Raw genomic sequence first — 57,671 nt, forward strand, 5'->3', positions numbered from 1 at the left:
TTTAGTGTTTGTAATTGCCGTCATGTGATCGGTCACTTCTTGCAGGGCATTTAAAAGTGTTTGATTATACTGATTCACTGCTAGCTCAAATTGTGCGTGCTTTACGCCTAAATTTGCACGGCGTGCGCCGGCGTCAAAAATAGGTAAACTTAATGCTGCCTTAATACCTTCAGTTTGCAGCGATACATTAAAGAAGCGCGTAAAATAAAACGATTGTAAGCTTAATATGCCGCTTAAATTAATATCTGGGAAGAACGCCGCTCGGGCTACATTGATTTGATGCGCTGCGGCCTCTGCTAAAGCACGTGATGCTGCAATATCGGGTCTTTGGGCCAGCACGTTAACGGAAATTACCTCGGGTAAGGTCAGTTGTTTCTTATAGTAAGTAAATTTTTCTGGTTCAATTTGAGTATTGAACGGATTTTTGCCGAGCAATACCGCTAATTGATGGCGTGATTGCATCTCGGTGCGTTTATAATCTTGAATGGATAAACGTGCTGTTTGCGTATTAGATATTGCAGTTTTTACCGGGATATCTGATTGAATTCCTTGTTTGGCGCGCGCCAGGACAATATCTTCAAGTTCTTTGAGTAAACGGACATTTTCTTTAGCTAATTGTTGTTGGATAATATCATTTTGTAGTTCGAAATAGGCACTGGCAATGGTTGAACTTAAAATCAAGCGTGTTTCTTGCAGATCCATTTGCGCCGCGAAGGTTTCATTTAATTTACTGGCGAATGTTTCTCTGTTTTTACCCCAAAAATCCAGTTCATAGTTAAAGTTTAAGGCCAGATCGGCAATCCGGGCTTTGTTAAATACCAGCTCGTTAAATGGTGGAGGCACTGTCCCCTGAAAGGAAAAATGTTCTTTCTCGATAAAACCATTTAGGCTTGCTGATGGCCAAAGGGTAGAATAAGCGCCTTTGGCAACTTGGCGGGCACTCATGACTCGCGCTTTGGCACTGCGTATATTCGGTGCATCAATAAGTGCTATAACAATAAGTCGTTGTAATTGAGGATCATTAAATCGCGTTAAATGCTCCGGTGCGCTATCTTCTTTAGGCGTTTTATAAACATGTTTTATTGCTAAATCCGCAGCATTTATTTGCGGGGTCTCACTGTGAATGACACTATGAAGTTTACAACCGGCTAATGCTAATGCGCAGAAAAGGCTTGGTAGGAAGAGCGCTCGCAAATGTAAATCCCTTTGGTATAATCAGATCAATTAATCTATCAATATTTTCATGGAAAATATAGGTCTCTATTCCATTATCTCATTAGCGAACGATAAATGATTGCATCAGCGCTTTTCTTAATGTTTTTTTGCTTAACACTAAGAAATTGTTGTTTTATAAAAAACAGACTGTTGTTTTTTTTGGTATTTTATAAAGATATGAACTAACATTAAATAATGAAAACCGTATTTTCAAACTCAAGAAGAGAGGAAAATCATGAACAGTGCAAAAAAAATAATAATGTTTTGTGTTTTTTTAACAACAATCGGGATGTTAAGCGCTTGTGGAACCGTTAATGGCTTTGGTAAAGACGTATCCCATGTTGGCCATGATATTCAACGAGCCGCTCATTAAATCGAGCTCAAATAAGTTAGGGTCTATTGACCGTTCTACCCTCTTGGTCAAAATGAGTTGATTTTCTGTGCTTTGATGCGCACATAGTTGATGTATGCTCGCTTCAGTGCTCAAAAATCAACCCATTTTGGCTCAATCTAGCGAGGTCTTGGTTAAGCTGGTTTGTAAAGTCTGTTAAGATGCTCTCTATTTTATGTGATGGCGTTTGGCGGTTGGTTTTATAGGCCAACTTGCAAATTTAGCAACGTATCTTGGATGATGGCAAGGATTCCCAATCCAGAGTTGAATTTGCATGGTCAGATTTTATTGTGAACCCACAATGCCCTTATCCTTTATTGCGTTTGTCATTAAATGGATTCGTGATTCCATTCCACGATGTAAATTCACCCATGTTATGGAAAAAACATAATGCTGGTGCCGTTAGAATTAGTTTTTCCTTGGCTTCCTTTAGTCATTTTTTGCATGTGCACGGTTCTATATTTATTGCGCAATGATCATTTTAATCAAGCTAAATAACGTCAATTCAAAAATATTATATATTAAGAAACATAAATATTCCTGATTTTATAGGTGTTGAGCCCTACTAATCTATCGTAATCTTATGGTAGATTAATAGATCTCAATAAAGTTAAGTTTGCAAAGGATTGTAGTCAGTGCACGATTTTAAAGTTCGGCCAGGCCTTTTTATTGGTATATTGTTGCTTTCTGGATTGCAGTCCGCCTGTATGGTTGGGCCAAATTTTCGCCCACCAGCAGCACCGAAAGTGCGCGCCTATACTGAGTCACCGTTGCCGGCCAAAACCGTGAAGACTAAGGCTAACGGGGGGCAGGCGCAAACTTTTCGCCAGGATAAAGACATTCCGCTGTTGTGGTGGGAGCTTTATCATTCTCCTGAGATTAATCGCTTAGTTAAAGCGGGGTTGATAAATAGTCCTAACTTAGTGGCAGCTGCTGCCACATTACGCCAGGCACGAGAAAATTGGAAAGCGCAAATAGGTACCTCGTTATTGCCCGCGATTAATGCCTCAATGGGAGTGATACGACAACGTTACTCAGGAGTGCAAATTGGTATACCTGGCGATAGTGCAACCTTTAGCCTTTATAATCCTGCGTTCAATTTATCTTATACACTCGATGTCTTTGGTGGTGCTCGCCGTCAGATTGAAGGCTTGCGTGCGCAAGTTGATTATCAACAATTTGAAGAGATTGCGGCCCATCTTACATTGACTTCCAATATTGTTACTACGGCAGTAAACATTGCCTCTTATCAAGCGCAGATTGATGCGACTAAAGATCTAATTAAAGCAGAAGCTGGTATTCTTAATATTTTAAAAAATCAGTATCGCTTAGGCGGTGTTTCTAATGCCAACGTGCTGACCCAGCAAACCTTGTTGGAGCAATCAAAGGCTACCTTACCCCCCTTAGAAAAAAGCTTATCTCTGGCAAAGCATTCGTTATCGGTTCTTGTGGGGGCTTTTCCCGATGGACCTTTACCGACAATAAAGTTGGATCGTTTAACCTTACCCACGGAATTACCGGTAACTTTACCCTCTATGCTGGTACGACAACGACCTGATGTGCGTGCCTCAGAAGCTTTATTGCATGCAGCGTGTGCACAAATTGGGGTTGCTACCGCAAATTTATTCCCGCAAATTACTTTAACCGGAAGTGATGGCTGGCTTAATTCTTCCTGGTCACAATTGTTTACTGCGCCTAATAATGTATGGTCCATTGCTGCTCAGGTCGCGCAACCTTTATTTCAGGGCGGGGCCTTGTTTGCCAAACGGCGTGCGGCGATTGATGCTTTTCAACAGTCCGCAGCGCAATACAAACAGACTGTTTTGCAAGCATTCCAGAATGTGGCGGATGTGTTACGGGCAATTGAAACGGATGCGCGTACCTTTCAAGCTCAGGTTCGCGCAGAAGAGTCTGCACATGCTTCATTGACGTTAATAACGCAGCAATATCGTTTAGGTGGCGTGAATTATATTAATTTATTAAACGCTCAGCAACAGTACCAACAGGCACGAATTAACCGTATTCAGGCACAAGCAACACGCTATACGGATACGGCGGCATTGTTTCAAGCCTTAGGTGGTGGTTGGTGGCAGAAGCCTTGGTGCGTTAAAGAGTGTTTGTGATGTAATTTTTTAGCCCAGGCTTAAGAGGTTCATAAGGACAGGTGAGAAGCATAATTAAACCTATCTTTTCTCTAGCCATCTCTTCTTAATGGGTGATGGGATTTTTGTGTAATTATGAGTGAGAGCTTTCTTGAAAAAACAAATGATGATGATGTTAGCTGTTGTGGGGATTCTTTTTGGACTCATTTTTGGTTGGAAGGGATTGAAAGCAATTATGATTCAAAGATACATCGCGGCGATGAAAGCTCCGGTGGTTACAGTATCTACGATAAAGGCGGAAGAGTCTTTATGGCAGCCGACTATGACGGCCGTAGGTAGCCTGCGCGCCCGTGTTGGGGTGAATGTGACAACGGAACTTGCTGGTATGGTGCAAACAATTTATTTTACACCTGGGACGGCAGCTAAAAAAGGGGATGTTTTAGTGCAGTTGAATGCCGGAACGGAGCTTGGTCAATTGCAGTCATTACAAGCTCAAGTTGAATTGGCTAAAATTACCTATCAGCGTGATAAAGCGCAATATGCCGCGCGCGCGGTCAGTAAACAGACCGTGGATACGGATGAATGGAACCTGAAGAATTTGCAGGCGCAAGTTGCGCAACAGGCTGCGACCGTAGATAAAAAAACATTGCGAGCCCCTTTTTCTGGGCAATTGGGGATTAATAATGTTAACCCTGGACAATATCTTAATGTGGGTGACACGGTGACGACCCTACAGGCTTTAGACCCTATTTATGCTGATTTTTACTTGCCACAACAAGCTTTGGCACAACTTAAAATGGGGCAAAAGGTTAAAGTAGTTACGGATACTTTTCCCGATAAAACCTTTGCGGGGGACATTACTACGATTCAACCGCTGGTGGATAGTAACACTCGTAATGTGGAAGTTGAGGCAACACTTCCTAATCCTGATTTTCAATTGAAGCCAGGAATGTTTGTTCATGTTACCGTGAATGTGGAATCAACACGAAAATACATCACTTTACCACAGTCAGCGGTTAGTTTTAACCCTTATGGCGATATTGTCTATGTGGTTAAAGACATGGGTGAAAAGGACAAAGATAATAAGCCTGTGCTTATCGTCAATCAGATTTTTGTTACGGTTGGCGATACACGTGGCGATCAAATTGCCATTTTAAAAGGGATAAAAGCAGGTGATATTGTGGTGACTAGTGGCCAGCTAAAACTTAAAAATGGCAGTCAAATTGTGGTGAATAATTCAATTCAACCAAGCAATGAAGCTGCGCCTAAGGTCACTGAAAAGTAAGTTTCCCCTGTGTTTCCAGACCTCTCCCGAAACCTGGAGAGGGAACCAGATTGAGTATTAAGGATTGTTATTATGGCGTTTACGGATATTTTTATTAAGCGACCGGTATTGGCTACAGTAATTAGCTTAATGATTTTGGCGATGGGTTTACGTTCCATGGGGTCATTACCCGTGATGCAATATCCGTTTACCGAAAATGCAATTGTTACTGTGACTACGGTTTATACCGGGGCTAACCCTGATGTAATCGCTGGTTTTATTACAACGCCGTTGGAAAATTCCATTGCCCAAGCCAATGGTATTGACTACATGACCTCTACGAGTACGCCGGGTACTAGTACGATTACGGTAAATCTATTATTAAATTATGATCCGCTAAAAGCATTATCTGATATTACAACTAAGGTAAATGCGGTACTTAATCAGCTGCCTAAAAACTCACAGCAACCAGTGATTACGGTATCAGTTGGTCAAACCATTGATTCCATGTACATTGGTTTTTACAGCGATGAGTTGCCGATTAATAAAATTACGGATTATTTGATTCGTGTGGCACAGCCAAAATTACAGGCTGTTAATGGGGTGCAGAAGGCGGAGATCCTTGGTAATCAAACCTTTGCTCTAAGGGCTTGGTTGGATCCAGTGAAGCTTGCTGGGTATGGTATTTCTGCAGCAGATGTTGGCACCGCGCTCGCAAATAATGATTTTATTTCTGCTGTAGGTCGTACTGATGGACAAATGTTCATCCAAAATTTTATTGCCAGTACGAATCTGACGGACGTGGATCAATTTAAAAAGATGATTATCAAAGCACAAAACGGTGCAATTATCCGTTTAGGTGATGTCGCAACGGTTGATCTTGGAGCGCAAAACTATAATTCAGCAGTAAGTTTTGATGGGCGTAAAGCAGTTTATATTGGCATTATTGTTGCGCCTTCGGCAAATCTTTTAACTGTGATTGATGATATTAAAAAAATATTCCCAACGATTCAGGCCGAATTACCGCAAGGCTTAAAGGCAAATATTGTTTATGATGCTAGTTTATTTGTTGATTCATCCATTCATGAAGTAATCCTTTCTTTATTAGAAGCCTTTATGATTGTTACTGCGGTAATTTTTATATTCCTGGGCTCTCTTCGTTCGGTAATTATTCCGCTTATTGCAATTCCTTTATCGATTATTGGTGCTTTTTGGATTATGTTAATCCTTGGCTATTCAATTAACTTACTCACCTTATTAGCCTTAGTATTGGGTATTGGTCTTGTTGTTGACGATGCGATTATTGTTGTGGAAAACGTACAACGCCATATTGAGGAAGGGCGAACACGGCTTAAGGCTGCTCTATTAGGGGCCCGTGAATTGGCAAACCCGATTATTGCCATTACCATTGTCTTAGTTGCTGTTTATGCTCCTATTGGTTTTATGGGGGGATTAACTGGGGCTTTATTTACTGAATTTGCTTTTACCTTAGTCGGTGCTGTAACCATTTCCGCTATTGTTGCATTAACCCTATCACCGATGATGTGTTCTAAATTTCTTAAAGTAGGTGATGGTGCAACGAAAAATTGGTTCATGGTCTATGTTGATAAACATTTTGCGCGCTTAGAAAGAGGATATGAGCGCATTTTACTTAAAACCTTCCGTTACTTACCTGTGGTGGCGGTTTTTGCGGCAATTATTTTGGCCAGTAACTATTTTCTTTTTATTACCTCTGCTTCGGAATTAGCTCCCCAGGAAGACCAGGGAATTGTTATTTCTCAGGTTACTGCTCCAGCGAATGCTTCGCTCGCTCAAACACAACTTTATTCAAATGAGGTCAATCGGATTATTAAAACATTTCCTGAAACAGATCATATTTTTCAGGTGGATGGTAATACGGCCTTAAATAATGCGGTTGTTGGTATGGTTTTGAAACCCTGGGATCAACGTAAGCGTACTTCAAATCAATTGCAGCCATTAGTTCAGGATCAATTGAATAATATTGCGGGTGCTAAAGCGGCGGCATTTCAATTGCCCTCATTACCTGGAGGCAGCAGTGGTCTTCCCATTCAATTTGTGATTACGACAACAGAAACTTTTGATAATTTAAATGAGGTGTTGCAACCTATATTGGACAAGGTGCGTGCTACTGGTCTTTTGGCATACATTGATCCGGATCTGAAAATTGATCAAACCCAAACTAAAGTTAATTTGGATCGCGATAAAATATCGCAATTTGGTTTGACCATGCAGGATATTGGTAATTTGTTTGGTTCTGCACTGAGTGAAGGCTATATAAATTATTTTGACTATGCCGGACGTTCTTATCAGGTTATCCCTCAGGTAAAGCGTGATACGCGTTTAAATCCAGAGCAAATTTTGAATTATTACATTAAAACGGCATCTGGAGATTCAGTGCCATTAAGCACGGTTGCTAGTTTGCAGAGCCAGATTGTGCCTGAATCCTTAAATCATTTCCAACAGCTTAATTCCGTAACGATTTCTGCGGTTGCCTTTCCGGGAGTATCGATGGAGAAAGCATTAAGTACCTTTGCTCGAATTGCCAAAGAAACATTGCCACAAGGCTATTACATTGATTATGCAGCGCAATCTCGCCAATTTATTAAAGAGGGATCTGGTTTAATTATAACGTTCTTCTTTGCCTTGATTCTGATCTTTTTGGCCTTAGCTGCTTTGTTTGAGAGTTTCCGGGATCCGCTCATTGTTTTGATTAGTGTACCCATGTCTATTTGCGGGGCGATGATTTTTGTAAGTCTTGGTATTGGTGGGGCGACATTAAATATTTATAGTGAAGTAGGGTTAGTGACCTTGATTGGCTTAATCAGTAAACATGGTATCTTAATTGTGCAATTCGCTAATGACTTACAAGCTGCCGGTCAAAATAAGTTGGATGCGATTCGTGCTGCTGCTGCAATTCGTTTGCGTCCGATTCTTATGACTACTGCTGCAATGGTTTTGGGGGTTGTGCCCTTAATTATAGCGACCGGTGCAGGTGCGGAGAGTCGTTATAATATTGGCTTGGTGATTTCTACCGGTATTTCAATTGGCACCTTATTTACTCTTTTTGTTGTGCCTGCAATGTATTTATTATTAGCCGAAGATCACCAGAAAAAAGCGGTGGCAGAGCATTTAGTGGAAGATGAGGAGTCCTTAGGGTAGGATTGGCTCTTTCTTTGGTTGCGGATAAGAAATTCACGATATCAATGTATCGTGAATTTCTTATCGAGAATTCACGTTAAAGTAAGCCTGGTCCCGTAGCGGGCAGGGGAGGCGTATCATCAGACATACTTGGTTGACTTGTTGGCGACGTTGGGGTACTAAATAGGCCAAATCGGCTAACTAAGTCATCAATTTTCGGTTGATTATCTACCGCTTCATTGAGGGCATTTAAGCGCTTTTTCCTCGTTGGCGTGAATAAGTGGAGTGCCTCGAGTAATAAGAAAAAGCACATTTTTAAGTACGCTATACTAAAGGTATCGTGATGTTTGTACGCAAGAATAATGCGCTCAAAATTAGGGTCTTTAACTTCCTTTCTTATTTCTTTCAAACGTTCTTTTATTGATAGTCTTGCATTAGTGGCTATTTGTTCTAGCTCCTTTAGTAGCGTAGATTTTTTATCTAAAGTATCTTTATCTTCAAATAAAGAGTCTTTCTTTTCCGTACAATAATTACAATAGCTTCGAAATTGCAGTAATGCATGCCGCACTGAGTCAAGATGGTAGTAGTCTACATAATGTTTTTTCTCAAAAGCACTAATTTTTTCTTTCAGTAAATTGCTAATGTTAAGGTTGATGTCTTCTGCTGTTTTTGACGCATTGATTATTTGTGCTTTATGGAGAAGTAACTCGGTTTTAAGTGCCGCGTAGTACTCAGTATCGGTATATAGTAGGCCAATAGGGTGGTTACAGCAGGTATCTAAGTGCTTGCCAAAAGCTTCATCCGTATAATTTTCAATAAATTCTTGCTGTTCTTGCTCTTGAGTTCGCGCTAATTCTTTGAAATAAGCTTGTTTTTCTTTAGCCGTACTCACCCTCATCTCATAAGTTGCTTTTAAGCCTACATAGTAATGATGGCTGGCTTCAACTAATTCTTCGATTTCCGTGAAATGGGGTTCCCAGTCTTTAAGCCCTTCATTACAAAGGTTATCAAAAAAATGATCTTCATCATAAATGGAGACTTCAGTATAAATTTTTTGCTTTGCTTTAAGTCTTGCTAGTCTAGGCAATACTTGTTTATATTGCTCTTGGAGCTCTTTTTTACTTAAGTTAATATACTCTGCTGGCGCAATAAATGTTCCGTCCGCTAAATCTCTATGTATCTTCATCATGGCGCGTAATTTAACGATGCCCGCATAAGATTGCTCTATCTTATTAGCACCTTTTTCTGCTTTCTCAATTTCTTTGGCAATTGCGGCTTCTCGGTGTATCAGTGATTGATTGTCATTGACTAAGGCAATATATTTTTTAGATGACAAATTGAGCGGATGTAATAAGCCTTTATAATATTCATCGGTAATTTTTCTTAGCGGCTCTGAGAAGCTCCCTGGAGCAAGCCCTAGTTTGTCTTCCCAGTGGTCGGCCTCGAGAAGCATTGGTGTCAATAGGCTTGGTCGTATATTCTCTAAATTAGTGAGTACGCCATCATGAGCTGTAGTCGTAAATTCGTTAAGCTTTTGCTTTAATTCTTTATATAACAGCAGCATGCTTGGCGTTTGCAAGAATAACTTAAAGTAAGAATCCGCACTGTTGATTAGTCCTTCAATGGTCAGCGTTGCTTTTTTTGCACGTTCATGCAAGGCGTTGAGTTCTTCGGTTGTTAAGTAGTTAATATTGTTTAGTGCTCTAATATGCTTAGGACTGATGTAGAATGCATTAAGCGCATACCATAGCGCACTGTATTGCACAGTACCTTCAAGCGGAATTTGCTCTGCTCCAGTTTGATAGGCTTCAGTCTGTTCTTGCAGATTTGCATAAATATTTTGTGCTTTGCTTATTAATTCTTTTGCCAGTAATCCGTAATGCGGATCAGAGGCAAGGCGTAAGCTTAGTTTTTTGATTTCATCAATATGGCTGTACGCTTGGATTAGGTGATAAACATAGATCACTTTTTTAGATTTTGTCCAGCCTTTGGTAACTTCGGCGAGCAATCGGTGATAGTAGTATTTAACATTCCCATATTTTGCATAGGATTCTTCTTGTTCTGGAATCGGCAAATTGTCATTGGTTAATGTTTCTATGCGTTTGGCAATTCCTTCGAGATGGAAAAGGCTATTGTATAAGTCTTTTATGGCGCGAACCTGCTCGCTTTGCAGTAAATGGATGTTGGCATCTTTGGCGTTTTCCATCTCCGGATAGGGGATTCCTTTTGCTTGCGGTGTTAACTCTTTTTGCATTGTTTTATTAAATAAGCGCACCAGTGCCGATAAATCAGTTCTGAACTCATGAATCCCTTGAGAAATATTCGTATTTTTAAGTAAATGGTGTGCTCGCGGATCTTTATTGGTGTTGAGTGCAAAGGTGGCCGCCTCATTTTCACTATGAAATCTTTCTTGCGCTATCTTCTCATAATTTTCGCTTTTCTGGCGCAGCTTTTGGTCGACTTCGACAAAATGCGCCGTCAATTGCGTATTATAATTAAAGAATCTATCCATTGTTGGCGCATTGCCAAGGTCGATTGCTCTGTTTGATAAGATAGCAACTAAATATTTATCAAATTTGATTGCCCATTCTCTATCTGCTTTGGGTAATGTACCCATAAAATAAGGTTGGACGATATTATATAATTTGCGTAATTCATCTTTGACATTATCTTTCAGGCCAACAATATTAAGAACATTTCCTTTAATCTGATGCGTGTTTAATAGCCCGATAAATTGAGTGTACTTTTCTTTTGCAGCTGCAAATTTTTTCTGTTTATGATTATACCATTCACAGAGTTCTTGGGCTTGATCGGCGCTTAGATGCTCAGGGTTATCCAGTAGAATATCTTTAGTCGTAGCTGATTCTGTAAATTTTAACTTTTTGTCTTCTTTTCGGCGCAAGACAGCAGATTCTTCTTGCGTGAGAAACTGTGCTTTACTCAGATCATAGTAAACTTCTGTTTTATCCGTCCAAGATGTTTGCACTTGAACTAACGCATTTTGCGTTTGTTGGGCTAATGTTAAAAATAGCTCGACTGCTGGAGTGCCTTTCGTACTTATGCTTTTATTTTCCAGTATTGCCGTCAAGTAGCGTTCAAATTGTAAGGCATTATTTTTCTGCTTGGGCGGTACTAGGTAGGAAAAATAGAGTTGTAATTGCTTATATAAATCATTGAGTTGTGTTCGCGTTGTCTCATCTAGGGCGTCAAGAGACAGCGTGTCAGTAGGCGCCTTATTGTCAGCATTAATTTGGTGGGTAATTAATGCACTTAAGCGTATAAAAGCATTTAGAAGTGGTTCAAATTCGGCTTTTTTTAGTTTGAGATTTATTTCATTGCGGTTGATCCCTAAAGGGATTGACTCATCAAGAGCATAGACCTCCGCTGTGTCAACATAAGGAAATAAAACTAATTTTGTTTCTGTATGGACAAAATCAATTAGATTTTCATTCAGCTTAGTATGAAATTGTTGGCTGTTTTGATTTTTGGTAATTAAGTCTTGTAATGCTTCTTTTTGGGCTAAAACCAGGCTGATATGGTCGGCAGGGAGAGTGCCTCCTACCCACCGTAAGGGCCTATTAAAATAGGATGACCATGATTCGGAGCTTAGCAAGCTGGTGGTGATTTGCTTATCAAAATTAACGTCCAGCTGCGCCATCAGGGGTTTAATGATTTTGTAGTTTGTAATGAGTCCTTCTTTTACTTTTTCAGGTAATTGAGCAAGGCTGTACGCTTGATATTCTGATTTTTCTAATTCGGTAAAAAATGCATTCGCAGCGGTTTGTATTTTATTGGTTTGAGAACTTACTTTTGCCGCCGTATTAATGCGTTTATAAGCAAGTTCCAGCCTTAGTTCAATAAAGCGAGAATCTTCTATACTGAGTAACTCTTCTCCTTTCTCCTTGAAGTCAATCGCTTTTTTAGGGAAATAAAGCAGGGCTTGGTATAGTTTTTGTATCTGCTCCATTAAGGGCGTAGACAAGGTTCCTGGTTTTACCATGGTATTGACTTCAATTTTGTCAACCACACCAAATAAGGTAGGTAAGATATTGTACTTTAATAGCGCTAATTTTTCTCGGACCAAATCTTGTGAGGAGTCGGTTAATTCACCAACTTCATCCATAATGCTCATTGATATGGTAATAATATTACGGATAATGTGGATGTAATTTAAAAACCGCAGGGAAACAAAAAGATTATTTCCTTGTAGTTTTGTTATATCATTCAATAGGCTAAGTGCCGCAAGGCGTAGCTCATCTAACTTCTTTTGATTAAGTTTGGGTTCATTTTCTTTAATTTGTGATGAGTACTCTTGGATGTAATTTGTTAATTCATTGATGTAACTTGGTAAATTCCCACTGAATTTAGTCAGGAAGTTATAATCTACATCACCATCAAGTGGGCGCATTTGATGTGCGGCTATCCCGGTTTTCTCGCCTACGGTGTAAGGTAATGGTATTTCTTTTACTTCGATGCTAACTAATTTTTCTATAGGCGTTAGGTGTAGTTGAATAAAATCTTGATCTGTCTGGGAAAGGCCTTGTACCTTAATACCTAACTTAACCTTTAAATGGCCGGGTTGCGCGGTATCTTTTTGCGCCTTATTAATTAGTTCTTGCAGCGTTTCAGTATGGTTTTCCGCAAAATGTTCTATGTTGGCCAGATGTAATTGAATAAGATCGAGATCGCCTTTGGGTAAATTTCTTAAATTTACATCTAAGCTAAGGGTTAAGTAACAGGCGTTTTTTATATTTTTCCTGGTTTTGTCAATATATCCTTTCAAATCTTGGGCTTGGTCTTTGGCGTAATTTTGTATCTTGCCTAGATAAGAGAGCAGAAAATCTAATTCTTCTTGGAATAAGGCCTTGATATCGACATCTAAATGAGTTGCTAAGTAACTGGCTTCATAAGCGGTTTCAATAGTCCTGCTCAGCAGTAATTTTATATTAGAGGTGAAGCGGGATGCATCCCTGATATCAATATTCTCTAAATCTTTAAAGGTTAGATGCGCATAATAAAGCGCGTTGAGTAGCTTCTTGATTTGGGAAATATTATCCGGCTCAAGGTCGAAGTTAGAAAAAGGGGGGCCTTCTGGGTTAACCTTCTTAAGGTATTGGTCTATATCCGGAAAGTATTGGGCTATTTCCGGACTGGCATATTGGCTCTGGATGGCATTAAATGCTGTTTTATTAACATACTCTATGAGTAGAGAGATTTTATTTTTCTTAAACGACTCTATTAGTTTTAGCATATCATCATAATTTACAACGGCGGTATATATAGAGACCGCGGTGTCTTTTGTGTCGACAATGTAATCTTTAACTTCAGCCGGTTGTTTATTTGTTATCGATTTGAATAATTGCGTAAATCTTTCAAGCATCAGAGAACCTAAATTATTAACACCTTGTCAGTTTACGGCATAATACTTAAGTTAGTATTAAGACGGTAGACTTTCTTTTGATATTTTTACCGAGAGTTCTAAAATAAATTCAGCTACCTTATTGGTTTGTACAGGATAATCGGTATAAGCATCGATACGAATTGGTCGATTAACCCGTTCTTTAGTGTGTTGCGTTTCCATAATCATCGCTTTGATGCTTTCGCCTTCAGTGCAAACAAAATAGACATCTGATTCGGGTCGGCGTAAAAATTGTGCTTGGAACGATTTAAACACTAGAGAAACTTTACTCTGGGCCAGATCGGCGTGATAAAAACCATGTAATCCTGCGGCTAAATCGGCACCAACAGCCAATGCACCAAAATACATGGAGTTTAAGTGATTGCGGCTGCGTCTTTTTAAGGGCAAGCAAATAACGATTTCTTGTTTATCGATCTTAATTATACGTGGTTTTAAATAACCAATCATTGCTACTTTAAAGTGGCAGAAGTACCAGAAAAACAATTTAAAGCGAAACATGTGGCTCATGGATTCTCCTGTTTTACCATACTTATACTCTGAATGAGGTAAGGTTCGTTTGCCGAGGGATTGGTGGCGATAACGATTAAAGAAAAAGCAACTTTAACGTTAAGTTCCGCGAGCAATACCTCCGTATTGATGCGCCAATACTTTATTCCAGAAGCCATACCTGAGTCTACAATAGTTGGTGTAATCAGAAATGTTGGATGAATCGTGAGTTGTTGCGCACGAATCTTCTGTAGATAGCTTCCGAGAAAGCCACTTAGGGCATGCCAGGCAAATGGGGTGAATCCATTACCGTGTTGCTCGGCGTCACTGCTGTCGTAGTTAAAATCTATTGATAAAGTATTGGTTAAGGTTTTTTTGGTCCATTCAGTTACTTTTAGTGAATTTGCCGCATGCATGGTTGTCGCAAGCAGCAGCAAAATGCTTAACAGAATAGGTCTCATCTTTAAAATCCTTTTGCATTAACGCTTCATGTTTGTAGTGTAGCAGAGGATCTTGTTGTTCTCGAATCAGGATAAAAAATGTCTATACGTTGGGCTATTTTACGGTCATAATTCAGCTATACTTTAAGCGTATTTTACCTTAAACATAACGCCGCATATCCGTGTCTTTTCTCCTGATGCGCGATGATGTACCTGAGTCGTTACAACTAAACTATCGGATTTTATGCAGACTATCAGTATCCGTGGTGCAAGAACCCACAATCTTAAAAATATCGACCTGGATTTACCGCGTGATCAATTAATCGTGATTACTGGTTTGTCCGGATCGGGGAAATCATCTTTAGCCTTTGACACTTTGTATGCCGAAGGGCAACGCCGTTATGTTGAATCGCTCTCTGCTTATGCACGGCAATTTTTGTCGATGATGGAAAAGCCGGATGTGGATTCTATTGAAGGTTTATCGCCGGCAATTTCAATCGAGCAAAAAGCAACCTCACATAATCCACGTTCTACGGTAGGAACAATTACCGAGATTTATGATTATTTGCGATTGTTGTATGCGCGTGTTGGCGAGCCTCGTTGCCCAATACATCATGCAAGCTTACATGCGAAAACAGTAAGTCAGATGGTTGATCAGGTTTTAGCTTTGCCCCGGGATGCTAAAGTCATGATTTTGGCCCCGGTGGTGCGCGAGCGTAAAGGCGAGCAAGTGCAGTTACTGCAACAATTGCAAGCGAAAGGTTATGTGCGTGCGCGGATTGATGGTGAACTTTGCGAGCTGGATTCGCCGCCCAAATTAGGTTTGCGTACCAAGCATACGATTGAAGTCGTCGTGGATCGTTTTAAGGTCAGGCCAGATATTGCTCAGCGCTTGAGTGAGTCTTTTGAAAATGCCTTAAATTTAGCTGAAGGCATTGCTGTAGCCGCTTCAATGGACGATAAATTCACCGATCTTTTATTTTCTTCCAAATTTGCTTGTTCTGAATGTGGTTATAGCTTAAGTGAGTTAGAGCCTCGACTTTTTTCCTTTAATAATCCTGTTGGTGCTTGTCCTTCTTGTGATGGCTTAGGCGTAGATCAATTTTTTGATCCGGAACGGGTGATCCATGATGCTACTGCTAGCTTAGCTGAAGGAGCCATTCGGGGCTGGGATAAAAAAACGTCTTATTATTATTCCATGCTGGAATCGCTTGCGCGCCATTATGGCTTTGCTACCGATACGCCATTTTGCGATCTTCCCGCAGACATGCAAAAAATAGTTTTATACGGCAGTGGTCGTGACGTAATTGAATTTCATTATCATCGTCCCAATGGCGGTTACATGGTAAAGCAACATGCATTTGAAGGAATCATTCCTAATATGCAACGGCGTTATCATGAATCTGATTCAGGAATGATCCGCGAGGAATTGGCAAAATATTTATCTTCACGCCCTTGTGAAACCTGTCATGGTGCGCGATTACGTGAAGAGGCGCGTAACGTCTTTATTGACGATAAGAATCTACCCGAAATAGCCGCTTATTCAATCGAAAAATCATATGAGTTTTTTAAAAACTTACGCTTAACTGGCTATAAAGGTGAAATTGCGGCAAAAATTAATAAAGAAATTGTTGAACGTTTAGGCTTTTTAGTCAATGTGGGCTTAGATTATCTATCACTGACACGCAGTGCCGAAACTTTATCTGGTGGTGAAGCGCAACGTATTCGTTTAGCCAGTCAAATTGGTTCGGGCTTGGTTGGGGTCATGTATATTTTAGATGAGCCTTCCATTGGCTTGCATCAGCGTGATAATGATCGCTTATTAGGGACCTTGATGCATCTGCGTAATCAAGGCAATACCGTTATTGTGGTTGAGCATGATGAAGATGCCATCCGTAGTGCGGACTTTGTTTTAGATATCGGCCCTGGTGCTGGCGTTCATGGTGGCGAAATTGTTGCGAGTGGGACTCCTGATGAGGTGATGCGAAATCCTGCTTCATTGACTGGGCAATATTTATCCGGCAAACAGGCTATTGTAATCCCTGAACAGCGTTTACCAATTAATCCAGAAAAAATGATTCATTTAAAGGGGGTTACTTGCAATAACTTGCATCAGGTTAATGTGAGTATTCCTTTAGGTTTATTAACGTGCATTACTGGGGTTTCGGGTTCAGGCAAGTCCAGTTTGATTAATGATACACTTTATCCCATGGCGGCAAATATGCTTAATAGAGCCAGTTTATTTATGCCGGGGGCGGTAAAAGAAATCTCTGGACTCAATTGGTGTGACAAGGTTATTGATATTGATCAGAGCCCGATTGGTCGTACACCACGCTCGAATCCGGCAACATACACTGGTTTATTTACACCTGTCCGGGAATTATTTTCAAGCACACCTGAGGCGCGCGCACGAGGTTATCAGCCTGGACGTTTTAGTTTTAACGTTCGCGGGGGGCGATGTGAGGCGTGTCAGGGAGATGGACTTATCAAAGTAGAAATGCATTTTTTACCCGATATTTATGTCGCCTGTGATCTATGCCAAGGTAAACGTTATAATCGCGAAACTTTAGATATTCAGTATAAAGGAAAAAACATTCATGAAGTTTTAGACATGACCGTTGAAGACGCTTGCAGTTTTTTTGCGGCAATTCCGGTGTTGGCGAGAAAATGTCAGACCTTAATGGATGTGGGCTTGTCTTATATTAAATTAGGGCAAAGCGCTACGACCCTTTCTGGAGGTGAGGCACAACGGATTAAGTTAGCTCGTGAATTGTCAAAACGAGGTACCGGTAGCACTTTATACATTCTTGATGAACCAACAACGGGTTTGCATTTTCATGATACGCGCCAATTATTGGCCGTATTATTTCGCTTGCGTGAACAGGGTAATACGATTGTGATTATTGAACATAATCTTGATGTAATTAAAACCGCAGATTGGATTATTGACTTGGGGCCTGAAGGTGGGAGCAAAGGCGGGCTGGTTGTTGCCACCGGAACCCCCGAGCAAGTGGCGGCATGTAAGCAGTCTTATACCGGTCAATTTTTGCAACCGTTGCTCTACCCAAAAAGTAAATCTTAGCAGCCGATTGGGCTGTAAAGCCCAATTGTAGTGCATATTAGGCTGCAAATGTTTGGGCAAATAACCTACCTACTTTTTCCACCCCTGTTTTTTTTATCATTTTCGAGCTATAACTAAAGTAGAATATTTTGCATAGGGATAACAAAATGGGAACCTTCTTTATTGTGCTACTCGTCATTGTAGTCCTTTTGTTTTTATGGGCTATTGGCATCTACAACACGCTAATTCAATTAATTGAAACGATCAATAACGATAAAAAACAAATTGATATCCAATTGGACCGCCGTTTTAAAGTATTTGAGTCATTAATTGATACCGTCAAAAAGTACATGGATTATGAACAGACCACATTAAAAGATGTTGTGGCTTTACGTAATCAGGCTCAAGCTGCTAAGGCTGCGGGGGATGAACAGGGGCGAATGGCCGCTGAGAATGGCATTTCTCAGATTGCCTCTGGCATTAACGTGGTCTTTGAGCGTTATCCTGATTTGAAAGCAAATCAAAATGTGATGCAATTACAAGAAGAAATTGTGAATACAGAAAATAAATTAGCTTATGCTAAGCAAGCATATAATGATGCAATTGAACGATATAATGCGAAGAAAAAAGCGTTTTTTGAATCTATGGTCGTTAATTTTTATGCATCTGCTTTGAATAAAGATTTTGTCTATTGGGGGCTTCCTGAAGAACAGATTCAGGCTAAAGAAGACTATAGTGTAAAATTTTGAGTATAAATTATGAGTCTTGCAGATTATCATGGCAGTGCCGCTGATTGGCGCGAGCAAATCAGAAAAAATAAACTTAAGACTCGTATAGTGATTACTTTATTCATTGGCGGTTATTTTGCAGTTGGTTTTGTTGCTGATGTCTGTTTGTTGCTGGCAATGTATCCACATATTACTATAGAGCAAAGCATTTATGCCTTGCTTTATTTACGTGTTATTCCTTATGCAACGCTGCTGATGGTTGGTTCGGCAGTCGTATCTTTGCTCATAACCTACACGTTCTATGATCGCATTATGTTACTAGGCACGGAGTATCATGAAATTACTCCAAAAACTGCAAAAAATGTACAAGAACAACAGTTATATAATGTGGTTGAAGAGATGACCGTTGCCGCTGGTTTGCACTATGTTCCGCGTGTTTTTATTATTGAAGCAGATTATATGAATGCTTTTGCTAGTGGCTACAGTGAAAAATCCTCAATGGTGGCAATTACGCGTGGTTTAATTGATAAACTCGAGCGGGCCGAACTGCAGGCGGTAATGGCGCATGAATTGAGCCATATACGACATTATGATATTAAACTGACATTAACCGTGGCGGTTTTAAGTAATATTCTGTTAATCGTTGTTGATATTTTATTTTATTCGTCCCTGTATAGACGTGATGATCAACGCGATGATAATCGCTTATTCGTGGTCATTATGATTATGCGTTATCTTCTGCCTTTAGTGACGGTTGTCTTAACTCTATTTTTAAGTCGAACCCGAGAGTATATGGCTGATGCTGGATGTGTTGAATTAATGCGTGATAATGAGCCTTTAGCGCGTGCCTTACTTAAAATCAGTTCGGATCATGAACGGCATGCTGAATATTATTCGGCAGAATATGGGAATACACCTCATGAGGAAGTTCGACGAGCCGCTTATCTTTTTGATCCTTCTGATATTGATCCAGTTAAGTCTTTAAGCAATGTTTTTGCTACCCACCCTTCAATTGACCAACGTTTGAAAGCGTTAGGTTTCAAACGTAAAACGTAAATAAGCGGTTTTTTTAACTTAATCCACATTTAAATTAATAATTGCATACTCTTTTCTTGTGCAAGCCCCCTTTTTTTGTTTATGATGACAAATAATTTTAATACCTTCTCTAAAAGGAATTTAGATGTGATGAAACTACGTTCTGTAATTCTATCAATTTTTTTAGTATGTAATGGGCAAATGATTTATGCGGATGCTTTATCTAGAACCCGAAATGATATGGCACAGACCACCAGTGAGCGCCCAGGCTTATCCGGTTTTTTTCAAAAAATAACTCCAGAAATGCTTTATGGCTATACTGATTTTAATTTTAAATCAACAAGCGGTGCTAATCTTAATCGCTTCAACGGGCATTCAAATCTTTATTCAGCAGGGGCAGATCACCTGTCACTTAGTTCGAGTATTATGGCTGGTATTTATTACTTCAGAATTGATACGGCGCTGGCTTCAAAATATGCCTTTTCACCAATACCAACAACAAGTTCTGAGCAGACTATAAAAAATAGTACGATTTTTGGCCATATCCTTAAACTGTTTACGCCTCAAATTTATGTCGATGTGGCTGGCGGTTACGGATACAACCAATTAAATACCTATAGTACTATTTTACCGAGCGACCTGAATCCTGAGCCCTTATTTGCGCATGCACGAAATAATAGTGATAACTGGTTTGTCAGCGTGAATGGTATTTATAGAAAAACTTGGCAGAAATTTTTGCTAAGAGCTAATTTTGGCGTGTTATACAGTGAAATTGATACACCTCACTATTATTATTTATTCCCTACCCAAGGCATGAGCCAACGTGTTGAGCGCTTAACCAGCAAGGCTACTTTATTATTAGAAAATGTCGAGGTTGGTTATTTCATTAAGCCTAAATTAATGCCATTTATTAATGGTGGTTTAATCCAGGTTGTGGATTTTTCAAATAGTCGCCCAATTGTGAGTCCTACAAGCATAATTAACGGCTCCTTACCGCAATTAAATATGGATAAGAATGGTTTCCGTCTAGGTGCTGGAGTATCGTATACGTATAAAAATGTCACCATGCGGGTTGAGGAAAAATATTACAATGCCGGCTCAACCTTCCGTAGTTATCAAACACTTGCCGCATTAGAATATCAATTCAGTTAGGAACATATTGGATAACATTGGTGTCGTTAAAGCTTTGGAATGTCCTCTCCTGTTCGGGGAGAGGGATTCTGTCTTTTAGCATCTCCTTTTAGCTAGGTTTCGATTAAGGATAATGTCTTGTGACCACTGTTCGTGAATTGTTACTCCAAAAGCTGCGTTTCAAATGGACACAAGTCTACTTAGGATTATTCTGTACGGCATTTATTTTTCTTGCTGATGTGACACATCTTCCTTTGGTCAGTTTCCTTATCAATCGCTTAGACAATCGAATTTATGATCAGATTGTGCAATTGAATTTGCGGCCACATTATCAAAACCCGCAGGTTGTGATTATTGATATTGATAATAAGGCGGTGCTAAAGGAAGGCCGTTGGCCATGGCCACGTAACAAGATGGCGGAGTTAGTTACGAAGTTAAAACAAAATGGTGTAGTAACGATTGCCACAGATATTGTCATGGCCGAGCCCGAAGTAAATTATGCCTTAGGTTTAAAAGCTGAATTACAACCTTTAGAATCGAAGTTGACGAAAACGCAACAACAGCTTCCTCTTTTATTAGATGAAGTTGCGCCACAAGTTGATAATGATCAAATTTTTGCGAATTCTTTATTGGATCATAATGTGGTGTTGGGGTATCTATTTCATAATGATCCGTCGGTTATAAAAGGAGTTTTACCTCCTTCATTAACTTATCCCAATGGTCGAACTATTTATCGTGGTGATCTCGATTTATATCAGTTTACTGGTTATCACGGATGTTTGGAATTATTCCTTAAAGCATCAACGCAAGCGGGTGCGGTAACTAATTTACCTGATGCAGACGGGTCGGTGCGTCATGGTCTTATGTTAGCAAGTTATAATAACCAGCTGTATGCAACGTTATCCTTGGCAACTGCCATGAACTATTTGATGGTCGATCATGCAACGTTAAAACTCTATGATAATAAGTTGTATGGAATCCAAATAGGAGCCGTATTTGTGCCGACTAATGAGTATGGACAAATTCTTATTCCTTTTTGGGGGCAACCTGGGACACTGACTTATTATTCAGCAGCAGACATCATGCAAGGCACTTTCAATCCCACCGACTTGCAAGGGGCTATCGCTGTTATTGGATCAACGATGATTCTCCTGGCTGATTTGCATGACTCACCTGTTGCGCAGTCTTTTCCTGGCGTTGAAATGGTGGGTAATATGGTTCAGGGTATTGTTGGCCAACAATTGGTGGCTAGCTATGATTGGAATACTAATCATGGTCGGCTGCATTTGTTGTTAGTGGGATTATTTTTTACATTGATCTTTTCTTTTGTTGGGGTCTCAGGGATGTTAGTACTGGCCCCAATAAGTATTTTGGCTATTCTTGCTGTATCGGTCTACCTTTTTGTAGCTAAGAGTCTGTATGTTCCGTTAGCATTTGTCTTAATCCTGATTATTTTGCAGACCCTTGTCAATTATGGGTACCTATTTATTATGGAGCGTAAGCAAAAACGCAAAATAAATCAGTTATTTGGTCAGTATGTTCCCGAAGAATATGTCAAAGAGCTTATTGAATTTCCAGACCAATACAGTATGGAAGGTCAAGAGCGTAATATGACAGTACAGTTTAGCGATATACGTAATTTTACCAGTATCAGTGAGACGTTAGGGGCTTCTGATGTTAAGCGCTTGTTAAATACATTTTTTACGCCCATTACGGAGATAATCTTTAGTTTCCGTGGCACTATTGATAAATATGTAGGGGATATGATTGTTGCCTTTTGGGGGGCACCTATCAAAGATGAAGAGCATGCCTACCATGCACTCATGGCTTCGCTTAAAATGATCAAACAATTACCTGAAATTAATGCAAAAATGATGAAACTGGGGTTGCCTGAGGTGAACATTGGGATTGGTCTTGCTACAGGGCTTATGAATGTTGGTGACATGGGCTCCGAATTTCGTCGTGCTTACACCGTCCTTGGCGATACGGTAAATTTAGCTTCTCGATTACAGGATTTAACTAAATTTTATCATGTTAACATTTTAGTTAGTGATGGGACACGCGCAGGACAAGAGCAATTTGCTTGGCGCGCTGTTGATAAAATAACCGTCAAGGGCCGCAAAACTGGATTGATTATCTATCAGCCCCTGGGGCTGGTTACAGAAATTTCTGCCGATGTTCTTGCTGAGTTGGATGAATACCATAGTGCATTAGATGATTATTATGCGTGCAATTGGTCGTCTGCGGAAAAGAAGTTTGATATGCTGAAAAGCAAGTCTTCGAATATTTATTTATATCAAATGTATCTGCAGCGAATCAATGCATTTAAAGAACGCGCACCTGATGAAAATTGGGATGGGATTTACATACATCTTCATAAATAAGTGTGTGTCCTGATCCGTTTATAAGGTAGGAGCGGCGGGTAGTTCAGTAAGGTAGATGTTTAGTGGTAAATTGGTACTTGTTTTATAATATTTTATTCATTGTACAGGGAAAAATATGAAGAGATTAATTTTAATTGGGTTATTTGTTGCCGCGAATCAATTATTTGCTGCAGCTGCAACGGTGCTATTCACACAAAATAAAGTGGTCGCCAATCGCAATGGCAGCGAAAGAACACTTTCTCGGGGGGCTTCTTTAGATCCCGGTGATGAAATTACTACCGGAGCTGGAGGGGCGATACATCTCCAATATACAAATGGTGCTTTAGTTAATATTGGTTCAGATTCTACTTATAAGATTTTAGCTTATTCCCCCAAACAAACCGATTCACAAATCAATGCAGAATTAAGTCGTGGTAAGCTTGAAATTCAAAATGCTGGAAAAATCAAGGAAACATTGAAGACCCCAATCGTTTCGCTGGCTATCCTTGGTACTCATATACGGGTCGCCGCATCGCTATTACCTGGTCAGCACCATAAAAAACAAGATCCGCAATGTGCTGGATTACGTGGTTCCGAAGTGACTAACGTGCAGATTCTTGAAGGGCTTGTTTCGGCAAGAGGTAAGTATCTGAGAGCCGGTGATAGTGTTCGTGTGAGTTGTGATCGTATTGTTGATGCTCCATTCCCTAAAGACGGAATTGTTGCTTCGCCGCTTAATTCTTCAGGAAAGATAGAAGGAGAAGCAACTGTTGAGTCTGGACTTGGTGGTGAAATTGGCGCGCAAATCACGACTTTTGTTGCTACGAACCTAGAGCCTGGGGTTACTACCCTTAGTGGTGTTGAAGCCGTACAAGCTGCTACATCTATGGCAGATATTTCCTTAGCCTGTATCCCTTAAATTGGTATGCGCGAATTTTTATTCGCGCAGCCCAACTCCTTTTTTTAATAAAAATAAATTGAGCAGGGTTAATAAAACTAACATTAGACAAATAATACTCATGGCAAAGCCTAAACCGACCTCGCTTTGGCCAATCATGGCTTGCCTCAGTGCATTCACCATATATAAAATTGGATTAAACCAGGATATTTTTTGCCAGATTTCAGGCAACATGCTGGTACTGTAAAAAACGCCGCCTAAATAGGTTAGGGGGGTGAGCACAAAAGTTGGAACAATCATGATGTCATCAAAGTTACGGGCTACCATGGCATTAGTAAAGCCTGCTAATGAAAACACCGCCGATACCAGAAGCACGACTAGCAAAGTTAACGGCAAATGATTTAATTCGATGGTTAAGAAAAAGCTGGCGATGATAAATACTAATACAGCAACAATAAGTCCGCGAAAGACACCGCCAAGAACATAACCTAATAACAAGAGGCTATTACGCATCGGGCTGATGAGCATTTCTTCAATACTTTTTTGAAAACGCACGCTAAATAAGGATGTTGAGACATTGCCATATGAATTCACGATGACAGACATCATAATTAAACCCGGCGCGATGAACATGGGGTAACTCACGCCCTGAATCTGACCAATTCGTGGCCCAATTAAGCTACCAAAGATTAAAAAATAAAGCGTTGTCGTAATTACTGGCGGTAAAAAAACCTGGCTTGCAATGCGAAACATGCGTACCAATTCACGTCTTACCAGAGTATATAATGCAACAAATTGTTGTTTAATGGCCATTTTTTATAATATCCAAAAAGAGTTCTTCTAAGCGGTTTGTTTTATTACGCATACTGTGAATAATAATTCCGTGTTTGCTTAATGCGGTAAATGCATCATTTAAGCTTAAATTATTATCAATACGTACCTCGAGGGTATTACAGTCAATTAGTGTTGCTTTAAATGGACTAAGATCAGGCAAAATTTCAATAGGGGCTGCTGCATAGAAGATAAACGTTTGATGACGTAGTGTTTGTAGTAATGCCTTCATTGAGGTATTTTTAATGATTTGTCCTTTATCAATGATGGCAATATTTTTACAAAGTTGCTCTGCTTCTTCCAGATAATGGGTCGTCAAAATAATCGTCGTGCCTTCCGCATTCGTGCGGGTTAAAAACTCCCACATACTGTGGCGGATTTCTATATCTACTCCGGCCGTAGGTTCATCAAGAATAAGCACTTTAGGTTGATGTATTAAGGCACGCGCTATCATCAACCGGCGTTTCATGCCGCCAGATAGGTGGCGTACGATTGAATGTCGTTTTTCCCACAGACCTAATTGTTCCAGAAGCAAATGAGCACGCGGCAGTGCTTTTTTGCGTGAGATGCCATAATAACCTGCCTGGCTTAATAAAATTTGTTCGCAGTTTTCAAAGATATTAAGGTTTATTTCCTGGGGGACAAGACCTAGACATGACTTTGCTTTTTCAGGCTCATTATCTAGATCATAACCATAGATACTAATGCTTCCTGAGGTTTTATTCAGTAGGGTGGTTATTAAACCAATGGTTGTGGATTTTCCAGCACCATTAGCACCAAGCAATGCAAAAAAGTCACCGGTTTTAATTGTTAAATCAATGCCTTTTAGCGCTTGCACCCCATTAGCATAGGTTTTTGATAATTGTTTAATGTCTAAGGCATGCATAGAGAATCTAGAGAGGATTAAAATGTCATTATACACAATTATGCTGATGTTTCGCTAATGAAGCTCCAGAATTGAGTTCTCGATAAAAGCAAACATAAATTTTATTTATCATTAACTATTTTTAAAAGCTAATTTAATTAATGATCAAGACTATGAATATCTTGATGAGATTCTTGAGCTATTCATTAATGAATTTCGTGATGATGAAAATCATCTTTTGACATTTGGCAACGCAAATCATGAATGAACGTTTAGAGCAATATGATAATGAGCTTCTTCTTTTAATCGTCACAAATATTGATTAATAGGCAAAAGCGTTTATTAGGTTTTGTAAATATAATTTAATGGACAATATGTTCGGGCTAGAAATAATGGTATATTACGAATCCAAAAAATGCTCAGGCATCTAATATGAATAAACAGTTTGGTACAGTGAAGCGATTTAACAAAATAAAAGGCTATGGCTTTATCACCCCGGATACAGGTGAATCAGAGGTATTTGTTCACTTTTCAGAAGTTGCAGTAGCTGGTTATAAAGAGTTAAAAGAAAATCAACGCATTAGTTACGTGTTGAGGGAAGGTGAGAAAGGTTTGTTTGCAACTAAAGTGGAAATTATTTCGCCAATTTAGGGCTTAATTAACTGAGTGATTGATAGATAGAGCCAATGCTAGCCATTTATGATGGTATTATGTGCCACCTTAACGGATGTAACCAACAGCTGACAAATTTATAAACAAGCTATAGCCATAATTTCATAATTTAATGAAGAACGCAGGGTTGATGTAGCCTGTATCTTATCATTTAGCGGATCTTGGTTTTTTACCTTGTACTAGGCGTACGAAGTAAGCAAAGAAAGGGTTTTCTTTTAAGCACAATCTAATTTCTTTGACTCCTCCTGCAGCAAGAATATATTTCACGTCAGGTGCAAAATCGCTGAGTATTTTTAATATCTCCGCATCGCTGGTTTTTCTTTGAGCTAGTACTTTCACTTGCTGTTCTATCATTCTAATAGTGAGCTTGTAGTGATGATTTAACATATTAACCTCTTTTGGTCCTAGTGATTGCTGGCAAATAATAAGTGCTTAAGTTCAATGATGGATGTTAAGGTTACAGATGGCATTAATAAAGTCTCACAAAAGTTCATAGGAAGTATTTAAGAATGATGGTTATATCACATTATTGATTTTAAGGTATTAGAAATTTCCATGCTTTACATTAGAGCGCATAAGCGCGCCTAATTTGAATATAGGTGATTTTAGCAAACCTTCAAAGCCAAAATCATGCCAGTTCCATTTGTCATGTTTCAATCAATGGGGTCAGACTCTGAGGGATCCCCACAAAATTTATAATGCTTCAGCTTCATAAGATAGTCTCATAATTAAAATCTATAGAAATAGAGTCAATGACAGATAACCAATCTGCACGTTTAAACCGAGGTGAGGAATTATTTATAATTTGCCACCCAAGAAAGACATTGGATAATACATTTCTATTTTTGATAGTGTTGGCCTGAAATTGGAAATGTAATTGTTTTTGTTTCAGCAAGCCACCGAGCAACCAAAGCCCAAACGTTGCGATGGCAATAATAATAAGTAAAACATTTAACCGAGCGGTATGCGAAGTTTTAGAGTCATTTAAACTAAACCCCAGACGTTGATTTTTAGTATCACGGAATCCATTTTCAATTTGTGCTCGCTTAGCATAAATTTTAATAATCTTACGACTTAGTGTTGTGTTATGGTGAAGTGATGTGGCAATCAGCCATGGCTCTCGCTCGCGTTGTGCGATTTTAAGGCTTGTTGCCTGCCTGCATTTTGCTCCTTTTAGTGTTTTTAATACACGTCCTTTGGGTTGTTTTTTATAAAGATACAAACCACATGAAACAGAGGTTCTGCGAGAGAGATTGCCATGGCCGATATATTGAGGACGAGATGTTGCGTGGTGATAAAGAGATTTTATTGGAACCCATTGTTCAGCATTAGCTGCTAGATAATGGGTTCGGTTTCTAACTCGTCCGACCCAATCCCAGCCTAAAGAAGAGACATCTTCAAACCACGTATTTCGAAAGCCTGCATCCGTCACAATAATAGGTGTGCAGCCTGCGGGTAATATTTGGCAAAGTTTAGCCAAAAACTCTTGATGGACTTTTCTACTTGTGAGGAGCGATTCAGGATAAGCCGACTCGTATAATGTCAGCGCGCGTCCCCCGGAAGGTAAGGTGGCACGAAGTAACTGATGTTCTGTACCTTGACCTAGAGGCGACCAATCAACAATGATAATGGGACGGCGTATGTTTCCAAGGATTAGTCCGGTCATACACTGATAAATCGATGGTATTTCTTGGTGCAGATGGGAGTTTCCAACAAGCCTGTCTATCTTTTTAATCTTGTTTTTAACTTTAATGCTCATACGAAGTCGACGACCTAACCCCGTAACGGTAACGCACCTATCTTTCATTCCTGCTGTTACTGCGCACATTAAACTATCTAATCGTTTACTATGCATTACAACTGATTTTTGAAGGTGATTATGTAATAATTGCTCGACACGCATTTTGTTATCCTTTTAGAGTTTGGCGACAATAATTGGATCAAAATACAAAATGCGTGTCAATTCATTTTTAGTATATTCAACAGCTTATCTTCTATTTTTGTGGGGATCCCTCAGGGTCAGAAAATGACCGTGTTATTATTCATTGAATCCATCTAAATTCATTAGGTTTAGCATCTTTCTACAAGAAATTTATTCGCAAACGAATGTGAGCTGATTCTGTTTGCGGCTCCTAATAATTTATAGGTAAATTAGCCCCTTCCTTGCGGACTGAATTTTTTTTGAAAATTAAAATTCTCATGATTTGCTAGACTAACAAGGGATATGCATTTATTGTGCGTATCTTTCTGCCAATTTGCAACATAAGTAGTGTTGTTGTGAATAATGTGGTTATGAAATCTATTTTTGTTTACTCTATCAGGAATAAAGCCAAACTTTTTTAAGTCACTGTGTGTTAAGTAGGCTCCGTATTTTTTAAGGGCCTCAATGGTTTGCCCCATTTTATAGCGAACCCCTTTATCAAAAGAATTAATTGTTTTTGAATTAAATTGTATAGACCAATTAAAAAAAGCAAATTTTTTGGTATGACCTTCGTTTGTATTGCGCATCTTTATCCCATTAAGTTAATAAAAAACACATAATAACATGTATGAGAATGAAAAATTACTGTTAAATTTACTGTAAAAATGCTACCAGGTTACTATTTAATGTTTAAAAGAATGATGAATGACTAAATTAACGCAATTGGATGAAAATCCTTTATCTTATCAAGATAAATACGCAGATTCGGTTTCAGATATGGTATATCCTTTCATAGATGAATTGAAAATCACTTTTTTTTCACATGTACGCGTTTGGCATACCGGTATTTTTAAATCCTTGATGACAGAAACAAGTTTGTCACGATTTTATATAGAACAAAAATACCCAATACGATTTAGCCTTGGGAAAAATATTTTATTGAATTCAGGGTGCTATCTACTACAACATCTTCCAGACTTATCCTCGCAGCAGGATTTGAATTTGACAAGAGCGATGTTTAATTTAGATCATTTCATTTATTTGGTAGATAAACAAACTAAATGGGATGATTTGTTTATATTAGCCACTAAACCTGAAAATGACGTGTTTGTGAATTTAGTTTTTAACAACCTCGATTTCATTAAACAAGGACTTCATCGATATAAATATAATGCACGGGAGTTGTTGGAAAAATCTCCAGGGATATCCTATTCAACCGATCGCTTTATAGATCATGAACAGCAATGTCAGTATAAAATACAAATGGATAGGGTCGATTTGCAAAAAATTCTGGTGCCGTTAAATGATAAGGAGATCTCAATTAGCAGACAAGAATATCATTGCCTTGGTTTTTTGATTCAAAATCATAGCATTAAAGAAATTGCGCAATTAATGAATTTGTCTCCAAGAACGGTTGAAACGTATCTTAATAACTTGAAAAATAAGCTCCATTGTCAAAACAATTCAGAATTGTTAGGGTTTATTCATAAGCTGTATTTATTTTAATCCATATCCTTGCGGTAAAGATAAAAGTCTGTGTGCCGTACGGCAGAAAGAATAGTTCAAGAAGAGGCCTTCTGCAAGTGAAGCTATAAGGAAGATGATGGTAGTGGTACTGAGAATAATGCGCGAGTTTTCATCCAGCCAGTAATGCTGTAACGTGGTTGATGCGTAACCGCTACCTCATGAGGTAATTCACTGTTAAAGCAAATGAAACGGTTTTCTACAGGGGCAATCTGTTGGATGAGTTGTTCTTCTTTATCGTAGATCTTTAATGCACCACCATATTCATCTCGCCAGTCTTGGTTTAAATAATAAACAAAAGAAATTTTTCTGGTTTTTTGCGCCGCGAATTGATCAATATGCTTTTTATAATAGGTTCCAGGCTGATAGCTGGCAAAATGAGTTTCAAATTCATTTAAGCCTAAAAATAACGATTGGTTTAACATTTGGACTAAGCGTTGGATTTGTGCTAAAAAAATTTGTACTGCCGGGTTGAGCTCATTGCCTTCCAGCCACAAAATCTCATCGGTACGAATGGTCTCATTTTTATGAGATGCCACGTTGAGGCCTATTTTTGCGCCGCGAAACAGTCCTTGAGTATAGAGGGTTTGGGCTTCTGTTCGTAATGCTTGACAGTGTTCTTGTCCCAGCCAGGCATCAATGAGATGAAATCCTTGCGTGCAAAGATCGTGTGTAATGAGTTCAATATTCATCGCAATCGGCGTCGTCCTTCAAGTAGGTATTCATAGTCATGCCATTGTGGCATAAAAGTGTTCATTAGCCTATAAAAGCGTTGATTATGGCTAGGCTCGAGTAAGTGCACTAATTCATGAACCAGGACGTACTCTAAACACTGTTGGTTTTTTTTGATCAAGTTGAGGTTTAAGCAAATGCGCGCTACTTGCGTGTTGCATGATCCCCAACGTGATTTCTATTTTTTTTATGCTCCACTGTGTAACCTTGACACCGACAATTGCTTCCCAATGTTGAATTAGAGCGGGCAGGATGGATTCCATTTGTTGTTTATACCAGTTATCAATAATGGTCTGCCTTTGGGCTTGAGTGCTATTTGGTCGTGTGTAACAGTGGATTAAGGCATCCTGGATTATTACCTGAGTCGGGCCTTGGTGTTCTTCAATGATTAACAGGTAATTCTTGCCCATAAATGCTATTGTTGCCCCTGTTTCTAGGGCGCTACTTTCAGGCGTTGCACGGCTACGGATTCGCTCTCGTTGTTCGCGAATCCATGATTTTTTTTGTTCAAGGGTTTGCCGGATCAAGCGTTCACTAAATTTATGTGGTGCACTTACCTTTACTAAACCATCAGGTGGGTAAATGCGTAAGTTCATATTTTTAATTGGCTTGCGTATTATTTCTATGGGAATGCCATCAAGTTCAATAATCATCGGAAAAAGATATAAGAAGTTTCCTGGCTTATTTTACTACCTTTCTGCGGGGACACAAGGACTGTCTATGTATTCGCCATTAATATTTAAAACCATATTTACGCTGGCACGCTGATATCGGGTTAGGGTGTCATATTGTTCTTTGCTAAGGTAGCCATAAGAGTTACCACAATAGACTAATGAGTGGGCTGCCGGTTTGGGATTCACTTGCACCGGGAGCTCGCAGTCCCAACGAAATTGCGTGAGATCGCAGTTTGCCAGAGCTATATTCAGCGGTAAAAGAGATAAAGCCACTGTTAGATATCCGTTCTTTGTCATGACATACACCATCTGCCTGTTTATTTTTTCTAAGTATAGGATCATAATCTAAAAAAAACAGTCATTCGTAACAAGGATCGTTATGCTTTCATCCAGTTCCGCCTACCGCATTGCTCTTCATGACGGAGATTATCTTCGTTTTTTGGAATGGCCAGCATTTATTGAAAAAAAATATCGTGAAGGTAATAATCCATTAGGCTCTGATGCATTGATGGATTGTCTTATTTTTGAATGGTTAAATTGTGGTTACAGTCAAAAAGATATTGAACAAATTACCCTGCTCTACGCCATCTATGAGTTAAATCCCAGTCCTTTACAAGTGGGGAAGTATGCTTTTCCGCTAATGACAATTATGTCCGCATTATTTTCCTGTATGACCTTTCATGGCTATTGCGCACAGGGTGATTTTATGCCGGTCATGCAAATGACAGAAAAACAAATTTCGCGTTTTATGGAAGAAAAAACTGCTGAAATGGGAAGGGGACATTTCGATGAAGTATTAAGCTCGATGCGTGATAAATTTATGCAACAGATTACATCGGTAGATGAAATTTCAGTGAATATGGCCTGTAAAAAAATTAATGAAATTGTTGAGCCTCTTACTGTTCTGGAGGAATATCTGCGCTTGTTGAACTTGGTACATGCCCAAGAATGTAGTAATCCTCTTTATAACACTCGACTGGGAATAGTACAGAGTTTTTTTTCTTATTTACGTGAGCAAACGGAGTTAAGCGAGGACCGTATTCATAAAATGATCATTTATGTGAATGCAATTCGCTGTCATCAACCTGAGGCTTGGGAAGAAGAGCATTTACACAAAATTTTTCCGCCTACGTTGGTCGAAAAAACCTGGGGATTGTTTACTTATTTGAGCCGTGGATTGTTAACTATTGTTTTACCCGCGAATGAGCATACTCACGTTACTCCTGAACCAGGAAATGCGCCTAAAATCTGATAAAGGGTGGAGGTATCTGGATGTGGTTCACGGGGTGCAGCTTATTTGCATTCATGTGCCAGTAAGGCGGCTTTGTAAGTGAGTGCAGCTGGACTGCCCATATATCCTCCCAAATCATTTTTTCCGACAATACGATGGCAGGGGATAAACAAAGCTAATGGATTGCGTTTACATGCTTGTCCGACTGCGCGTGGACTACTTTGTATTTTTAAGGCCAATTCACCATAGGTTAGTGTGCGACCAACAGGAATGACCAATAAGGCATTCAATACCTTTTGCAAAAAGGGGCTTCCCTGAGGTTTTAACGGCAATTGAAAACGATGATGTGGATTGGCTATATAGGCCGTTAATTCGCTGTGGATTAAATTAGTGAGTGCATGCTTAACAGCGATTCCAGCATTTTGAGTGAAGTGTGCGCAATAAACGAAATGTTCGTCATACTTTACTTGCAACCTGCCCCAAGGGGTAGTGAAAACTGAGACGATAGGTTTTGCTAATGAATTAATTTTCATTGAGGACTACCTTACTTGGCATTTTTTTTTCATTTAGCCAAGAGACTAGCCTCTCTTTTCTGAATCAGGAGCAGAGAGGCTAGTATCAATTAATCCGCTTTTTTAGTGGTTAATTTTTCTTTAATACGTGCAGCACGGCCCGCTAAATTACGTAAATAATACAGTTTAGCGCGACGTACATCACCACGTCTTTTTACTGTAATGCTATCAACAATTGGGCTGTATGTTTGGAAAACACGCTCAACACCAACATTGTGAGAAATTTTACGTACAGTGAATGCAGAGTTCAAACCACGATTACGTTTTGCAATTACAATACCTTCAAAAGCCTGTAAGCGCTCACGGGTTCCCTCGATTACTTTCACTTGAACCAGAACAGTATCACCTGGGTTAAACTCAGGGATTTCTTTGCCTTGCATTTGCTCAGCATTTAGTTGGTCAATAATATTAGTCATGGACTACTCCTCAAATTGGTTTTTCCTCATTAGGAATCACCGTGTTCGTACTTAAACTCAGCAAGCAGTTGCTGGTCTGTTTTATTTAATTCTATATTTTCAAGTAAATCTGGTCGTTTCTGCCAGGTTTTACCTAGAGATTGTTTTCTACGCCACAGCTCTATGTCTCGGTGGTTGCCACCCAATAAAACAGGCGGTACATTCAGTCCGTCAATGGTTGCTGGTCGAGTATAATGAGGACAATCAAGCAGACCATTCATAAATGAATCTTGTTCTGCAGAGCCAAGATGTCCTAGACTGCCCGGTATCAGGCGAATAATCGCATCGATAAATACCGTAGCGGCCAACTCACCACCACTTAAAACAAAATCTCCGAGAGACCATTCTTCATCTACATGGTGTTGAAGAATGCGCTCATCAATTCCTTCATATCGTCCTGCAATAAACAGCAACGGTTGTTTGTCATTTGCCACTTGATTCAAGTCATGTTGACGAATTACCTTGCCCTGTGGGCTGAGGTAAATCGTTTTGCAGTGACTTGGCATTTGGCTGCGAGCCTGCGTAATTGCTGCTTGCAAGGGTTCATACATCATGACCATTCCTGGTCCACCGCCATAAGGCTTATCGTCAACTTGCCTGTATGGCCTTGACGCCCAGTCGCGGGGATTCCAGTGATCGACTTTAGCTAAGCCTTGCTCAATTGCTCGACCCGTAATGCCATAATTGAGCGCATTAAGTATTTCGGGTATTAAGGTAATGACTCCAAGATGAAGCACCACTTAAAAATCCATATCCCAATCAACAGTAATTAACTGTTGGCTGCTGTTCACATCTAATATAAATTTGCCAGGTAAATAAGGGATTAAATGTCTTTTTTCACCCTGAACTATGAGCACATCGTTGGAACCTGTAGGCATAATTTCAATAACCCTACCAAAAGACTCGCCTTTAGCATTGATCACGTCCATGCCTATTAATTGATGCCAGTAATACTCACCGGATTGCAGCTCTTCGAGCTGTTCCTTTTGCACGGCAATTTCTATATTAGTCAAACGAGCTACTGTTTCGCGCTCGGGATAACCTTCAACTTGGGCTATTATGGATTTGTTTTGTACTTCTGCACACAACAGTTTAATAGGCTGCCACTTACTATTAATAAAGACATGCCAATTCGTATACCTCAGAATGTTGTCACGAGGCTCTGTGAAGGAGTGAACCGTAACAAAGCCTTTAACACCGTGAGGTCGCCCAAAACGACCAATGACTATCCAGTTATCCTGATTACTCACGTTATTAAGCAGCAGAGTCTTTCTTGTTAAATTCTTTTATCAGAGCGCTTACGCGATCAGACATCTGAGCACCCACTTGTTGCCAGTGGCTTAATTTCTCTGCGTCTACGTGTAAACGAACTTCTTGTCCACGTGCAACAGGGTTAAAATAACCAATACGCTCAATGTAACTGCCATCGCGACGCTTGCGGCTGTCGGTAACAACCATGTGATAAAACGGACGCTTTTTGGCGCCACCTCGTGATAAACGTATAACGACCATTGTTTTCCTCTACTTTAAGAGTGGTTACGTAAAAATGCCGTGTATTGTACGAAAATTAACTCGGCATGTGAAGTAATTCTTGCGAATTATATTAAAAAAAACAACAAACTATAATTTTTCAATGAATCCAGGTAGTTAATTGATGAATTCTTGCCTCTTGAGCAATGAATTCTCCAGTTATTGCCTGATTTATAAACCCACAAACATGCTGCAGGAATTGATTTATTATATTCTTACAGCCTTTTTCTATGATTATTTTAAATCATCTGGAAACATCCCTTTTAACCCTGCCATTCCACCAATCCCACGCATCATTTTTTGCATGCCACCAGGCTTGGTAAATTTTTTCATCATTTTTTGCATTTGTTCAAATTGCTTTAATAGCTTATTAACATCCTGAATTTGCGTGCCTGAGCCTAAAGCAATACGTTTTTTACGCGAGCCGGCGATAAGTTTGGGAATGCGTCGTTCTTTAGGTGTCATGGAATTAATAATGGCAATTGTTTGCGCCATGGCTTTGTCGCTTACTTGCTTCATTGCTTGCTGGGGCATCATTTGGTTCATCCCGGGTAATTTGCTCATCATGCCGGTAATGCCACCCATATTATTCATTTGCAATAACTGTTGTTTAAAATCTTCCAAATCAAAGCTTTTGCCTTTCTTTAATTTTTTAGCAAGTTTTTCGCTCGCTTGTTTGTCTGCTTTGCGTTCAACTTCTTCGATCAGGGTAAGAATGTCGCCCATGCCCAGAATTCTTGACGCAATACGCTCAGGATGAAAAGGTTCTAAGGCATCAACTTTTTCACCGCTACCGATGAATTTGATGGGTTGGCCTGTAATTTGTTTTACGGATAGAGCCGCACCGCCGCGCGCGTCACCATCGGTTTTCGTCAGAATTACCCCTGTTAATGGCAGGGCTTCATGGAACGCTTTTGCTGTATTGGCGGCGTCTTGCCCCGTCATACTGTCGACAACAAATAGCGTTTCGATTGGTTTTATTGCTTGATGCAGGGCTTTGATCTCCGCCATCATTTCTGCATCGACGTGCAAACGACCTGCCGTATCAAGAATCAACACATCCATATATTGTTTTTTCGCACTATCAAGCGCTTTTTGCGCAATAGCGAGTGGTTGTTCATGTGCTTCTGCTGGGAAAAAAGTAACGCCGATTTGTTCTGCTAATACTTTAAGTTGTTGGATCGCCGCTGGTCGATAGACGTCGACACTGGCTACCATTACTTTTTTATTTTCGGTTTCTTTTAAGTAGCGCGCTAGTTTGGCGGTACTGGTGGTTTTACCCGAACCTTGCAAACCCGCCATTAAGAATACGGCCGGAGGCTGCGTTTTAAAATCAAGCTCAGCGCGTTCGCCACCCATAACCAGAATTAATTCATCGTGAACTATTTTAACAAAGGCTTGATCTGGATTTAAGTCGTTTAAAACTTCTTGTCCCAGTGCTTTTTGTTTTACTCGGTCAATAAAATCTTTAATAACAGGTAAAGCAACATCCGCTTCAATCAGAGAGAATCTGACTTCACGGAGTGCGCTTTGTACATTTTCTTCTGTTAATCGAGCATGTCCTCGCAAACTTTTAAAGGCGTGGGTCAAACGTTCGGTTAATGTCTCAAACATGGTGGCGGTACCCGAAAAAAATAGGAACTATAGCACAGAGATGTAATTGTTTGCCAGTTCTTGCTGTCGCTTGTTCTTGGTGAATGGTGCCTTTTGCGCATTTAAGCATTTGTCTTATTAGCTTTCTTGATGGGCTGGTGGATTGCTGATTTATCTAGAGCGTGTTTAGCCTGCATGGTTTTGATATAGGCGAGCGCATGTTGATCGGCATGATTTTTATAACCAGCATAATAATAGTGAGAAATTTTATTGAGCAGCGGGTCGGTCATGCCATTTAAAAAAGCATAATGAGTATTATCTTTTTGATGATGGGCAAGATGATGTTGTTTTGAGAGCAAAATATGACATTTTTGTAGTCTGTAAATGAATTTGTTTTTGGGCGTGGCATTATGACACCAGAAATGTGACACCTCGGCTAATGACGAGAGTATGCCAATACTGACAAGGCACAGATTAAGTGAATAATTGAGTACAATGGTGTATTGCAGGTAACTAAGCACAATTAAATAGGCTAAGAGCCAAAACTTAGTTCCTGATTCATAAACATAAACTTTTAGTGCGCTGTGGTAATTATATCTAAGCCGGGAGTGATGAAGGTGAAAAGATGAGATAAATGGGCCTATTAGTGATGTGTAGTGCGTATTATTGTCCATGTACATATGTACAAGACCATTAATAAAATCAGTAAGAAGGTAAGCCAAAATAAATACGGTCAATAATACGGCGAACCTTGTGCCATCGTAGGCACTTAATAACTTAAATAAGGTTAGAGTTTGTAATAACAGGACCAAAAAAGAATTCAGGCGCTCTAGACGCGGATAAAATTTGCTCTGGCCATAGCGCTGCATTGCCAAATTAAATTCAAAAATCTTTGGGTCTACAGTGTGTTGCTTCGTTGTGGTATTAATTTTATTGATTCCTTTGGATGGTGTTTGTAGGAACGGGGCTCTTGGGTTGGGCGGTAGTGTAATGCCGATGACAAAGACTGACAATTCTGCACATAGTGCTTTCAACAAAAATTGTTATGATAATTTCTTATCCTTCTTACAATGATATGACTTTACGTGTCGTGGATATGGATAAAATTAATTTTACGGAAAAATGCACCGCACATTAAAAAAGTCGTTTGCCGGTACTCTATATGTCCTCAATGCACGGGATCGTTTTTTACAGGTGAAGCAGTGATTTTAAGCGCCTATTGGCTTAATTATTTTGCTTATCGACTTCATTATTTGCATTAAGGGCGGCGAAAAGGCAGAGATTTTCTGTTTAAATCGTGGTATTTTACATCCATGCTAATAAATGCAACGCCCCGTTTTTAGATTTCCAGGTAAATAAAGGGATTTTTGTTTATTTATTATGCGATTATTAAGGGTTCCTTAAGCTTTAATTGAATATAATAAGCTTCTGCAAGCCCAACACTGCAATGAAGGAATGCGATGAGCAATAAAAAACACTCACTAACCATTTTTAGCCTGACCATGATTACCGTCGGCTCAGTAGATAGCATACGTAATTTACCGGCTACCGCCTTATTTGGTAGCCAATTAATATTTTACTTTATTTTAGGCGCCATATTTTTCTTGATTCCAACGGCATTAGTCTCTGCTGAATTGGCCTCAGGATGGGCAAAACAAGGTGGCATTTATATTTGGGTAAAACAGGCTTTCGGCAAGAAAGTTGGCTTTTTAGCTATTTGGCTGCAATGGATTGAAAATGTAATTTGGTATCCGACCATCCTCTCTTTTGTTGCAGGAACTATTGGTTATCTAATTAATCCTGAGTTAACTGCTAATTCTTATTTTCTGTGGGCCGTGATTGTGAGTTGTTTTTGGGGGGCAACCTTATTAAATTTACGCGGTATGAGTTCCTCGGCGATGTTTAGTAATCTTTGTTCTCTAGCTGGTTTATTATTGCCGATGTCCTTGATTATTGGTTTAGGCGTAGCCTGGATTACACAAGGAAATCCCTTACAGATCCAATTCGATGTGCCCAGTATTGTTCCGCATTTATCAGATCGTTCGATGTGGGTTTCTTTAACCGCAATTATTATGTCCTTTTGCGGGATTGAAATTGCTACCGTTCACGCCAATGATGTGGAAAATCCACAACATGCCTTTCCTAAAGTTTTAGTTTATTCTGTAGTCATTATTTTAAGTACTTTAATTCTTGGTTCTTTAGCCATAGCGATTGTATTACCGCAAGGTGATATTAATTTGGTTGCCGGTATTATGCAGGCTTTTGAAGCGTTCTTCTTCAGTTACCATATGTCCTGGATGATGCCTGTAGTCGCTGTCATGTTGGTTTTAGGTGGTCTTGGTGGCGTAAGCAACTGGATTATTGCCCCTACTACAGGATTATTAGTGGCGGCAGAAGATGGTAATTTACCAGGTGCATTCCAGCGTACAAATGCTAAAGGTGCGCCGGTGGTCATGCTCTTCACACAGGCAACTATTGTGACGGTATTATCGGGTTTATTCTTATTTATGCCCAGTGTTAATGGCTCTTATTGGTTATTAACTGCCTTGGCAGCGCAATTATACATGTTGATGTATTTCATCATGTTTGCGGCGGCAATTAAATTGCGTTTGGCAGAGCCTAATCACCCTCGTCAATTTAGAATTCCGGGGGGGATTGGGGGTATGTTCTTTGTTGCCGGTATCGGGATTATTGGGGTGTGTGCTACCTTGGCAGTAAGTTTCATCCCTCCTGAAGGTATTGATGTGGGCAGTCTGGCGCGTTATGAGTTGACTTTGATTATTGGTTTACTGCTGATGTGTTCCCCTCCCTTTATTAGCTCTTGGCTACAGGCCAAAACACCTGATTTGGAGCCTGCGGTTTAATTACTGTTTAGCCCGGGTGGAATGTCCCGGGTTGCTTCTTCTGTTAACGACATGCATCATGAACTAAGATGGATATGCCAACCGAATCGAATCAATTGCTCAGCGACTTAATTACCAGATTGCCTGAATTAGAATGGAAAATTAGCGGGCTAGGCGCGTCTTTTTCAAGCCGTAGTTTACCCAGAGGCTTATTTGCTAATAAAGAACCCAGTGGCGCTAGCTGCATTGCTGAAATTAAAGCCGACATTCAATCCTTATCACAGCAAAAGAACGAGCGCAGTGCTTTTTATTTGGCAGAGCGTATTCGGCGCAAAGTAAATGTTTTGGTGGCTTTATGCCAGATCCACAGTCGTAAAAATATAACAGAAGAAAACGTTTCTTTTGGTGTGAAAATGCTAAGTACGCGCCAACAATGGATACAGGGGCTAGAAACGGACATCCAGACCTTAGAACGGCAGCAACAAGCACTAACCACAACTTTAGAGCAAATGACACGTAGTAACCATCCTGTCGCAGTAATTTTGCAGTTAAAATCTGAGTTGGGGGAAATTGAGCGTCGCCTAACTTTGGCGAAGGAAACATGGAGCCGTGCTATTTCTTAAGCATTCTGGGCATTTCTATGTCTTTGGCAATGGATTAGCCTCCTAATTTTTTTAAAATAATCTGTTTCTGCTCCAGAGAATACGGTAGATTAGATGCAGTTTACCTAGTCTATCAAAAAGGAGTTTTTCAATGTCAGATAAATTTACCCAAGTTACCAAAGACATTAGTACGCAATTAGCAAAGATGCGTAAAGAAATGCCAGAGGTAATGGCTGGATTTTCTGCTTTAGCACAAGCGGCGACTAAAGAGGGGGTTTTAGATAAAAAAACAAAAGAATTGATTGCCATGGCTTTGGCTGTTGCTAACCATTGTCCAGGTTGTATTGGTTTTCATTCACAAGCTTTGGTTAAGTTACATGCATCAAGAGAAGAGCTTTTAGAAACTTTAGGTATGGCTGTATACATGGGCGGCGGTCCTTCGTTAATGTATGCTGCTGAAGCTTTGGAAGCGTTTGAAGAGTTTAGTCAGTAACACCAAGTGCTGGACTGTAAAGTCCAGCCTCTGTGGCTATGGGGCAAACGCGCCAGTCTGCGTGGCTACTGAAGCGGAGTTTTGTCCCCCCCATGCCGCGGAAACCTGCGCCATTTCAGTTTTCGCAGTATTTGTTTGGCACGGAAATTGTTTCGCGACCCCTATCCATGCAACTTGTGATACCGTCATGGAATCCTTATCACTTTGTTGGCTTGAAATTTCTTTATAGGTTTGCTGAATCAGATTGTTAAGCTGTGCCGAATCCAGTTGAACACCGGGTGGCAGACAAAACATCGGATTGTTTTTTCTTTGGGCTATCTCATTAGCCTGAACCATGGTTTCGGCAATACTTTCACAGGTAATGGTAAGCACATGATGTGCCGATCGAGCCCAGGCCTGCGCTTGTGGATCTGCTTTAACTTCCATTTGGGGAATGTTATTGGCAATCTCCATATAACTTTTAATTGTATCCGCGTTCACAGTGTGACAAAAAAAAATGAAACAGATTAAGAATATACGCATAATAAATCCCTAAAAATTTTAAATACCATGGGGCTTAATTAAGCCTAGTTTAAAGGCAATTAATAAAAAGATAAATAAACTCAATGAGATACCTATTCTTAATGTTAAAGCCTTAACCGTGCGTTTAGTATTGCCGGAATCACGGATAAGAAAAACCAGGCCACTGGCTAAGGAACCAGCAATAATAATCATTGCAAAGATGATGATGATTTTAGTGATCATTTTGTTATACTCCCGAAACTGCGAACATACTCTGAAAATTTTTTGAGCAATTAATAAACTATGCCTAGTGTAACCTTTTTTAAATTTCGTTTCACCCCAAGTTGGAAGATGCTTTTTCTTACGGTGGTATTTTGTTCATTGTTTGTGTACTTAGGGTTTTGGCAAATTCATCGTGCTGACGAAAAAGCGAACATGATTCATGCGCAAGAAAAACAACAAGACTTAAAACCCATACTATGGACGTCACCGCAAAAGCTGCCTGCGCAATATGAACGTATCCAGTTGGATGGTGTTTATTTGCCACAAGTGTTCCTACTGGATAATCAGCATCACCAGCATCAATTTGGCTATGATGTTTTATCGCCATTACAATTAGCAGATGGTTCCGTAGTGCTTATCGATCGCGGTTGGATTCATGGTGATATCACGCGTCGCATTTTCCCTAAGATTCAAATTCCCAATGATTCAATTCATTTACAGGGGACTGCTTATTTTCCTAGTAAAAATCAATGGGTTTTAGGGCCTGTTTTTGAAGAAAAAGAAAACAAAACTGTAATTATTGAGCGTTTTGATAAACAATTAGTGAGTCAACTTTTGCAAAAAGCAGTCTATCCGTTTATTATTCGCCTCGACAAGCAAGACACACATGGATTTGTGCGTGAATGGGAGACGGTATCCATGCCTCCGCAGCGGCATTTAGCCTATGCATTGCAATGGTTTGCTATGGCTTTGGTGATCCTGATTATATTTTTAGCATTAAATCTGAAGAAAAAAAATGAAAAAACAGTCCAATAAATTTTATGTTCTACTCTTGTTAGTTGCAGTGTTTGCTGCCCCAGGCATCGCTGCCTATCTATTTTATCAACATCCGAGTTGGTTAGGTTCGGCAACGGTGAATAAAGGAACCTTACTGAATCCACCCGTACGTGTAAATGCTTTAACCGGATCAGCTAAATGGCGTATTGTATTCTGGACCCCAGATGCCTGCGATGCAACGTGTCTAAAGGAGTTGGATACCCTCGCCAGAGTACGTTTGGCTTTGGGTCGTAAACTATATCAGGTTGAGCAATGGCTTATTCTGGGGGATAAAGCACCTATATTATCGCCAGAAGCTCAAGCCACGCTAAAGGAACTCGATTTCCACGTAGCGCAACTGTCTACAGCTGAAGTCAATGCACAAGAGGTTTTATTCTCTGAAGCAAAAGTGTTTTTGGCTGATCCCAATAATTATTTAATTCTTAGTTATGCGCCATCGGCTAATCCTGATGATGTTTATAAAGATTTAAAATTATTACTCAATACAACAGAAAAAAATGGTTAATTGAATGCAGAATAAATTAATACGTTACGCAGCAAGCTGTGCGGTGCTTTTATCGTTTCTCGTTGTCATGTTAGGCGCTTATACACGCCTGACTGATGCGGGTTTAGGGTGCCCGGATTGGCCTGGTTGTTATGGCCATATGGTACTTCCAAGTGCTAAAGCGGGTTTAATCGATGCGCAAACAACGTATCCGCAAATTCCCCTAGAAGCAAGAAAGGCATGGACTGAAATGGTTCATCGTTATGCGGCAGGTACTTTAGGCTTGTTGATTTTCTTTATTTGTTTTGCGCTGTTGCGTAAACGTTTACATGATGCCAATACACCTTGGCATTTACCCGCTGCGTTGTTGTTGTTGGTTGTTTTTCAGGCAGCTTTGGGCATGTGGACGGTAACCTTAAAATTGTTGCCCGTCGTCGTGATGGGACATCTTTTAGGGGGGATGCTTATTGTGGCTTGTTTAAGCCGTTTGCGTTTGCAAATCAGTTCTTTGACTGGGCAGGATTTGCCTCAATGGCGTCCTTGGTTGCGCTTAGCCGTGCTTATAGTTTTTTGCCAAGTTGCTTTAGGGGGGTGGGTAAGTTCTAATTACGCTGGAATCTCCTGTATTGGTTTTCCTCTGTGTAATGGTGTTTGGTGGCCTGATTTACATTTTGCCCAAGGATTTAATTTATTTTCACCTGTAGGTGCTAATTACCAAGGTGGTTTATTGGACCATGATGTGCGCGTGACCATCCAGTTTATTCATCGCCTTGGGGCTGTTGTAACCGCGGTTTACATTTTAGTCCTTTCTTTCTTTATGATATTGAAATCTCAGGTTAATTATTTAAGAGCGGCCGGCTTAGTTCTATTTTTATTGGTGTCGCTGCAGTTTACGTTAGGAATTTTGAATGTGATTTATTTACTGCCAATTACGGTAGCTGTTGCTCATAATGGTGTTGCTGCCCTGTTATTAGCTACAGCGTTTAGTACACTTCATTTTATGCGTAAGGGGCTGAACAATGCAAGCTGATTCAATAGCGCAAGCGCCAGTCGTTTGGCGTGATTATGTTGAGTTATGTAAACCGCGAGTGGTCATGCTGATGTTGTTAACTGTTTTGGTTGGCATGTATTTGGCGGCGCCCGGATGGGTTCATTTGCCCTTGCTGGGTACTTCGTTGTTCGGTATAGGACTTTGTGCGGGCAGTGCCGCTGCCATTAATCATTTGGTTGATCGCCGCATTGATTCGATCATGGCGCGCACCAAAAAACGACCCATTGCTCATGGGCGTGTCTCCGTGCGGCAGGCATCCTGGTTTGCCTTGATTATGGGGGGGCTGGGGCTGACTGTTTTAATTATATTTGTAAATAAACTGACAGCGCTGTTAACTTTTATCACCCTAATTGGTTATGCGGGAATTTACACCGGTTATTTAAAACGTGCTACACCGCAAAATATAGTCATTGGCGGTTTAGCTGGCGCAGCACCTCCTTTATTGGGCTGGACTGCAGTAACGAATCACTTGGATCCTCAAGCATTATTGTTGGTGTTAATCATTTTTACGTGGACGCCCCCTCATTTTTGGGCATTGGCGATTTACCGACATGAAGAATACCAACATGCAGAAATTCCCATGTTGCCTGTAACTCATGGTATTCAGTTTACCAAATTGAATGTTTATTTATATACCATCTTATTATTGGTCGTGAGTATTTTACCTTTTGTTGTTGGTATGAGTGGTTTGTTTTATTTAATGGGAGCATTGGTGCTGGGAGCACGATTCTTATTCTGGGCACATAAATTATATCGTACGGATAAGTCTGTGATTGCGATGCAAACGTTTCGATTTTCTATTGTGTATTTAATGTTATTGTTTGTTTTTTTACTAATCGATCACTATTTGTAAGGGGGAGTGAATGAATTTAAAGGCTAAGGGCGTTGCCTTTACTGTGGTTATTTTGCTAGCTCTAGCGGGATTATTCTCAGGAATTTTTGTTGGGCAACACATGCATTTTAAGAAAAAAATCGATGTAGCTAATTTTCATGGTACGTATCTTGAAAATCCACGCACAATTAATCAATTTAGTTTAACGGGTACCGATCAAAAAACATTTGATAATGCCAGCTTACAAAATCAATGGACATTGGTATTTTTTGGTTTTACCAATTGTGGCTATTTGTGTCCAACGACTATGGCGGAATTAGGAAAAATGTATCGTACCCTTGAATCTAAAGGCGTGAAAGATTTACCGCATGTGGTGATGATTTCCATTGATCCTGATCGCGATGATCAAGAAAAGTTAGGCAAGTATGTCACGTCATTCCATCCTGCTTTTTATGGTGCACGTGGCGATGATATTGCTATTAAAGCCATGACGCGTGAAATGGGTATTGCTTATGCCAAAATTATGGATAAAGACAGTAATGATCCTAAAAACTATGACGTACAGCATAGTGGGGCGCTCATGCTATTTAATCCACAAGGTGAGTTAAATGCATTCTTTACTACGCCACATCGCGCTGATTTATTGGCAAAAGATTATATGCTATTGGTTTCTTAACCCATTCCATTTGACCTGGCTCCCTCTCCTAAAACAAGTAGGAGAGAGGGTAACATAATTAAATTAGTTCGCTCTTATTTCTCATTGTTCGAGATGAGATTCCCTAATTTATAGACTAGGCTTTAGTTATACTTTTTTAAGTATGAAAATAAAAATAATTGAGGAACGCTACATCCATGAAAATTGCAATATTGGCCACCAACCCACATTTGTACTCACATAAACGCTTGAAAGCAGAAGCGGAAGCTGCCGGCCACGAGATTAAAATTATTAATCCTTTATATTGTTATATGAATGTTGCTGCATCTTGTCCTAAAGTTCATTACCGCGGTGGGGCACCATTACCGCATTTTGATGCCGTCATTCCCCGAATTGGTGCGTCAATGACCTATTATGGAACAGCAGTTTTGCGCCATTTAGAAACCATGGGTATGTATACGGTTAATGAGTCGATCGCCATTTCACGCTCGCGCGATAAATTTCGCTCCTTACAGGTTTTGGCGCGTAAAGGGTTACCTATGCCGCTGACCAGTTTTGCACAATCGCCAGACGATACCGAAGATTTGATTCATATGGTTGGTGGTGCTCCCTTAGTGATTAAATTATTGGAGGGAACACAAGGAAAGGGGGTTATTTTAGCCGATAGTCATCAATCAGCAGTGAGCATTATTAATGCATTTAAAGAAATGCATGCTAATATTTTAGTGCAGGAATTTATTGAAGAATCACGTGGCACTGATATTCGCTGTTTTGTTGTGGGTGAAAAAGTAGTCGGAGCGGTAAAACGACAAGCGAAAGAAGGTGAGTTTCGTGCTAATGTGCATCAAGGCGGTAAGGCTGTCAAAGTAAAATTGACACCGCAAGAGCGTGCCATTGCAGTAAGTGCAGCAAAAACTATGGGGTTAAAAGTCGCGGGTGTGGATTTAATTCGCTCGAACCATGGCCCTTTAATTTTAGAGATTAATTCGTCACCTGGTCTTGAGGGAATTGAAAAGGCGACGGGTCTGAATATTGCCGGAAAAATTATTGAATACATTGAAAAACATGCCAAGCCGGTTAGTTTAAGTCACCGTTTTCATGGGTAGAATGGGTAATATTGCTACCGAACGGTCGCTCCGACCGTTCATCAAGATTTTGACATCCCCGTGAGTTATTACTAAAGGTATCACTATTAATAAAGCGAAAATATTTCAGATTGTTATTTATGCGTCTTATAATAAGGGTATTTTTCCTTCTGAGTTACTCTTTTCTGTTTTTTGTTCTTCTTTATTGAGGGCTAATTTAAAAGCGGCTTTATAAGTGCTACAGACGGCGCTCCTTTCTTCTTGTTGTACTTCTGTTTTAATGTCTTTAAATTCACTGCGTGCTTTATCCAGACCAGCATTGATTTCATTTAAAGCATTTAGGGTTTTACTAAAGGAAATTCGTTTCCAGCTACCTTGTTTTTCCTCTTTGATTATTGCTATCGCGAGTTTTACTTGGTTGTGTATTTTTTCTATGCTGTCTAGATTTTCTAAGTCTTTAGGGCTAATTTTATTGATATCTAATAAGGTATCGCGTTTATTCATGAGGTAGTGAATCTTATTTTGATCGCGTTCTCCACGAGCGAATTCTTGCTCAAGTTTTTTGTTGAGGCCAACAAGTCTGCTGCTAATTTGTTTCTGGGCAATCGCGAAATCTATTTGTGCGGCAGTGGTAATTATTGATTGCGCATTGGTTCGGCAATGATGGATAAGATCTTGTTTCACGCCATCATCAGGCAACTGTAACCATGCTTCGTAAGCATGGCGAGAAAAAAGACGAGCCCCTTTATCATTTTCCTCTGCGGGTAGCCACGTTTCTGTTGTTGAATGTGGATCACGTTTTAACAAAATTAAGTCATTCGTAATGATCATGCTTAATTTATCTTTACTGTGTTCACGAAACCATTGTTCTGCCAAATATGAACCGACTACACCAAATAAAAATCCCTTCCAATTATAAGCTTTAGATTCAGTTAATTCTTTGGTATTCAAATCCAGTGGTGTAGGTGTAAATCCTTCCACTTTCCATGCCCTTCTTGATCCCATAAAGGCAACAATTCTTTGAAAGGTAGATGGCGCATTATCTGCTAAACGGGAGAGCATTTGTTGCATTAGATTAAAACCTGGGAGCACTTGTTTTATAAGATTAAATACATCCTCTTCTTGCTCACCTTTTACACGTGCAAAAATTAGTTTCGTATTTGACAGTTTGTCAATTTTTTTCATGAAATTTTTTATGGGATCAGTGGGGTCGATCCATTTGGAGAACGTCTCGGGAATTACCACCCCCACCTCCGGACTTGCAAAAGCTGCAGCTTGTACTCGACTTTTCACCTCCTCTAAAACTTTGCTTTGCGCGTGTAAATCTTTAATACCGGCATAACCTTGATTATTCGCGACCTGGATGACTAATTTGCGCATTTGTGAGACTTCACGACAGATGCCGCCATCGGCAGCAATCACATTATTACCATCCATATTATGTTCATCAGCAGCTAAAAAGCGATTTGCTGTTTTGACGGCAGATTGCGCTGCAAATGATTTACCACATCCTGATGGTCCGGCTACAATGACTACAGGCCGCTCTTTCCATTTAGCGCCATCATAGTGGGTGGTTGCACGCATCACTACCGCATGTCGATATTCGCGACTGTGCATTTCCTCTTCTAAAGCCAGGAGATAGAGCATACGCCCTTTCGGGCCAAGAAGTTCTTCCATCTTCAGAGTTGCCAATTCAGGATGTGTTTTTCTTTCGTTTTCATCGCCACTAAAATGAGGAGGGGCAAGCTGAGCAATGTACTCTATAAGCTGTTGTCTAAAATAGTGCGGTTTTTGGGCAGCAAACAGTCTTTTGTCTTCAGAAATGCCATTGGCCTCTTTATAGGAGGCTATCTTCCGTTTATGATGCGCCTGATACTGACTGATGTCATGATTTAGTTCTTTTATTCCTTTGTCACTTAAGCAGGATTGTGAGCCTCGTGGATAGCCATAGTTGTCTATTTGCCGGATTAAATCAGCTGCACGGATAGTCTTATCTTTTTGTTGGTCTACCATAGTGCGGCACTCCACAATAAATCTTACTTAGAGTATAGCAATTGGTTTTAGTTTTAATGGGTCGACTCATCTTTTCCTACTAACCATGCAGGGCTGACCTCAAATTCTTGCGCTAAAGCATCTAATAAGACAGGATCAGGATTAGTCGCGCCATTAAGTAACGCCTCTGCTTTAAACTTAGGAATTTTTACTAATTTTGATAATACTTCTATGCGTTCAGCGCTTGATTCGGGGGCGCCAATGTTATCTAGTTCACTATTTAGTCGTTCTGAAAATCTCTTATTAAGCATTTTGGGCTCCTAATAATGATTGAATATTAATAAATCTTATTACTTTGATATAGCATAAAAACGGAGTTTTGCAATGGAAGAAAAATTGTAAGCTTGGGAATTAGGTTGATCTACCTTATCTTTCAATTTAGTATTAAGTCACAAGAAAACAATCGATTTTTTGGGATAACCTATGAGCGAAGAAGTGGCGGTGAAGTACCCTTGTGATTTAATCGTGTTCGGTGCTTTGGGCGATCTTTCATGTCGTAAATTGCTTCCCGCTTTATATCAACTTGAGCGCGCTCATTTGCTGCATCCGGACACCCGAATTATTGGCTGTGCGCGTGAAGAATTAACTTTATCTGCTTACATCGACTTAGTTAAGCTCAAAATCCAAACCTTTTTAAGCGAACCTATCGATGAGTCTGCTTGGCATTGTCTGGCGCAAAAGCTGGATTATTGCCAATTGAATTTAACAACAACAACGGATTATTTTAAATTAGCAAAGTATGTTCAGCCTGTAGAACGCGTGACTATTTCTTATTTTGCCATTCCGCCTTCATTGTATGCTCAAGCCTGCCAAGGTCTTTCTAGCGTTGGTTTAACAAATCAGCCTTCGCGCGTGGTTTTAGAAAAACCTATTGGTCATGATTTATCGTCTTCAATTGCAATTAATAATGAAGTAGCCCGTTTTTTTGCCGAAGATCAGATTTATCGTATTGATCATTATCTAGGCAAAGAAACGGTATTGAATCTTTTAGTCCTTCGTTTTGCTAATGCCATTTTTTCTTCGAATTGGGATCAACGAGTGATTGATAAGGTTGAAATTACCGTTGCAGAAGAGGTGGGGGTGGAAGGAAGATGGTCATATTATGACAAGTCTGGTCAGGTAAGCGACATGCTGCAGAATCATTTATTACAAATAGTCGCCTTAGTCGCTATGGAACCACCAATGAGTCTTGCTGCAGAATGTATCCGCAGCGAAAAATTGAAGGTATTAAAATCATTGCGTTTTATCGGGGATGCCCATGTTCATGAGCAGACGGTACGTGCCCAATATGTGGGCAATGTCATCAATGGACAGAAAATACCAGGTTATTTGGATGAGGAAGGCGCTTATAAAGAGTCTACAACAGAAACTTTTGTGGCGATTAAGGCCTTTATTGATAATTGGCGCTGGGCTGGGGTTCCCTTTTATTTGCTTACTGGTAAACGATTGTCCAAAAAACAAAGTGAAGTTGTGATTTACTTCAAGTCACAACCCTACAATATTTTTAAGCAATTAAAGCAAGATTTATCACCTAATCAGTTGATTATTCGTTTACAACCTGATGAAGGGGTTGAAGTGCGAATGATGAATAAAGTTCCTGGCCTTAGTGAATGTATGCAATTATGCGACAGTAAATTGGATTTGAATTTTAATACTCAGCGTATTGCTGATGCTTATGAGCGTTTATTATTGGAAGTGATGCTTGGCAATCAATATTTGTTTGTCAGTCGCGAAGAAGTTGAGCAAGCTTGGAAATGGATTGATGACATCAAAAATGCATGGGAAAAACAAGAGACACCTTTGTATACTTATCCGTCGGGAACTTGGGGGCCTTTAGAAGTAATTCGTTTATATAATGGTAAGGCGCATGTATGGGGTGAGCAAAATGCAGTTACATAGCTTTGCTGATGCCACTTTATTAACAGGTGATTTAGTGCGCCAACTAAAACAGATTCTTGCTGCGGCTGTGACACAACGAGGTCATGCTTATTTAGTGGTATCAGGGGGAAAAACTCCTATTGATTTATTTAAAACACTAGCAAAAATAGATATCCCCTGGAGTAAAGTAACCATTACTTTGGCAGATGAACGTTGTGTCTCTGTTGATGATGAGAGTCGTAATGAGCGTTTAGTGAGGGAATTTTTATTGCAACACCATGCAAAAGCAGCTCATTTCCTGAGTTTATATCATGAACATCATGAGCAATTAGAGCCAATAGAGCGTGATATTGCCGCCTTACCTATGTTTGATGCGGTAATTTTAGGTATGGGGGAAGACGGACATACCGCGTCCTTATTTCCAGATGCAGATGAACTTAGCCAGGGATTAGATGATGCTGCTGCGGCGGTTCTTTTTGTGACTCCGAAGACCGCACCTTATCAGCGCGTAAGTTTGTCAAAAAAGCGATTATTGGATAGTCGGGTTATTTTTTTTCATTTACTGGGCCAAAACAAATTAGCGGTATTACATCAGGCCATGGCACAACCTGATCCCATGATTATGCCAGTAAGTGCATTTTTAAATAATCATCACGCTAATGTACAGGTGATGTACGCACCTTAAGGAACGAAAATGCATTCGGTTGTTGCTCAAGTTACAGCGCATATTGATGAACGCAGCGCGCGCAGTAGGGCTATATATTTAGAACACATAGAAAAAGCGCGCCTCAATGGGCCACAACGGAGCCTGTTGCATTGTGGAAATCTAGCCCATGGTTTTGCCGCATGTGCGCGTCAGGATAAAGCCAATCTCAGTGGCATGACTAAAGCGAATATAGGTATTATTTCTGCGTATAACGACATGCTTTCTGCGCATCAGCCTTATTTGCAATACCCAGAACAGATCAAAGAAGCTATTGTTGCTGCGGGTGGGGTTGCCCAGTTTGCCGGCGGTGTTCCCGCAATGTGTGATGGTATTACTCAAGGACAACCTGGCATGGAGCTAAGTCTCTTAAGTCGCGATGTGATCGCCATGTCCGCAGCCATAGGGTTATCGCACAATATGTTTGATGGCGGCTTAATGCTAGGGATTTGCGATAAGATTGTTCCTGGCTTACTCATGGCAGCCTTGAGTTTTGGTCATTTGCCGTTTATTTTTGTACCTGCAGGCCCCATGCCTTCAGGTATATCGAATCAAGAAAAAGCACGCATTCGTCAGCTATACGCCGAAGGGAAAGTGGATAAAAATGCGTTGCTTGAGGCGGAAGCTGCGTCCTATCATTCCGCAGGAACTTGTACTTTTTATGGTACGGCGAACTCCAATCAATTAGTAGTGGAAGTGATGGGATTACAATTGCCCGGTTCCTCCTTTATCAATCCTGGCACACCATTACGCGATGCCTTAACTAAGGCGGCAGCGCAACAAGTATTGTCATTAACTGATTTAGGTGAACACTACATGCCAATTGGTCAGCTTATGGATGCAAAAACAATTGTTAATGGTATTGTCGCGTTACTGGCATCAGGGGGGTCTACTAACCATACCATGCACCTGATTGCGATTGCCGCGATGGCAGGTTACCGTGTTAATTGGGATGATTTTGCACAACTATCCGCAGTGACACCATTAATTGCCAAAATTTATCCTAATGGTTATGCCGATGTAAATCATTTTCAACGTGCAGGAGGGGCTGCTTATTTTATCCGTACCTTACTGGATGCTCAATTGTTGCATCCAGATGTCAATACGGTGATGGGTTATGGCTTGGATAAGTATACGCAGCAACCGATGTTGGAAAATAATCAGTTAGTTTGGCATGCGGGGCCTAATGTTTCTAGCGATGAATCGGTGTTAATTTCAAGCGCAACACCGTTTAAGGCTCAAGGAGGTTTACAAGTATTAAGTGGAAACATTGGTCGTGCCGTGATTAAAACTTCAGGACTTGCGGACGGGAAAAGTAAGATTAAGGCTCCTGCTGTAGTATTTGAAAGTCAGGAAGAGTTTGAGCGTGCATATGAACTGGGTTTTTTACAACGCAATTGTATTGTGGTACTGCGTTTTCAAGGCCCCAAAGCATGCGGCATGCCAGAGTTACACCAATTGACGCCTAAATTGGGTGTGCTTATGGATAAAGGCTTTCAGGTTGCCTTATTAACTGATGGTCGTATGTCTGGGGCTTCGGGTAAGGTTCCTGCGGCCATTCATGTGACTCCCGAAGCAATCGATAATCCAGTTCTTTCGTGCATTGAAACGGGAGACACCATTGTAATTGATGCTGAGCGCGGTCGCTTGCAGCTCTTGGTTTCTGAGATGGAGCTTTCTCGACGTAAACCATCGATTATTAATACTGAGGGGCTTTATCATGGCACCGGACGTGAGCTATTTGGCAGCTTAAGAGCGCAATTTACTGGTGCAGAGCAAGGGGCTTGCAGTTTATTTCAGGGAAAAGAGTCTTGTTATGAGCTTTGATGATTTGAATGCATACGCAATCGTTGCCGATATTGGTGGAACCTTTGCTCGTTTTAGTCGGGTGCACTTGGACACCTTAATGATGGATTACATCGCAATTTATACCTGTGCCGAATACCATAGTTTAGAATCGGTATTATTGACTTATCAAGCACAACACGCACTAAATGCCATTACGCAAGTTGCTATTGCTATTGCTTGTCCGGTGCTGGATGATGTGATTTGTATGACTAATACGCATTGGCGTTTTTCCATCAATGAATTAAAACAAAAATTAGGTTTATCTGTACTTAAAGTTTTGAACGATTTTAATGCTATTGCAATGAGTCTTCCTGCCTTATCGGATCTTGACGTGGTGGCAATCGGTACGGGCTATGCTGATAAAAGTAAAGCGCATGTTGTTTTGGGTGCAGGTACCGGCTTAGGGGTGGCTTATTTGCTTGCTAATGATCAAGGTTATGTCGCGCATGCAGGCGAGGGCGGGCATGTGAGCTGGGGGGCAAAGACAGAGCAAGAATGGTTCATTGCTTGTTATCTTAAAAAAATGTATGCACATGTCTCTTATGAACGGGTGTTATCTGGTCAGGGACTAGAAAACATATACCGTGCGTTAGCCGCTTTGCATCAGCAGGAAGAGCGTTCTTTGCCAGCAGCGCAAATTGTGGCTTTAGCTTTAGCGCAGCAATGCGCGGTAGCTGAGGCCGCTGTCGCCCAGTTTTTTTCAATTTTAGGGGCTTATGCTGGTGATTTAGCTTTAATTTTTGCAGCTTTTGGCGGCGTTTATATTGCGGGGGGGATTGTACCGCGCTTATTGCCTTTGCTAGATCAAAGTGATTTTAGAGCCAGCTTTGAGGGAAAAGGGCGTTTTAGTGGCTTTAATGTGCAAATTCCATCCTACGTCATTACTGCGGAGCAGCCAGGGATATTAGGTGCGGCAGTTTCTTTAAAGCATTATTTAAAAAGCCAGATAGAGGTGGTGTAATTTAATCCACCTGCATTATATTAAGAGCAACAAGGAGGCTTTGATGTCATTTTCTACTTGGGATATACAACCGGAAACTGTGTTTTGCTCCTCACCAGTCATGCCGGTAATTCAGATTAAGGATATAGAACAGGCTATTCCTTTAGCCACTGCTTTATTTGCGGGAGGAATTAATGCACTTGAAGTCACGCTAAGAACGCCAATAGCTCTAGCAGCAGTGCAGTTACTTAATCGCACGTTTCCAGATGCTTTAATTGGTGTCGGTACGGTGGTGATTCCTGAGCAGTTACAACAGGCGATTGATGTGGGGGCAAAATTTGCTTTTAGTCCTGGGGCAACCCAAGCGCTATTGACGGCTGGATGTGCGGCAAGTATTCCCTTTATTCCTGGCGTCACCAGTATTTCTGAAGTAATGGAAGGCTTAATCTTGGGTTATACTCATTTTAAATTTTTCCCCGCTGTTGCTGCTGGCGGAATCCCCATGCTCCGGGCAATTTACGGACCGTTTCCTCAAGCACGATTTTGTGCGACCGGTGGTATTAATGAAAGTAATTTTAGTGACTATTTATCATTGCCTAATGTGACTTGTGTTGGTGGGTCATGGATTGTTCCTGATGAGGCGGTTAAACAAGGGAATTGGTCATTAATTACAGAGCTATGTTTTGCAGTAAGGCAAGGAGTAAGAGGATGGGGGCAATTAAATAATCCTCGACAGTCATAGTAACGGACGACTAAGATATTGATGTTCAAGGAGTGAATGATGGCGTGGATGGTAGCAATTATCGGTTCAGTTGCAGGTTTTTTGTTTGGTTATGATGAAGGAATTATTGCTGGTTCTTTAGAGCTAGTTAAACATCATTTTGACTTAACTGCAACCCATATTGGTGTAATGGCTTCGGCCTTACCTTTTGGTGCGTTATTTGGTTCCATGTTGATTGGGGTAGTCATGGCATCAAAAGGAATTAAGTATTTTGGTCGTCGGACGTTATTATCTTTTTCTGGGCTCTTATTTTTTGGGGGGGCTTTAGGGGCTGGCGTTGCTGATTCTATTAGCGTGTTGATCCTGTCACGCTTAATTCTTGGTTTAGCCATCGGGGTTTCCTCTGTGATGGTGCCTTTATATTTAGCCGAAACAGCAACATTACAAAATCGTGGTGCAATCGTTGCTATTTATCAATTGGCGATGACCGTAGGGATTGTTTGTTCTTATTCGGTAAATTATGTGTTAATGGATAATCATGCCTGGCGAGCGATGTTTGCTTCGAGTGCTCTTCCGGCATTGGTTTTAAGTATTGGTATTTTATTCATGCCTGAATCGCCACGCTGGTTATGTAGTGTTGGTCGACACGAGGCGGCAAAGAACGCTTTAAAAAAATTACGTCAAAGCCAGGTTATTGACCAGGAGCTTGCCGATATTGAGGCAACTTTAGCGCATGAGCCAAAGCAGGGCAACTGGCTATTATTATTTCAGAAACCTTTATTGCCCGTATTGATGTTAGGAACGATGTTATTTTGTTTGCAGCAGTTAAGTGGCATTAACGTGGTTATTTATTTTGCTCCCGAAATTTTTAAGAATTTGGGCTTAAGCAGTGTTGCGGGGCAACTATTGGCCACCATTGGCATTGGTGTGGTTAATTTATTGGTAACTGTACTTGCTATTCTCTGTGTCGATAAAGTTGGGCGTCGTAATTTATTGTTATTTGGTTTTGCCGGAACTACGGTGAGTTTATTCGCTTTATGTATCTTTTCCTTGAATCATGTGGCATGGCTTCCTTTCTTATCTGTAGTTTGTCTTACGGTTTATATTTTTTCGTTTGCGATGAGCATAGGCCCCATTCCTCATATTGCTATGGCTGAAATTTTCCCACTCCATGTCCGTGGTGCTGGCATGGGTTTATCGGCAATGAGTAACTGGACTTTTAATACCCTGGTTATTTTTAGTTTTCCTCTTTTGGAAAAAGCTTTGGGTGTTGAATATACCTTTGCTTTGTACGCGGTGATTTGTTTCTTTGGCTTAATTTACACGTATTGTTATATGCCCGAGACCAAAAATATTAGTTTGGAGCAAATTGAGAATTATGTGATTGCAGATAAACCCTTACGATTTTTGGGGCGTGAGGACGTAGTGGCTGATTCTGAGTCGCTCAAAAAAGATCCCTCTGTTTTGGCATCAATGCGTTAATCTTGGGTCTTTTGTCCATGGCCGTCAAGTTAAGGAAAATCCAGGCTATGACGGCTACGGGGCGCTAGGGCATTTCGAGCTAATTTTTCTCTTACATCAAGAGCATGCAAAACAGCAACATAACTCCAGGTAAGGGAATTGGCTCCTTGTTGGACTCCAGTGTTTAAATTAATTTGCTCGCTTAAATTCATCTCCGGCGCGTATATTTTTATGAGTTTTAAATAAGCATCCCCTGTCTTAATGTATTTTTCCATCAGCATGGGTTGTTTTTCATTTATGGGTAAATTAGCGGCAAGGGTAAAATAATATTCAGCCATTGTTGCGGTTAAGATAAACCAAGGGTTACCCTGGCCATCAGTCTGGTAACCATCATAAGTATCGCCAGGATAACGGCCAAATAGAATTGCCCCTGATTTATTATTATTAATCGGGAACATTTGGTTAAATTGGTCATGGAGGGCGTTCACGGTTTTTTCAACATAGATACTATTCGGCGCCAAGATGCCATTTTGGGGATTAAGTAAAATACCCAAAATAATTGATGAATCGAGTTCAAATGCTTTTTGGGGTCCCAAATGTGGTGGCAGCGTTGATTGAATTAAATGATGGCTTTGATCCAAATGTTGATATAGGCGAATATTTATTAAAGCGGCTTGTTGTTCGTAATAAATTGCGGCTTGCTCGTCATTGAGACGGCGGGCAAGGGCTGCACCATCAAATAAGGCTTTTTGTTGAGCCATAGTGGTAAAAAAATGATTTCCTAATACTTCTTCCCAAAGATCAAAGTTTTCATCAGCCCAGTGATGCGCCGTGTATTCCAAATCCATCTTAATCACGCTTATGGCACGTGGATCAAGGCTGCTATTGTACAAATGGGTTTGTACGTATTCCGTTTCATTCTGGTTTAATAATTGTTGCGCAAAATGAATTAGAACCGAGGCTCTGAGGGCTGGGCCATCATTTTGGGGGGCGGCCCCCATTGGCCATCAAATGGGTAGCCATTGATGTAAAACTTAGGTTCACCCAGAATGTCTTGCCCTGGGAGTGGATCGTGTTGATGTTGAATGAGTTGCGTCCAGGATACATAGCGCAATAACCGCTCTTTATGTTCTGTTGCATGCGTTGCTTCATACCATGTTTCAATTAAATTCATGGCAATAGCCGAGTCACGCACCCAATCGTAATAATAATTGGGTTCTTGCTTCGAGGGGGAGGCGACTATGGCTCCATTAGGCTGAATATTGGCAAAAAAATTGTGTTTAAGTTTTTGCACATCTTCAGGGGTAAACACGGCGCCTATGGCTTGAGTGACAAAAAATAGGGTTAAAAAAAAGATCCGTTTCAATTCAATCTCCTGATAAGAAATAAAAAGACAAAACGTGCCATAGTACCTGAAATTTATGGCATAGAGTAGTAGGAGATAAAGTTTAACCTAGGTTGTTTCGCTTCAGATAGCACAAATAAGGGAAATAGAGTGCCAATACCTAAGCCACGCCTTCTTACATGCCCCAGGATTAAGTTTTTGGCTTTAGGTGACTAATTTCCGTTATGGCTTTTACCCATAAAGGCTGCTCATTCAAACAAGGGACGACAATCAATTGTTCGCCACCCAGAGCCAGCCATTGTTGTTTGGCGCGGATATTTATTTCTTCAAGTGTTTCTAAACAATCGGCAACAAAAGAAGGACAAGCAATAACTAATTTTTTGACTCCTTGGGTTGCGAGTGTTGTTAGAACTTCATCTGTATAAGGTTTTATCCATGGTGTTCTACCCAATCTAGATTGAAACGCTGTGCTGTATTTTTTTTCTGCGAGCTGCAATTCGTTTGCTAATAAACGGCTGCTTTGATGGCATTGAGCTTTATAACACTTTTGGTTACTTTCTGTGAGGACAGGACAATCATCGCTGCATACGGATTTACACTCATTTTTCGTAATTTGGCGTTCGGGGATTCCATGATAACTAAAAAGCACATGTTCTGATTCTGGCAGATAATCTTTAATTAGTTTTGTTTGTGCCTTAATGTAGGCAGGATGTTGAAAGAAATCACGGATTATGGTTAGTGTGGGAATAATATCCCAGGAACTGATAATGCGCATGGCCTCTTCAATGGACGAGCCGTTTGCTGCAGATGAGTATTGTGGGTATAA

General features: G+C 40.2%; 51 protein-coding genes and 2 pseudogenes (1 of these 53 cut by a window edge). 28 read left to right on the plus strand and 25 right to left on the minus strand.

Going from position 1 to position 57,671, the window contains the following annotated elements; translation table 11 throughout:
* Positions 1-1,194 (minus strand): efflux transporter outer membrane subunit (locus LDG_RS15070; protein WP_040536178.1); only part of this gene is annotated, 1,194 nt, incomplete at its 3' end.
* A 256-nt stretch (positions 1,195-1,450) separates the two neighbouring features.
* Between LDG_RS15070 and LDG_RS15075 the strand changes: the two genes are divergently transcribed.
* From LDG_RS15075 to LDG_RS15095, 4 genes are all read left to right on the plus strand, one after another.
* Positions 1,451-1,588 carry an entericidin A/B family lipoprotein gene (locus LDG_RS15075; RefSeq protein WP_006872289.1) on the plus strand — a complete coding sequence of 46 codons (138 nt, stop codon included), beginning with the start codon at positions 1,451-1,453 and terminating at the stop codon, positions 1,586-1,588.
* 653 nt (positions 1,589-2,241) lie between these two features.
* Complete coding sequence (locus LDG_RS15085; RefSeq protein ID WP_006872291.1) at positions 2,242-3,729, plus strand: efflux transporter outer membrane subunit; 1,488 nt, start codon at positions 2,242-2,244, stop codon at positions 3,727-3,729.
* Between the two features lie 130 nt (positions 3,730-3,859).
* Positions 3,860-4,993, plus strand: a complete 1,134-nt coding sequence (locus LDG_RS15090; RefSeq protein ID WP_006872292.1) for an efflux RND transporter periplasmic adaptor subunit — start codon at positions 3,860-3,862, stop codon at positions 4,991-4,993.
* 72 nt (positions 4,994-5,065) lie between these two features.
* On the plus strand, positions 5,066-8,152 hold the full coding sequence (locus LDG_RS15095) for an efflux RND transporter permease subunit (protein ID WP_006872293.1): 3,087 nt from the start codon (positions 5,066-5,068) through the stop codon (positions 8,150-8,152).
* 76 nt (positions 8,153-8,228) lie between these two features.
* Here the strand turns inward: LDG_RS15095 and LDG_RS18685 are convergent, their stop codons facing one another.
* Genes LDG_RS18685 through LDG_RS15115 form a run of 3 tightly spaced genes read right to left on the minus strand, consistent with a single transcriptional unit; the run spans position 8,229 to position 14,497 of the window.
* Positions 8,229-13,511: a hypothetical protein gene (locus LDG_RS18685; RefSeq protein WP_006872294.1), complete on the minus strand. Its 5,283-nt coding sequence runs from the start codon at positions 13,509-13,511 to the stop codon at positions 8,229-8,231.
* Between the two features lie 57 nt (positions 13,512-13,568).
* Positions 13,569-14,057 carry a PaaI family thioesterase gene (locus LDG_RS15110; protein WP_040536180.1) on the minus strand — a complete coding sequence of 163 codons (489 nt, stop codon included), beginning with the start codon at positions 14,055-14,057 and terminating at the stop codon, positions 13,569-13,571.
* Positions 14,054-14,497, minus strand: coding sequence for a hypothetical protein (locus tag LDG_RS15115; RefSeq protein WP_006872296.1), 444 nt, complete (start codon positions 14,495-14,497; stop codon positions 14,054-14,056). Before LDG_RS15115 ends, LDG_RS15110 begins: the two co-directional genes overlap by 4 nt.
* A 223-nt stretch (positions 14,498-14,720) precedes the next feature.
* On the opposite strand from LDG_RS15115, the gene uvrA reads away from it, so the two are divergent.
* The 6 genes from uvrA to LDG_RS15145 all read left to right on the plus strand — a co-directional run bounded on the left by uvrA (position 14,721) and on the right by LDG_RS15145 (position 23,713).
* Positions 14,721-17,558 (plus strand): excinuclease ABC subunit UvrA, encoded by a 2,838-nt coding sequence (uvrA, locus tag LDG_RS15120; RefSeq protein ID WP_006872297.1) that lies wholly within the window; start codon positions 14,721-14,723, stop codon positions 17,556-17,558.
* 146 nt (positions 17,559-17,704) lie between these two features.
* Entirely contained in the window at positions 17,705-18,286 is a 582-nt protein-coding gene (locus LDG_RS15125) for a LemA family protein (protein WP_006872299.1), read from the plus strand.
* 9 nt (positions 18,287-18,295) lie between these two features.
* Positions 18,296-19,321 carry a zinc metalloprotease HtpX gene (gene htpX / locus LDG_RS15130; RefSeq protein ID WP_006872300.1) on the plus strand — a complete coding sequence of 342 codons (1,026 nt, stop codon included), beginning with the start codon at positions 18,296-18,298 and terminating at the stop codon, positions 19,319-19,321.
* 129 nt (positions 19,322-19,450) lie between these two features.
* On the plus strand, positions 19,451-20,452 hold the full coding sequence (locus LDG_RS15135; RefSeq protein WP_006872301.1) for an autotransporter outer membrane beta-barrel domain-containing protein: 1,002 nt from the start codon (positions 19,451-19,453) through the stop codon (positions 20,450-20,452).
* A 119-nt stretch (positions 20,453-20,571) separates the two neighbouring features.
* Positions 20,572-22,815 carry a CHASE2 domain-containing protein gene (locus LDG_RS15140; RefSeq protein WP_006872302.1) on the plus strand — a complete coding sequence of 748 codons (2,244 nt, stop codon included), beginning with the start codon at positions 20,572-20,574 and terminating at the stop codon, positions 22,813-22,815.
* 115 nt (positions 22,816-22,930) lie between these two features.
* Positions 22,931-23,713 (plus strand): FecR domain-containing protein, encoded by a 783-nt coding sequence (locus LDG_RS15145; protein ID WP_006872303.1) that lies wholly within the window; start codon positions 22,931-22,933, stop codon positions 23,711-23,713.
* Between the two features lie 18 nt (positions 23,714-23,731).
* Here the strand turns inward: LDG_RS15145 and LDG_RS15150 are convergent, their stop codons facing one another.
* On the minus strand, positions 23,732-24,505 hold the full coding sequence (locus LDG_RS15150; RefSeq protein WP_006872304.1) for an ABC transporter permease: 774 nt from the start codon (positions 24,503-24,505) through the stop codon (positions 23,732-23,734).
* Positions 24,495-25,409 (minus strand): ABC transporter ATP-binding protein, encoded by a 915-nt coding sequence (locus LDG_RS15155; protein ID WP_006872305.1) that lies wholly within the window; start codon positions 25,407-25,409, stop codon positions 24,495-24,497. The genes LDG_RS15150 and LDG_RS15155 overlap by 11 nt, the downstream gene beginning before the upstream one ends.
* A gap of 411 nt (positions 25,410-25,820) precedes the next feature.
* On the opposite strand from LDG_RS15155, the gene LDG_RS15160 reads away from it, so the two are divergent.
* The gene (locus tag LDG_RS15160) at positions 25,821-26,039 is read left to right on the plus strand and encodes a cold-shock protein (protein ID WP_006872306.1); all 219 of its coding nucleotides are present in this window, start codon (positions 25,821-25,823) and stop codon (positions 26,037-26,039) included.
* A gap of 168 nt (positions 26,040-26,207) precedes the next feature.
* Here LDG_RS15160 and LDG_RS15165 read toward each other — a convergent pair whose 3' ends face one another.
* The 3 genes from LDG_RS15165 to LDG_RS15175 form a co-directional block, all read right to left on the minus strand.
* Positions 26,208-26,447, minus strand: coding sequence for a hypothetical protein (locus LDG_RS15165; RefSeq protein ID WP_040536182.1), 240 nt, complete (start codon positions 26,445-26,447; stop codon positions 26,208-26,210).
* A 322-nt stretch (positions 26,448-26,769) separates the two neighbouring features.
* Positions 26,770-27,963: an IS4 family transposase gene (locus LDG_RS15170; protein WP_006872309.1), complete on the minus strand. Its 1,194-nt coding sequence runs from the start codon at positions 27,961-27,963 to the stop codon at positions 26,770-26,772.
* A gap of 248 nt (positions 27,964-28,211) precedes the next feature.
* A complete protein-coding gene (locus tag LDG_RS15175) occupies positions 28,212-28,568 on the minus strand; it encodes a hypothetical protein (RefSeq protein ID WP_006872310.1) in 357 nt (118 codons plus the stop codon).
* Between the two features lie 118 nt (positions 28,569-28,686).
* On the opposite strand from LDG_RS15175, the gene LDG_RS15180 reads away from it, so the two are divergent.
* Positions 28,687-29,487 (plus strand): helix-turn-helix transcriptional regulator, encoded by an 801-nt coding sequence (locus LDG_RS15180; protein ID WP_006872311.1) that lies wholly within the window; start codon positions 28,687-28,689, stop codon positions 29,485-29,487.
* Positions 29,488-29,570: 83 nt separating this feature from the next.
* Here LDG_RS15180 and LDG_RS15185 read toward each other — a convergent pair whose 3' ends face one another.
* From LDG_RS15185 to LDG_RS15195, 3 genes and pseudogenes are all read right to left on the minus strand, one after another.
* Positions 29,571-30,197 carry a 2OG-Fe(II) oxygenase gene (locus LDG_RS15185; protein ID WP_006872312.1) on the minus strand — a complete coding sequence of 209 codons (627 nt, stop codon included), beginning with the start codon at positions 30,195-30,197 and terminating at the stop codon, positions 29,571-29,573.
* Positions 30,194-30,821 (minus strand): annotated as a pseudogene (locus LDG_RS15190) (YgjP family zinc-dependent metalloprotease). The gene LDG_RS15185 and the pseudogene LDG_RS15190 overlap by 4 nt, the downstream one beginning before the upstream one ends.
* A gap of 105 nt (positions 30,822-30,926) precedes the next feature.
* Positions 30,927-31,208 carry a hypothetical protein gene (locus LDG_RS15195; protein WP_040536184.1) on the minus strand — a complete coding sequence of 94 codons (282 nt, stop codon included), beginning with the start codon at positions 31,206-31,208 and terminating at the stop codon, positions 30,927-30,929.
* Between the two features lie 82 nt (positions 31,209-31,290).
* Here LDG_RS15195 and LDG_RS15200 point away from each other — a divergent pair, with 82 nt between their 5' ends.
* On the plus strand, positions 31,291-32,163 hold the full coding sequence (locus LDG_RS15200; RefSeq protein WP_006872315.1) for a helical bundle domain-containing protein: 873 nt from the start codon (positions 31,291-31,293) through the stop codon (positions 32,161-32,163).
* A gap of 41 nt (positions 32,164-32,204) precedes the next feature.
* On the opposite strand, the gene LDG_RS15205 is transcribed toward LDG_RS15200, so the two are convergent.
* From LDG_RS15205 to LDG_RS15235, 7 genes are all read right to left on the minus strand, one after another.
* Positions 32,205-32,675: a methylated-DNA--[protein]-cysteine S-methyltransferase gene (locus LDG_RS15205; RefSeq protein WP_006872316.1), complete on the minus strand. Its 471-nt coding sequence runs from the start codon at positions 32,673-32,675 to the stop codon at positions 32,205-32,207.
* 89 nt (positions 32,676-32,764) lie between these two features.
* Entirely contained in the window at positions 32,765-33,130 is a 366-nt protein-coding gene (gene rplS, locus LDG_RS15210) for a 50S ribosomal protein L19 (RefSeq protein WP_006872317.1), read from the minus strand.
* A 29-nt stretch (positions 33,131-33,159) separates the two neighbouring features.
* On the minus strand, positions 33,160-33,909 hold the full coding sequence (gene trmD / locus LDG_RS15215; RefSeq protein WP_006872318.1) for a tRNA (guanosine(37)-N1)-methyltransferase TrmD: 750 nt from the start codon (positions 33,907-33,909) through the stop codon (positions 33,160-33,162).
* Positions 33,910-34,419, minus strand: coding sequence for a ribosome maturation factor RimM (gene rimM / locus LDG_RS15220; protein WP_040536188.1), 510 nt, complete (start codon positions 34,417-34,419; stop codon positions 33,910-33,912).
* A gap of 4 nt (positions 34,420-34,423) precedes the next feature.
* Positions 34,424-34,681, minus strand: coding sequence for a 30S ribosomal protein S16 (gene rpsP, locus LDG_RS15225; protein ID WP_006872320.1), 258 nt, complete (start codon positions 34,679-34,681; stop codon positions 34,424-34,426).
* A 252-nt stretch (positions 34,682-34,933) separates the two neighbouring features.
* A complete protein-coding gene (ffh, locus tag LDG_RS15230) occupies positions 34,934-36,313 on the minus strand; it encodes a signal recognition particle protein (protein ID WP_006872321.1) in 1,380 nt (459 codons plus the stop codon).
* 101 nt (positions 36,314-36,414) lie between these two features.
* Positions 36,415-37,305, minus strand: a complete 891-nt coding sequence (locus tag LDG_RS15235) for a fatty acid desaturase CarF family protein (RefSeq protein WP_006872323.1) — start codon at positions 37,303-37,305, stop codon at positions 36,415-36,417.
* A 447-nt stretch (positions 37,306-37,752) separates the two neighbouring features.
* Between LDG_RS15235 and LDG_RS15240 the strand changes: the two genes are divergently transcribed.
* The 3 genes from LDG_RS15240 to LDG_RS15250 all read left to right on the plus strand — a co-directional run bounded on the left by LDG_RS15240 (position 37,753) and on the right by LDG_RS15250 (position 40,230).
* Complete coding sequence (locus LDG_RS15240; RefSeq protein ID WP_006872325.1) at positions 37,753-39,156, plus strand: APC family permease; 1,404 nt, start codon at positions 37,753-37,755, stop codon at positions 39,154-39,156.
* 68 nt (positions 39,157-39,224) lie between these two features.
* On the plus strand, positions 39,225-39,758 hold the full coding sequence (gene priC, locus LDG_RS15245) for a primosomal replication protein PriC (RefSeq protein ID WP_006872326.1): 534 nt from the start codon (positions 39,225-39,227) through the stop codon (positions 39,756-39,758).
* Between the two features lie 130 nt (positions 39,759-39,888).
* The gene (locus LDG_RS15250) at positions 39,889-40,230 is read left to right on the plus strand and encodes a carboxymuconolactone decarboxylase family protein (RefSeq protein ID WP_006872327.1); all 342 of its coding nucleotides are present in this window, start codon (positions 39,889-39,891) and stop codon (positions 40,228-40,230) included.
* A gap of 36 nt (positions 40,231-40,266) precedes the next feature.
* On the opposite strand, the gene LDG_RS15255 is transcribed toward LDG_RS15250, so the two are convergent.
* Both LDG_RS15255 and LDG_RS15260 read right to left on the minus strand, forming a co-directional pair.
* Positions 40,267-40,752: a hypothetical protein gene (locus tag LDG_RS15255; RefSeq protein ID WP_050805587.1), complete on the minus strand. Its 486-nt coding sequence runs from the start codon at positions 40,750-40,752 to the stop codon at positions 40,267-40,269.
* A gap of 18 nt (positions 40,753-40,770) precedes the next feature.
* Complete coding sequence (locus tag LDG_RS15260) at positions 40,771-40,974, minus strand: twin transmembrane helix small protein (protein WP_006872329.1); 204 nt, start codon at positions 40,972-40,974, stop codon at positions 40,771-40,773.
* 60 nt (positions 40,975-41,034) lie between these two features.
* Here LDG_RS15260 and LDG_RS15265 point away from each other — a divergent pair, with 60 nt between their 5' ends.
* The 6 genes from LDG_RS15265 (at position 41,035) to rimK (ending at position 45,918) form a co-directional block, all read left to right on the plus strand.
* Positions 41,035-41,769 carry an SURF1 family protein gene (locus tag LDG_RS15265; protein ID WP_040536192.1) on the plus strand — a complete coding sequence of 245 codons (735 nt, stop codon included), beginning with the start codon at positions 41,035-41,037 and terminating at the stop codon, positions 41,767-41,769.
* Complete coding sequence (locus LDG_RS15270; RefSeq protein WP_040536195.1) at positions 41,750-42,295, plus strand: hypothetical protein; 546 nt, start codon at positions 41,750-41,752, stop codon at positions 42,293-42,295. Before LDG_RS15265 ends, LDG_RS15270 begins: the two co-directional genes overlap by 20 nt.
* Before the next feature lie 4 nt (positions 42,296-42,299).
* The gene (locus LDG_RS15275) at positions 42,300-43,304 is read left to right on the plus strand and encodes a COX15/CtaA family protein (protein ID WP_006872333.1); all 1,005 of its coding nucleotides are present in this window, start codon (positions 42,300-42,302) and stop codon (positions 43,302-43,304) included.
* Complete coding sequence (gene cyoE / locus LDG_RS15280) at positions 43,294-44,178, plus strand: heme o synthase (protein ID WP_006872334.1); 885 nt, start codon at positions 43,294-43,296, stop codon at positions 44,176-44,178. Before LDG_RS15275 ends, cyoE begins: the two co-directional genes overlap by 11 nt.
* Before the next feature lie 10 nt (positions 44,179-44,188).
* A complete protein-coding gene (locus LDG_RS15285) occupies positions 44,189-44,833 on the plus strand; it encodes an SCO family protein (RefSeq protein WP_006872335.1) in 645 nt (214 codons plus the stop codon).
* A gap of 176 nt (positions 44,834-45,009) precedes the next feature.
* Positions 45,010-45,918 carry a 30S ribosomal protein S6--L-glutamate ligase gene (rimK, locus tag LDG_RS15290; RefSeq protein ID WP_006872336.1) on the plus strand — a complete coding sequence of 303 codons (909 nt, stop codon included), beginning with the start codon at positions 45,010-45,012 and terminating at the stop codon, positions 45,916-45,918.
* Positions 45,919-46,044: 126 nt separating this feature from the next.
* On the opposite strand, the gene LDG_RS15295 is transcribed toward rimK, so the two are convergent.
* On the minus strand, positions 46,045-47,910 hold the full coding sequence (locus LDG_RS15295; protein WP_006872337.1) for a hypothetical protein: 1,866 nt from the start codon (positions 47,908-47,910) through the stop codon (positions 46,045-46,047).
* A gap of 53 nt (positions 47,911-47,963) precedes the next feature.
* Positions 47,964-48,200 (minus strand): hypothetical protein, encoded by a 237-nt coding sequence (locus LDG_RS15300; protein ID WP_006872338.1) that lies wholly within the window; start codon positions 48,198-48,200, stop codon positions 47,964-47,966.
* A 172-nt stretch (positions 48,201-48,372) separates the two neighbouring features.
* Here LDG_RS15300 and zwf point away from each other — a divergent pair, with 172 nt between their 5' ends.
* From zwf to LDG_RS15330, 6 genes are read left to right on the plus strand one after another with little or no spacing between them, the layout of a single operon-like run.
* Positions 48,373-49,848: a glucose-6-phosphate dehydrogenase gene (zwf, locus tag LDG_RS15305; protein WP_006872339.1), complete on the plus strand. Its 1,476-nt coding sequence runs from the start codon at positions 48,373-48,375 to the stop codon at positions 49,846-49,848.
* Positions 49,835-50,512 (plus strand): 6-phosphogluconolactonase, encoded by a 678-nt coding sequence (gene pgl / locus LDG_RS15310; protein WP_006872340.1) that lies wholly within the window; start codon positions 49,835-49,837, stop codon positions 50,510-50,512. Before zwf ends, pgl begins: the two co-directional genes overlap by 14 nt.
* Before the next feature lie 9 nt (positions 50,513-50,521).
* The gene (gene edd, locus LDG_RS15315) at positions 50,522-52,357 is read left to right on the plus strand and encodes a phosphogluconate dehydratase (protein ID WP_006872341.1); all 1,836 of its coding nucleotides are present in this window, start codon (positions 50,522-50,524) and stop codon (positions 52,355-52,357) included.
* Positions 52,347-53,339, plus strand: coding sequence for a glucokinase (glk, locus tag LDG_RS15320; RefSeq protein WP_006872342.1), 993 nt, complete (start codon positions 52,347-52,349; stop codon positions 53,337-53,339). Before edd ends, glk begins: the two co-directional genes overlap by 11 nt.
* Before the next feature lie 43 nt (positions 53,340-53,382).
* The gene (locus LDG_RS15325) at positions 53,383-54,060 is read left to right on the plus strand and encodes a bifunctional 4-hydroxy-2-oxoglutarate aldolase/2-dehydro-3-deoxy-phosphogluconate aldolase (RefSeq protein WP_006872343.1); all 678 of its coding nucleotides are present in this window, start codon (positions 53,383-53,385) and stop codon (positions 54,058-54,060) included.
* A gap of 39 nt (positions 54,061-54,099) precedes the next feature.
* On the plus strand, positions 54,100-55,521 hold the full coding sequence (locus LDG_RS15330) for a sugar porter family MFS transporter (protein WP_006872344.1): 1,422 nt from the start codon (positions 54,100-54,102) through the stop codon (positions 55,519-55,521).
* Positions 55,522-55,550: 29 nt separating this feature from the next.
* Here LDG_RS15330 and LDG_RS15335 read toward each other — a convergent pair.
* Both LDG_RS15335 and hemH read right to left on the minus strand, forming a co-directional pair.
* Positions 55,551-56,866 (minus strand): annotated as a pseudogene (locus LDG_RS15335) (glycoside hydrolase family 15 protein).
* A 169-nt stretch (positions 56,867-57,035) separates the two neighbouring features.
* Positions 57,036-57,671, minus strand: partial view of a ferrochelatase gene (gene hemH, locus LDG_RS15340; protein WP_006872347.1) — the 3' portion only. 366 nt of this gene lie beyond the right edge of the window; only the last 636 of its 1,002 coding nucleotides appear in the window; the start codon falls outside the window, past its right edge; the stop codon is at positions 57,036-57,038.

This window comes from Legionella drancourtii LLAP12, assembly GCF_000162755.2.
Classification (GTDB): domain Bacteria; phylum Pseudomonadota; class Gammaproteobacteria; order Legionellales; family Legionellaceae; genus Legionella; species Legionella drancourtii.

Bases quoted from the DNA above. Each gene is read 5' to 3' on its own strand.
- LDG_RS15075 (WP_006872289.1), top strand. From the start codon at position 1,451: ATGAACAGTGCAAAAAAAATAATAATGTTTTGTGTTTTTTTAACAACA.
- LDG_RS15095 (WP_006872293.1), top strand. From the start codon at position 5,066: ATGGCGTTTACGGATATTTTTATTAAGCGACCGGTATTGGCTACAGTA.
- LDG_RS18685 (WP_006872294.1), bottom strand. From the start codon at position 13,511: ATGCTTGAAAGATTTACGCAATTATTCAAATCGATAACAAATAAACAA.
- LDG_RS15110 (WP_040536180.1), bottom strand. From the start codon at position 14,057: ATGAGCCACATGTTTCGCTTTAAATTGTTTTTCTGGTACTTCTGCCAC.
- LDG_RS15115 (WP_006872296.1), bottom strand. From the start codon at position 14,497: ATGAGACCTATTCTGTTAAGCATTTTGCTGCTGCTTGCGACAACCATG.
- uvrA (WP_006872297.1), top strand. From the start codon at position 14,721: ATGCAGACTATCAGTATCCGTGGTGCAAGAACCCACAATCTTAAAAAT.
- LDG_RS15125 (WP_006872299.1), top strand. From the start codon at position 17,705: ATGGGAACCTTCTTTATTGTGCTACTCGTCATTGTAGTCCTTTTGTTT.
- htpX (WP_006872300.1), top strand. From the start codon at position 18,296: ATGAGTCTTGCAGATTATCATGGCAGTGCCGCTGATTGGCGCGAGCAA.
- LDG_RS15135 (WP_006872301.1), top strand. From the start codon at position 19,451: ATGAAACTACGTTCTGTAATTCTATCAATTTTTTTAGTATGTAATGGG.
- LDG_RS15145 (WP_006872303.1), top strand. From the start codon at position 22,931: ATGAAGAGATTAATTTTAATTGGGTTATTTGTTGCCGCGAATCAATTA.
- LDG_RS15150 (WP_006872304.1), bottom strand. From the start codon at position 24,505: ATGGCCATTAAACAACAATTTGTTGCATTATATACTCTGGTAAGACGT.
- LDG_RS15155 (WP_006872305.1), bottom strand. From the start codon at position 25,409: ATGCATGCCTTAGACATTAAACAATTATCAAAAACCTATGCTAATGGG.
- LDG_RS15160 (WP_006872306.1), top strand. From the start codon at position 25,821: ATGAATAAACAGTTTGGTACAGTGAAGCGATTTAACAAAATAAAAGGC.
- LDG_RS15165 (WP_040536182.1), bottom strand. From the start codon at position 26,447: ATGTTAAATCATCACTACAAGCTCACTATTAGAATGATAGAACAGCAA.
- LDG_RS15170 (WP_006872309.1), bottom strand. From the start codon at position 27,963: ATGCGTGTCGAGCAATTATTACATAATCACCTTCAAAAATCAGTTGTA.
- LDG_RS15175 (WP_006872310.1), bottom strand. From the start codon at position 28,568: ATGCGCAATACAAACGAAGGTCATACCAAAAAATTTGCTTTTTTTAAT.
- LDG_RS15180 (WP_006872311.1), top strand. From the start codon at position 28,687: ATGACTAAATTAACGCAATTGGATGAAAATCCTTTATCTTATCAAGAT.
- LDG_RS15185 (WP_006872312.1), bottom strand. From the start codon at position 30,197: ATGAATATTGAACTCATTACACACGATCTTTGCACGCAAGGATTTCAT.
- LDG_RS15195 (WP_040536184.1), bottom strand. From the start codon at position 31,208: ATGACAAAGAACGGATATCTAACAGTGGCTTTATCTCTTTTACCGCTG.
- LDG_RS15200 (WP_006872315.1), top strand. From the start codon at position 31,291: ATGCTTTCATCCAGTTCCGCCTACCGCATTGCTCTTCATGACGGAGAT.
- LDG_RS15205 (WP_006872316.1), bottom strand. From the start codon at position 32,675: ATGAAAATTAATTCATTAGCAAAACCTATCGTCTCAGTTTTCACTACC.
- rplS (WP_006872317.1), bottom strand. From the start codon at position 33,130: ATGACTAATATTATTGACCAACTAAATGCTGAGCAAATGCAAGGCAAA.
- rpsP (WP_006872320.1), bottom strand. From the start codon at position 34,681: ATGGTCGTTATACGTTTATCACGAGGTGGCGCCAAAAAGCGTCCGTTT.
- ffh (WP_006872321.1), bottom strand. From the start codon at position 36,313: ATGTTTGAGACATTAACCGAACGTTTGACCCACGCCTTTAAAAGTTTG.
- LDG_RS15240 (WP_006872325.1), top strand. From the start codon at position 37,753: ATGAGCAATAAAAAACACTCACTAACCATTTTTAGCCTGACCATGATT.
- priC (WP_006872326.1), top strand. From the start codon at position 39,225: ATGGATATGCCAACCGAATCGAATCAATTGCTCAGCGACTTAATTACC.
- LDG_RS15250 (WP_006872327.1), top strand. From the start codon at position 39,889: ATGTCAGATAAATTTACCCAAGTTACCAAAGACATTAGTACGCAATTA.
- LDG_RS15255 (WP_050805587.1), bottom strand. From the start codon at position 40,752: ATGCGTATATTCTTAATCTGTTTCATTTTTTTTTGTCACACTGTGAAC.
- LDG_RS15260 (WP_006872329.1), bottom strand. From the start codon at position 40,974: ATGATCACTAAAATCATCATCATCTTTGCAATGATTATTATTGCTGGT.
- LDG_RS15265 (WP_040536192.1), top strand. From the start codon at position 41,035: ATGCCTAGTGTAACCTTTTTTAAATTTCGTTTCACCCCAAGTTGGAAG.
- LDG_RS15270 (WP_040536195.1), top strand. From the start codon at position 41,750: ATGAAAAAACAGTCCAATAAATTTTATGTTCTACTCTTGTTAGTTGCA.
- LDG_RS15275 (WP_006872333.1), top strand. From the start codon at position 42,300: ATGCAGAATAAATTAATACGTTACGCAGCAAGCTGTGCGGTGCTTTTA.
- cyoE (WP_006872334.1), top strand. From the start codon at position 43,294: ATGCAAGCTGATTCAATAGCGCAAGCGCCAGTCGTTTGGCGTGATTAT.
- LDG_RS15285 (WP_006872335.1), top strand. From the start codon at position 44,189: ATGAATTTAAAGGCTAAGGGCGTTGCCTTTACTGTGGTTATTTTGCTA.
- rimK (WP_006872336.1), top strand. From the start codon at position 45,010: ATGAAAATTGCAATATTGGCCACCAACCCACATTTGTACTCACATAAA.
- LDG_RS15295 (WP_006872337.1), bottom strand. From the start codon at position 47,910: ATGGTAGACCAACAAAAAGATAAGACTATCCGTGCAGCTGATTTAATC.
- LDG_RS15300 (WP_006872338.1), bottom strand. From the start codon at position 48,200: ATGCTTAATAAGAGATTTTCAGAACGACTAAATAGTGAACTAGATAAC.
- zwf (WP_006872339.1), top strand. From the start codon at position 48,373: ATGAGCGAAGAAGTGGCGGTGAAGTACCCTTGTGATTTAATCGTGTTC.
- pgl (WP_006872340.1), top strand. From the start codon at position 49,835: ATGCAGTTACATAGCTTTGCTGATGCCACTTTATTAACAGGTGATTTA.
- edd (WP_006872341.1), top strand. From the start codon at position 50,522: ATGCATTCGGTTGTTGCTCAAGTTACAGCGCATATTGATGAACGCAGC.
- glk (WP_006872342.1), top strand. From the start codon at position 52,347: ATGAGCTTTGATGATTTGAATGCATACGCAATCGTTGCCGATATTGGT.
- LDG_RS15325 (WP_006872343.1), top strand. From the start codon at position 53,383: ATGTCATTTTCTACTTGGGATATACAACCGGAAACTGTGTTTTGCTCC.
- LDG_RS15330 (WP_006872344.1), top strand. From the start codon at position 54,100: ATGGCGTGGATGGTAGCAATTATCGGTTCAGTTGCAGGTTTTTTGTTT.